Below are 55,798 nucleotides of genomic sequence, written 5' to 3'. Positions count from 1 at the left end.
CGCTGCAGCGGGTGCTGGCCGATTACCGCTTCGATATTCCCTATGCCCACCAGCTGCGCTGTGCGGCGGCGATTGCCGTACGTCTGCAGGACGATCTCGCGCATTGGGGCGACACGCCGGTGCGCAGCATCGAGCTGCTGGATACCGTGTTCTACCGCGAGCGCCGTGCTTATCTGGTCGGCCGGGTGTTCGGCGAGCATCGCTTCTCGCCGTGCGTGATCGCGCTGGTCAATGACGAGCGTGGCCTGCGTGCCGATGCGGTACTGACCCGGCGCCGCGATGTCGCCCACCTGTTCGGCGTTTCGCGCAGCTATTTCCAAGCCGATCTGGCCACGGTGGGTGATGCCGTGGTGTTCCTGCGCAGCCTGCTGCCGGGCAAGCCGATCGACGAGATCTACACCGTGCTGGGGCGGGCCAAGCAGGGCAAGACCGAGCGCTACCGAACCTTCTTCCGCCACTTCAACGAGCATCCGCAGGAACGGCTGGTGCATGCCGAAGGCACGCCGGGCATGGTCATGGCGGTATTCACTCTGCCCAGCTACCCGCTGGTGTTCAAGCTGATCCGTGACCGTTTCTCCTGGCCCAAGGCGATGTCGCGGCAGCAGGTGGAAGAAAAGTATGCGCTGGTGTTCAACCTGGATCGTGTCGGCCGCCTGCTTGATGCGCAGCCGTATCGCCACCTGCGGTTCCCACGTGACCGCTTCGCTCCGGCATTGCTGGAGGAACTGCTGCAACAGTGCGCGCAGAGCGTGCGACTGGATGGCGACGAGGTCGAGATCAACCTGTGCTACGTGCAGCGCCGCTTCCGCCCGTTGAATCTCTACCTGCGCGAGCAGGGCGGGGACGCGGTGCGCGCGGCGGTGCTCGACTACGCGCAGGCAATCACCGACATGGCGCGCAACAACATCTTCCCCGGCGACATGCTGCCGAAGAACTTCGGCGTCTCGCGGCATGGCCGTGCGGTGTTCTACGACTACGACGAGCTCTGCCTGGTCAGTGACTGCGTGTTCCGTGCCTGGCCGCAGCCGTGTACGCCGGAGGAGGCCATGGCCGACGAGCCCTGGTTCCATGTGGGGCCGCGCGATGTGTTTCCCGAGCGTTTCGGCCCGTTCATGGGCCTGCCGGGCGGAGAGCTGGCAGCGGTGCGCGAGCACTACCGGCACCTGTTCGACCCGGGCTGGTGGCAGGGCCTGCAGGAACGCTTCGCCCACGGTGACTATCCGGATACGCCGCCCTATGCGGGCGCACACCGGCTGGCGTGATTGCCATTGTCATTGCCAGCTGCAGCGCCGCCTGCGGTAGGCTTGGCACTCCAAGCACAAGGAGTGAGTGTAATGCGGTCTTCCCTTTTCCTGGCCCTGACGCTGGCCCTGGGCAGTGGTGTCGCCTGCATCGGCGTGGCCGACGCACAGACCGCGCGTGAAGTACGCAAGCAGCTCGAGGCCAGCATGACGCTCAGCGGCATCATCAATATCGGCCGCGAAGGCCAGGTGGAAGGCTTCCAGCTGGATCGCCGTGAGAAGGTTGCCGCCGACGTGGCGGCAATGGTTGACGGCACGGTCAAGGGCTGGCGCTTCGAGCCGGTGCTGGTCGATGGCAAGCCTGTGCTCGCGCGCACCGCTGTCCGCTTGCGCCTGTTGGCCGAGACCCTGACCGGCAATACCATGCAGATCCGGGTGGTCGATGCCAACTTCGGCAGCATCGACAATGAACAGACGCGGCCCAGCGACGACGTAAGTGCGGCGAAAATGCGCCCGCCGGCGTACCCGGAACGGGCGGCTTCAATCCGTGGCCAGGGCGACGTGATACTGCTGGTCAAGGTGGGACGCGATGGCAAGGTCGCCGATGTGATCGCCGAACAGACCAACCTGGCGGTGGTCGCTCCCGAGCGCACCATGCAGATGCTGCGCGATGTGCTGGCAAAGTCCAGCGTGGCGACGGCCCGGGGCTGGACATTCAATCCGCCGACCACCGGTGAGTACAGGGATCGTGAGTTCTGGACCGTGCGGGTGCCGGTCCGCTATGCCTTCGACCGGAAGGAAGAGCGGTATGGCCGATGGTCGGCCTACATTCCGGGGCCGCGCCAACAGGCGCCATGGAAGACAGGCGAAGACGAGAAGGCGTCCGGTACCGATCTACTGCCCGAAGGTGGCGTCTACATGGTCGGCCGCAACGACGGCCCGCGGCTGCTGACGCCGCTGGGGTGAGGGCGCGTGGAGGCGGTGCCGGACGTATCCGGTGCCGCCTCAGTCCGCGTACGGGTACACCACCACCCGGTTGCGGCCCTGTTCCTTGGCCAGGTACAGCGCCTTGTCGGCCAGCCGCAGCGCCTGCTCGGCGTCGACATGGAAGCTCGGGAAATGCGCCACGCCCAGCGACACGGTGATGGTGCCGACCGGCTCGAACGGATGATCGGCAATATGCTGGCGCAGGCGCTCGCCGGCCTGCCGCGCCGATTCGGTGCCGATGCCCGGCAGCAACAGCAGGAACTCTTCGCCACCGGCGCGGCAGAGGATGTCGCTGTCGCGCGAGTAGCGGCGCATCTGGTCGGCGATGTGGACGATGGCGGCGTCGCCGACGTCATGGCCGTGGCTGTCGTTGATCGATTTGAAACGATCGATGTCCAGCGCCAGGATCGCGAACGGGATGCGCTGCACCTGCAGCGCATCCAGCGCCTGCTGGAGGCCGCGGCGGTTGAGCAGGCCGGTCAGTGGATCGGTGCGGCTGGCGCGGTTGAGCGTGCCGATCCGGTCCTGCAGCGCGTTGAAGCTGTGCAGTACCGCCTGCTTGAGCTGGGCGACCTCGAAATACCAGGCACGAATGCCGCTGACGTGGTTGATCGCATTGCCGGTGTCCTCACCGCCCTGCACGTTGCGCGCCAACTGCCATAGCGGCAGCGAGATGCGGCGCGCAAACCACCAGGTGATCAGCAGCGACAGCAGGCCCAGCGGGATCGCGTTCCAGATCACTGCGGTCATCAACCGCGACAGCGGCTGCAGGGTGGATTCGGTCGGGCGCTGGGCGATGATGCCCCAGCCGGTGGCCGGCACCGGTGCATAGCCGGCCAGCATCGACACCCCGCGGTTGTTGCGCACCTGCTGTGCACCGCGTTCGCCGCGAATCACCGCCTTCACCGCCGGGTTGCCGACCACATAGTCACCCACCCGCTTGCCATCGGCGTGGTACAGCAGGCGGCCGTGGCGGTCGACCACGTACAGGTAGGAACCGTCGCGGTAGTAGTGCTTGCCCAGCAGCGTATGCAGCGCGCTGCGCTGGCGCAGGTACAGGGTGCCACTGACATAACCGCGATAGTGGCCCTGGCGGTCGAAGATCGGGTGCGACAGCGAGACCAGCAGCTTGCCGGTGGCCGACTGGTACGGGTCGCTGATCATCGGCTGGCGCGCCGCCAATGCGGCGTTGTTGCCGACGCTGTGCAGGATTTCACCCTGCAGCTGCAGGGTCTGTGGAGAGGTGGCGATCACCAGGCCGTCGGCATCCACCACCAGCGATGAGTTGAAGCTGTTGGTCTGCAGCTGCAGGCGGCTGGCTTCGTCCTGCGCCTGTACCCGATCGAGGTCGCTCTGGCCGAGCCGGGTGGCGGCGTAGGCCAGCTCCTGCTGTGCGGCCAGCAGGAAGTTCTGGGTGGTCTCGGCCAGCTTGGTGGCATAGACACGGTTCGCTTCCAGGGTGTTGCCGACCAGCTGGTCGCGCTGCACCCGGTAGCTGGCCAGCAGGGTGTTGGCCAAGGCAATGATGGCACTGAGCAGGGCCAGGGCAAGGATCAGCTTGCCCAGGTTGAGGCGGGGCGAAATCAGGCGCATGCGGGGCAAACGGAGGCGGAGGGCGCTCAGCGCGGGCAGGTGCCGGCGGAGGCGGGGCTGCATTATCGCCACAAACGGGGCCGCCGCGGGTGAAGTGCGCGCCCCGCGCAGGGCTCACCGTTGCAGGCGTTGGCGCAGGATGTTCCTGATCTGCCCGGCACGCTCTTCGCTCAGTGGCGCAAGTACGCCGCGTGCCTGCGTAGGGATATGTGCGCTGGTCGACATATTGGCGTCGAACACATAGTGATCGAACATCACACGCCACTGCGCGCGCTGCGCTTCGGGCAGATCGCGCAACGCCAGGATCGCCAGCATCAGTGCGTTCATTGGTGAGTCCATCCATGACGGCACCGGGCGCCACCAGCTGTTGATCAGCACGTTGAAGGCATCCAGCCCTTCCATGTGGTGCCACCAGAGTGAAGGAATGAAGACGGCGTCGCCTGGCTCCAGTTCCGCCACCTGCGCCTGTGCCTGGCCGAAGCGTGGGAAGCGCTCGAAATCCGGTGCGTGGAAGTCAACCAGGCTGATGGCCTGGCCTGCCGGGGTGAGATCCAGAGGGCCGATGTAGAGATTGCGCACCTGGTCGGGAGCGAACAGGGTGACCCGGCGACGTCCTGCGGCCACGCAGGCCAGGTTGTCCGGCACATCCTGGTGGGCGGCGATGCGCGAGCGGTTGCCTATCCAGATGCTGGTCAGCGGGTCAGCCACGCCCAGCTGCAGCGGATTGGCCTCGGCCAGGCCAGGCAGGAAGCTGTCCAGGGTGGTCGATGCCACGTAGATCGACGGTGGAGACGGTTCGTGGGCGTACCTCAGCAGCGTGGCCAGCACCACTTTCAGCGGCACCTGCTCGCGGCGGAAGTTGAAGCCGCTCATGTCCTCGTTGTAGAACAGCCGCCCACCCGCTCCCGGCGCGGCCGTGGTGGCGGTCACCGGCATCTGCCCGTGATCGAACAGGGCAAGGTGGGCCACCGCCTCGGCGGCGGACCGGCGCGCGGCGGCCACCAGTGGCCAGTGTGCCACCAGCCCACGGATCACCTTGGGTGTGGTCCAGGTGGGCAGCTGCTCGTGCAGCTGCGCCGGGCCCAGGTCATGCACTTCATCGATGGGGCGGGGTTGGGCCAGCATGCGCGCAAATCCGGAGCGGTGTGTAGAGCCGAGCGTACGCTCGGCTCCGTCGGGATGCACGGCCCCGTCCCGGCCCGGCAGGGCCGAGCCGGCGCTCGGCTCCACGGCCCTGCAACAGGTCAGAACTTGTAGCGCACGCCGAACATGTAGCGTGGGCCGGTCTGGGTGGCGTAGCGCAGCATGTTGGTATGGCGCGAGTACGTGCGCATGGTCTCGTCGGTGAGGTTGATCGCCTCCAGGCTCAGTGTCAGCTGGTCACTTACCGCGTAGCTGATGTTCAGATCGAGCTGGCCATAGGCGGCAGTGTAGTTGGGATTGGGCCCCTGGCCGCCGATGCCGTTGAGGAACTTGTCGCGCCAGTTGTATGCCGCGCGGATCTGCCAGGCATTCTTGTCATAGAAGGCGACAACGTTGGCCGAGTCGCTCAGGCCGATCATCGGGTACTGGTCACCCAGGCTCAGGTTGTTGAAGGTCAGCCCCGACTTCACCTTGGTGTAGTTGGCCGCTACGCCGAAACCGGACTGGCCGAACAGGTGCTGTACCGCCACTTCCCAGCCATCGAGATGGTCCGAGTGCTGGTTGGCGGGCACGGTGACGTCGAAGCCGGCGATCGGATCTCCCGGCAGGCCGGTGATGGTGCCGGTCTTCTGACCCGCCGAATTGGTGCCGGTGTAGGTCACGCCGGGATCGCCGGCATGGTTGGTGAAGATATAGTCGCGGATGCAGGGCATGTCGGTGGTGCCGCAGCCGGAGGCCAGTGCCTCGTTCCAGTACGCACCGCCCACCGGGGTGTGCAGCGTCCCGGTGTTCTCGCGCACGATCGTGTCGCTGATGAAGTTCTTGATGTTCTTGCGGAAGAATCCAACCGAGGCATAGCTGGCCTCGCCGTAGTACCACTCCAGCGACAGGTCGAAGTTGTCCGAGATCAGCGGTTCCAGGCCCGGGTTGCCACGACTGGCGGTACCGCCCTGGGTGCGCACGATGTCGGCCAGCGACTGGCCGCTCTGGATCTGGGTCCAGCTGGGACGGCCCAGCGTGCGGCTGTAGCTGCCGCGCAGTGCCAGCGATTCGCTGAGGTCCAGCTTCAGGTCGACGTTGGGCAACACGTAGTCGTACTTGCCACGGCCACCGATGAAGCTGCTGTCGGCCGCATAGACGATGTTCAGCTCGTTGGCCGAGCCCCAGCTGATACCGGTGGGCACGCGAACCATCGCGTTCGATTCCACTTCGGTGCGCTCATAGCGCACGCCGGCGGCTACGTGCAGCGGCATCGACCAGTCAAAGCTGGTGCGGTACTGCAGGTAGGCACTGCGGGTCTTCTCGGTGGTGCGGATGTCCTCTGAATACTCGCTGGGCGCGTAGTAGCAACTGGGGCATGCCGGATCGGATGCGGTGCCGACCTGCGCGGCGCGATCGATCAAGCGGTCGAAGTCGAAGACCAGGAACTGGCCGGTCAGGCGCGGATCGCTGTGGCCGGAGAATGCCTTGAAGTACTTGGCCATGTTGTCCGCATACCAGATGTCATCGGCGTAGTCGGACGGCGTTCCCAGGCCACCCCAGGTATTGCGCTGCATGATCGCCGAGGCCGAGCGGTTCTCCACCTGGGCGTGGCCGATGCCGAAGTCCAGGGCCGAATAGTCTGCGAAGCGGAAGGTGCCGCGGCCCTGGTACTGCTGCACCTTGGACTTGTTGTAGCTGTTCTGGAATACCGACCCGGTCACCAGCGCATCGGATGCCTGCACGCCACCGGGCGGCAGGGCGATGTTGATGATCGGCAGGTCGCCGCTGTAGTCGACCGTGGTCTTGCCGCGCACGAAGGCCGCCACGCCCAGCACGCCGGCAGAACCATACGGGCTGTCCGGCTTCGATTCGGCGGTGGAGTTGTGTGCATCGAACGACAGGTCCAGCGCATCGTTCACTTCCCAGTCCACGTTGAAGCCCAGCGAATGCATGCCGGTCTTGGTGGCCAGCTTGGCGCCACCCATCGACACATCGGAGTTGGTCATGTCCTCGCTGTAGATGATCGGCGCGGCCACCGGGCCGCTGGTCCAGGTACTGTCGCCGGGGCCGTAGTTGAACCATACCGACAGTTCGCTACGCTGCTGCTGCACCTTGTTCTCGACATAGGTGTAGTCCAGCGTGGTCGTCACATTGTCGGCCGGCTTCCACTGGAACGTAGCCTGCGCGTTGGTGCGCTGGCGCTGCACGCCATTGACGTTGTAGGCGGTGTTCTGCGGGCGTGCGTACACATCGTCCGGCCCGGGCCGGTTGGTGATGCGATCGGCGTAGCCCCGGCCAGGCTGCGGCAGCGCACGCCAGTCCGTGGTGTTGTTGCCGTACAGGGTCGCCCAGCCCTCGGCCACCGTGGCCTGGTTGAAGCCCGAATCGCGCTCCTGATGGCTGGCACTGAGGGTCACGCCGAAGCGGTCATCGGCGTAGCGCTGGCTGAAGATGCCCGACAGCTCGCCGGTGATGTTCGAGCCCTGCAGCGTGCGCGGCAGGTTGTCGTTGGATGAATCATTGACCGCCTTCAGGCCCAGGCTGATCACCGGCTCCGATTCCAGCGGGCGCATCGTCTTGATATTGATGGTGGCGCCGATGCCGCCAGCCGGATTGTCGGCGCGGCTGGTCTTGTACACCTCAACGGCCGAAACCGATTCGGATGCGAGGTTGGCGAAGTCGAACGAGCGCGAGCCGTTGAGGCCGCCACCGCCGTTGCCAAGGTTGGATGCAGGCATCTGTCGGCCATTCAACAACACCAGGTTGTAGTCCGGGCCGATGCCGCGCACGGTCACCTTGGAGCCTTCGCCGCTGGAGGTGCGGTCGATCGACACGCCACTGATGCGCTGCAGCGACTCGGCCAGGTTGGTGTCCGGGAACTTGCCGATGTCCTCGGCGACGATGCCATCGACCACGCCCTGGCTGTCGCGCTTGAGGTTCATCGACGACTGCAGGCTGCCGCGGATACCGGTGACCTGCACGGTATCGAGCGTGGCTGGGTCGGCAGGGGCGGTGGCGGGCGCGTCCTGTGCCCAGGCCGGAGCGGCCAGTGCTGCAAGCAGCGCGGAAGTGAGCATCGTCTTGCGAGGTACTGCCGTGTACGTCTTCATGGAAGCTCCCTCCCCAGGGAATTCGGTTGTGTCGGTGCGGCGCTGTCGTGATCGCGGTTACTGCACGTGGCCGGATTGGAGCGACGGTTGACAGCGTTGTCAACAAACTGCCATCAAGTGCGCCTGACCAGCGGTCGTGCCGGCCGTGATGTAACCGTTGCCATGGGCCCGCTCGCACCGATGAATTGCCTTAAAGGAAGGCATCTGCAGCGGTTTTCAAGGTATGACAGCGCTGCCAATCCGATTGCGGAAAAGCGTTGTGCGGTGCAGAACGAAACTGCGCGGATGGCGGTGCGGAACCTTGCCAGGACGGGGTGCAGCGAGCTGACAGCGCTGGACAACCCGGAGCGGCGTCGCATGTCGCACATGACCGATGGATGGCTTTAATCACTGACCGGGAGGACAGGCTTTGGACACAGCAACGACCGTCAGCGGACAGCACATGCAGGGCAATACCCGCGCGCTGGCTGTGGTGACCGCGATCTTCTTCATGTGGGGCTTCCTCACCTGCCTCAACGACATCCTCATTCCGCACCTGAAGGCCGCCTTCGCACTGACCTGGGTGCAGGCGATGCTGATCCAGTTCACCTTCTTTGGCGCGTATTTCCTGATGTCACTGCCGGCCGGCCGGCTGGTGGCGGCGGTCGGCTACAAGCGCGGCATCGTCGCCGGCCTCGCGATCGCCTGCGTGGGTGCGCTGATGTTCTGGCCGGCGGCGGCCGCACACGTGTACAGCCTGTTCCTGGCGGCGCTGTTCGTGCTGGCCACCGGCATCACCGTGCTCCAGGTGGCCGCCAATCCATACGTTGCGCTGCTCGGTGACGAGCGCACCAGCTCCAGCCGGTTGACCCTGGCGCAGGCGATGAACGCGCTGGGCACGACGCTGGCGCCACTGTTCGGCGGCCTGCTGATCCTCTCGGCGCAGCCACGCAGCGAGGATGAGCTGGCCCTGCTGCCGCAGGCCGAAGCACTGGCCTATCGTGCGGCCGAAGCACAGTCGGTGCAGCTGCCGTACTTCGGCCTGGCGGTGGCGCTGTTCCTGCTGGCTGCGGCGATCTGGATGTTCCGTCTGCCCACCATTGCGGGCGTGGAGGGGCGCATCAGCGGCGAAGGCCGCGTGTGGGATGTGCTGCGCCATCGCCACGTGCGCCTGGGGGTGCTGGCCATCTTCTGTTACGTCGGTGCCGAGGTATCCGTCGGCAGCGTGCTTGTTAACTTCCTGTCCTCGCCGGGCATCGGCCAGGGCCTGTCCGAACAGGAGGCCACCGGCTATGTCTCGCTGTATTGGGGCGGTGCGCTGGCCGGCCGCCTGGTGGGTGCCGCACTACTGGCACGCTTGGACGCACGCCAGTTGCTTGGCCTGTTCGCACTGATGGTGATGGTCTTGCTGGGCATCACGGTCACCGCCAGTGGCGGTGTGGCCAAGTGGGCCGTGGTCAGCATCGGTCTGTTCAACTCCATCATGTTCCCGACCATTTTCGCCCTGGCCATCGCGCGCCTCGGCGCACTCACAGGAAAGGCCTCCAGCTTGCTGGTGATGGCCATCGTTGGTGGCGCGGTCATTCCGCTGGCGATGGGCTGGCTGGCCGATAGCTACGGCCTGCAGGTGTCTTTCCTGCTGCCGATGCTGTGCTACGTCTACATCGCCTTCTATGCATGGAACGGCTCACGGCTACCGGCGCCGTGAGCCACGTGTTGCCGTTGTCAGCGCCGGCGTGGCGCGGCAGTCGATTCGCGATCCAGCACCGCATGTTCAACCGTGATCATGCGACCAGCGGCCTCGGCACGGATGTGCTCGATCAACTGCTCGGTTGCCAGCCGGCCCATGTAAGCGGTCGGCTGGCGCACCGTGGTCAGCGCCGGGTAGATGTGCCCGGCGATCGGCGTATCGTCGAAGCCGCACACCGACAGATCGCGTGGTACGCGCAGTCCACGCTCGCCAGCCACGCGGTACACCGCCGCGGCCATGTCATCGTTGGCCGCGAAGATCGCCGTTGGCGGGTCGACCAGGTCAAGCAGGGTATTGGCGGCGTCCACGCCCGATTCGAACGAAAACTGGCCTTTGACCACCAGCTCCGGGTCGTAAGCGATGCCGGCCTCGCGCAGCGCCTGGCGGTAGCCGGCGTGGCGCCACTGGCAGGCCCCATGTGCGCGTGGGCCCTTGATGTGGCCGATGCGCCGATGGCCCTGCGCGACCAGGTGGCCAATCAGTTCGATCACCGCTGTGGTCTCATCCATGCGTACGCCGATGCGGCCTTCCGGGTGGCGCGGCGCGATGCAGGCGAAGGGAATTTCATGCTCCTCCAGATAGGACAGCACCACCTCGTCATCGGTCAGCGGCGGGATCAGCACGACGCCGTCGGGGCGCGAATTCTCGAACAGCGCGGCCAGGTCGGGCAGGGTGCGGCGGCCGGTGCCGACCGGGCCCAGGATCAGGTTGTAGTGCTGCGCATGGCAGGCTTCCAGCATGCCGCTCTGGATTTCCATCAGGTAGTTGCGCGAGGGATTGTTGTAGACCAGCGCCAGCGCATACGAGCGCTGGCCGGCCAGGCTGCGTGCCGACGGGTTGGGCTTGTAGCCCAGCCGTGCCACGGCCGACAGCACCCGTTCGCGGGTCTGCTCGCGCACGTTCGGCTCGTGGTTGAGCACGCGGGACACGGTCTTGATCGAAACCCCGGCAACGGCGGCGACATCCTCGATTCGACTGCGCATGGTGCGATGGATCCTCCTGGAAGGCGGCGGGCACGCGGCGATGGTAGAGCGTGGTGGCCCGGTCGGTGTTGCCGAAGCAGGCGGATGTTGCCACGACAGGAGGTGCGCTGGCACGTCCCGATTCCTTGTCGCGATGCAACACACGGGCACCACTGTAGCGCGCTTGTGATGTGCCGGGGCCCGTGGTTGAGGGGCGGCCACCACAGCGCGCACGAGCAACGATTGACAGTACGGGAGCGGGCTTATATGACAGCGCTGTCAGGAACGGCACTCAGGTGCCCGCGCTGTCGTGCTGCTGCAGCCCCGCACGCCAGGAACTTCATCCACGGAGGTAGAACCCAGTGAATCGCCCCACCCAGACCCTTCTTGCCAGCTGCCTGCTGGCGGCCCTTGCCGCGCCCGCCGGTGCCGCACCGGCCAGCGGCGAACGCCTGCAGGACTGGCCGCACGTGCAGAGCGCGATCACCGCCGACGCGGACATCGAAAGCCGCGTGCAGAAGATCCTTTCGCAGATGACGCTGGCGCAGAAGATCGGGCAGATGACCCAGGCGGAAATCAAGACGATCACGCCCGAGCAGGTGCGCCGCTACTACATCGGTTCGGTGCTCAACGGCGGCGGCTCCTGGCCGGGCATGGACAAGCACGCCAGCGCGCAGGACTGGCTGAAACTGGCTGATGCGTACCACGCCGCCTCGCTGTCAACAGACGCGAAGACGCCGGTGCCGGTCATCTGGGGCACGGACGCAGTGCACGGCCACAACAACGTGCTGGGCGCGACCCTGTTCCCGCACAACATCGGCCTGGGCGCGGCCGGTGATCCGGAACTGATCGAGCGCATCGGTGAGGCGACGGCGCGTTCGGTGCGCGCCACCGGCATCGGCTGGGTGTTCGCGCCCACCCTGGCCGTGGCCCACGACCCGCGCTGGGGGCGCACCTACGAAAGCTATTCGTCCGATCCGGCGGTGATCCGCAGCTTCGCCCATGCCTACGTCAAGGGCGCGCAGGGTCGCTTCCACGACGACGGCAACGTGATCACCACCGCCAAGCACTACCTGGGCGACGGCGCCACCGACAACGGTCGCGACCAGGGCGAGGCGTTGGTCGACAAGGCGACGATGATCAACGTGCATGCACAGGGGTATTACGGCGCGCTGGCCGAAGGCGCGCAGACAGTGATGGCGTCCTTCAACAGCTGGAACGACCGCGCCGCCGGTATCGACTACGGCAAGATGCACGGCAGCAAGGCACTGCTGACCGATGCACTGAAGGACAGGATGGGCTTCGACGGCTTCGTTGTCTCCGACTGGAACGGCATCGCCCAGGTGCCCGGCTGCCGCAACGACAGCTGCGCGCAGGCCATCAACGCCGGCATCGACATGGTGATGGTGCCCGACGACTGGAAGGCGTTCATCGACAACACCATCGCGCAGGTCAAGAGCGGCGAGATCCCGGTGGCACGCATCGACGATGCAGTCACCCGCATTCTGCGGGTGAAGCTGCGCGCCGGGCTGTTCGAGCGCAAGCCGTCCGACAGCCGCTATGCCGGTGATGCCAGCGCAGTGCAGCACCGCGACCTGGCGCGCCGCGCGGTGCGCGAATCGCTGGTGCTGCTGAAGAACGAAGGCAAGCTGCTGCCGTTGCGCCGCGATGCGCGCGTGCTGGTGGTCGGCAAGGGCGCCGACAGCATCGGTGACCAGTCCGGTGGCTGGTCGCTGACCTGGCAGGGCACCGGGAACAACAACGCCGATTTCCCCAATGCCGATTCGGTGCTCGGTGCGCTGCGCGCGGAACTGGGCGCAGACAAGGTCAGCTTCAGCGTCGACGGCCAAGGCGTCGATCCGAAGGCCTTCGATGTGGTGCTGGCGGTGATCGGTGAGACGCCGTATGCGGAAACCAACGGTGACATCCTCGCCTCGGACACCGTGAGCCACAGCCGCGCCTACCCGCAGGATCTGGCCGCGCTGAAGGCCGCGGCGGCGACTGGCAAGCCGGTGGTGACGGTCTACATGTCCGGTCGGCCGATGTACACCAACGACCTGCTCAACCTGTCCAGCGCCTTCGTTGCGGCCTGGCTGCCGGGCACCGAAGGCAAGGGCGTCACCGATGTACTGGTGGCGGGCAAGGGCGGAACGCCCGCGCATGACTTCCGCGGTCGCCTCAGCTTCCCGTGGCCGAGCGTGCCTTGCCCGGCGCCGATCGACCAGCCCGATGCGAAGAAGCCGCCGTTGTTCCCGCTGGGCTATGGCCTGAGCTACGCCAGGAGCGGCAAGGTTGCTACGCTGGGCGAGTCCAATCCGGACAGCTGCGGTGAAGTGACCCTGCTGCCCATCTTCAACCGCGCCGACACCCCGCCGTTCGCTCTGCACGTGGCCGCGGCCGGTGCCACCCAGCCGCTGGGCAACGATCTGAATTCCACGCTGCGCTGGCCGACCGCCACGCCGGTGGTGCAGGTGCGCACCGTGCAGGTGAACACCCAGCAGGACGCCAGGGAAGTGACGTGGCTGGCCCCGGCGCAGCTGATCGCGCGCAGTACCTCACGCCGCAACCTGGGCGCGCTTGCGCGCAGCAATGGCGCACTGCAGTTCGACGTGCAGCTGGTGAAGCGCCCGGCATCGCCGGTGAAGGTGACCATGCAATGTGGCACCGGCTGCGAAGGGGGAGTGGACATCGCCCCGCTGCTGGGCAAACTTTCGCCCGGGCAGAAGCAGACGGTGACCGTGCCGCTGGCGTGTTTTGCAAAGCAGGGTGTGGATCTGGGCGCGGTCGAAGCACCGTTCGTGGTGAGCGCGGACACGCCGTTCGCCGCGGCGTTCACCCAGGTCAAGCTGACCGCCAACACGGCCAATTCGGAGGGCGCGGTGGCCTGCCCGTGATCTGGATGGATGCGCCGGGCCATGCCCGGCGTGTCTGTGACCGCGCGCGGTGATGCATTCCGCCGGGCATGGCCCGGCGCTACCGGTAGATCCACGCCACGCGTGGATGGGCCGTCCCGAAAACAAAAAAAGCCCCGCAGTGCGGGGCTTTTCTCTTACCGCTTCATCGAACCGAAGAACTCGTCGTTGGACTTGGTGTTCTTCATCTTGTCGAGCAGGAATTCCATCGCGGCCATTTCATCCATCGGATGCAGCAGCTTGCGCAGGATCCAGATCTTCTGCAGCAGTTCCGGCTCGATCAGCAGGTCTTCGCGGCGGGTGCCGGAACGATTGATGTCGATGGCCGGGAACACGCGCTTTTCAGCGATGCGGCGGCTCAGGTGCACTTCGCTGTTGCCGGTGCCCTTGAACTCTTCGTAGATCACCTCGTCCATCTTCGAGCCGGTGTCGACCAGCGCGGTGGCGATGATGGTCAGGCTGCCGCCTTCTTCCACGTTGCGCGCGGCACCGAAGAAACGCTTCGGGCGGTGCAGGGCGTTGGCATCGACACCACCGGTCAGCACCTTGCCCGAGCTCGGCACCACGTTGTTGTAGGCGCGGGCCAGGCGGGTAATCGAGTCCAGCAGGATCACCACGTCCTTCTTGTGCTCGACCAGGCGCTTGGCACGCTCGATGACCATTTCGGCCACCTGCACGTGGCGCGCGGCCGGTTCGTCGAAGGTCGAGCTGATGACCTCGCCGCGCACGGTGCGCTGCATTTCGGTCACTTCTTCCGGGCGCTCGTCGATCAGCAGCACGATCAGGTGCACGTCAGGATGGTTGGTGGTGATGGCCGTGGCCACCTGCTGCATCATCATCGTCTTGCCGGCCTTCGGCTGGGAAACGATGAGCGAGCGCTGGCCCTTGCCCTGCGGCGCCATCAGGTCGAGGATGCGGCCGGTGATGTCTTCCGACGAACCGTTGCCACGCTCCAGGGTGAAGCGGCGGCGCGGGAACAGCGCGGTCAGGTTCTCGAACAGCACCTTGTTCTTCGATGCTTCCAGCGGCTCACCGTTGATGGTGTCCACGATCGACAGCGCGAAGTAGCGCTCGCCGTCCTTGGGGAAGCGGATGCGGCCGGACAGGTGGTCGCCGGTGCGCAGGTTGAAGCGACGGATCTGGCTGGGCGAGATGTAGGTGTCGTCCGGGCCGGCCAGGTAGCTGGCTTCGGCCGCGCGCAGGAAGCCGAAGCCGTCCGGCAGGATTTCCAGCACGCCGTCGGCGGCAACGCCGTCACCATGGCGGGTCAGCACCTTCAGCAGGGCGAAGATCACGTCCTGCTTGCGCGCGCGCGCCACGCCTTCGGAGATCTGCAGCTGCTCGGCGATCTCCAGCAGCTTCTGTGCCGGCATGCGCTTGAGGTCGCTCAGCGAGTAGACCGGGAAACCTTCCGGCACGCTGGCATGCGGACGCGGCACGAAGGGCTGCTGCTCGCCGTTGTCGTTGGGCATGCCGTCATCGCGGAAGCGACCACCGCCACCGCCGCCGTTGCGATCACGATCGCGGCGGTTGCGGAAACGGTCGCGGCGATTGCCCTGGCCCTGACCCTGCTGGTTCTGGTTGTACGGGTTCTGGTTCTGGCCACCACCCTGGTGGTTCTGCTGCCGCGGCTGGCCGGATTCGCGGCCCTCACCACTGTCACCGCCGCCACTGCTGGCAGGCGCCTCGGCGGCGGGCGCGCTCGGCGCGGGAGGCGCTGCAGCCGGTGCCGGCGCTTCGGGCGCGGCTGCCAGCGGCAGGGTGGGCTGCGCCGGGGCGGCGCTGGTTTCGGCGGCGGCCGGAGTGGCAGCCTTGGCTACGCGGGGCTTGCGCACGCGCTTTTCGGCGGGCGCTTCGGCGCTGCCGGTTTCGGGAGTGTTATCGGACAAGAGCGTTATTCCTCGCTTGAAGGTGCGAGCGCCCGGCTGGGGCGGCGAACGTTGGGAATGGGTCTGGAAGAAACTGCGTCCAGAGGGTGCGGCACGCGAACGCGGCCGGATATGCCGACACTATCATCGGCCCGCGGCGCCGTGCAAGGGTCACCGGGAACTGCATTCATGCTGGCGCGGTATGCGCCCACCGGCAGCCGCGGGTGGCGGCCGCCGGTGTTGTCACGCAGGATCAGGCCAGAGCCTTGTCCAGCAGGCCGGCCAGCTGGGCCTTGCCCACCGCGCCGATCTGCTCGCCGACCTTCTCGCCGTCCTTGAATACGACCAGGTACGGAATCGAGCGCACGTGGTACTTGGCGGCCAGCGCACGGTTGTGGTCGACGTTGACCTTGGCGATCTTGGCGCGGCCCTGGTAGGCGTCGGCCAGTTCGTCCAGCGCCGGGGCGATCATCTTGCACGGGCCACACCACTCGGCCCAGAAATCGACCAGCACCGGCTCCTTGGAATTCAGCACTGCGCTATCAAAGTCGGCGTCGCCGACATGTACAACCTTGTCGCTCATCTTGGTTTCTCGTCTTGGATTGCACCCGGCGATGCCGGAGGTGGGTGAACTGGGCCATGCCCGGTGGCGCGACCCTCGTCGTTGCCTCGCGGCGCACTGCCGCGGTGCGTTCGGCGGGATGCCTGGACGCTCACGGCCGGCAGTGTACCCCTATCGCAGGGCAGGGACAGGCGCCGGCTGGAACCCAGCGTATCGTGATCGCTTCGATGCCTGATATGTGTCGGATTTCACTGTCCTCCTGTACATGGGGTTGGCAGCGGGCGACACCAGCGCCTCCGGCACGGCTGTTCAAGTCCGGTGTTGCTGGGTGAAGGGTCAGCGTCTCCCTGTGTGGTGAGACGCGTCATTCCGGTTTGTCGGCCCGAGTGCGTTAAACTGGAACATTGAGCGGCGCGCGGACCCGGTGGTCCCGGCCCGCCGACCCGCCGCAGGGGCCGCAGTTTGCGACGGTGCCCCCAGACGATGCAGTGCCGCCCGCCCGCTGGCCGGTGGCCATACCAAGACGGACTCATGAGCGACAAACCGCTGACCGATTTGACCTTTTCCTCCTTCGAGCTGCATCCGGCCCTGCAGGCTGGCCTTGAAGGAGCCGGATTCACCCGCTGCACCCCGATCCAGGCGCTGACCCTGCCGGTCGCGCTGCCCGGTGGTGATGTTGCCGGCCAGGCCCAGACCGGCACCGGCAAGACGCTGGCATTCCTGGTCGCTGTCGTGAACCGCCTGTTGACCCGTCCGGCCCTGGCCGATCGCAAGCCGGAAGACCCGCGCGCGCTGATCCTTGCGCCGACTCGTGAACTGGCCATCCAGATCCACAAGGACGCGGTGAAGTTCGGTTCCGACCTGGGCCTGCGCTTCGCGCTGGTCTACGGCGGCGTCGACTACGACAAGCAACGCGAGCTGCTGCAGCAGGGCGTGGACGTGATCATCGCCACCCCGGGTCGCCTGATCGACTACGTCAAGCAGCACAAGGTGGTTTCGCTGCACGCCTGCGAGATCTGCGTGCTGGACGAAGCCGATCGCATGTTCGATCTCGGCTTCATCAAGGACATCCGCTTCCTGCTGCGCCGCATGCCTGAGCGCACCACCCGGCAGACCCTGTTGTTCAGCGCCACCCTCAGCCACCGCGTGCTGGAGCTGGCCTATGAGCACATGAACGAGCCGCAGAAGCTGGTGGTCGAGGCCGAGACCATCACCGCCGCCCGCGTGCGCCAGCGCATCTACTTCCCGGCCGACGACGAGAAGATCCCGCTGCTGCTGGGCCTGCTGTCGCGCAGCGAAGGCGCCCGCACCATGGTCTTCGTCAACACCAAGGTGTTCGTCGAGCGCGTGGCCCGTTCGCTGGAAAAGGCCGGCTACCGTGTCGGCGTGCTGTCCGGTGATGTGCCGCAGAAGAAGCGCGAGAGCCTGCTCAACCGCTTCCAGAAGGGCCAGCTGGAAATCCTGGTGGCCACCGACGTGGCTGCGCGCGGCCTGCACATCGACGGCATCAAGTATGTCTACAACTACGACCTGCCGTTCGATGCCGAAGACTACGTGCACCGCATCGGTCGTACCGCGCGCCTGGGTGAAGAAGGCGATGCGATCAGCTTCGCCTGCGAGCGCTACGCGATGGGCCTGCCGGACATCGAGGCCTATATCGAGCAGAAGATTCCGTCCGAGCCGGTCACCAAGGAACTGCTGACGCCGCTGCCGCGCCCGGAACGCCCGGCCCCGGCGGCAGGCGAGGAAGGCGATGACAACGAAAGCGTCGGCCAGATCTTCCGCGAAGCGCGCGAAGCCCGCGCCGCCGAGGAAGAGCGTCGGGGCGGTGGCCGTAGTGGCGGCCGTTCAGGCAGTGGCGGTGGCCGCGGTGGTCGTGACGGCGAGCGCAGCGGCGAACGTCGCCCGCGTGGCCCGCGCAAGCCGCGCGTGGAAGGCGAGCAGGCTGCCGCCACCCCGGTTGCTGGCGCCGAGGCTGCCGTGACCCAGGCCCCGCGTCCGCCGCGCCCGCCGCGTGCCGAAGGTGCACCGGACGTGGCAGTGGATGGCGAGCACAAGCCGCGCAAGCGCCGTCGTCGTCGCCACGGCCGTCCGGTCGAAGGCGCCGAAGGCGTGCAGGCCACGGCCGGCAATGGCGCCAGCCCGGTCACCCCGGTGCAGGTGGTGGCCAAGCCGGTGCGCACCGCCGCCGATACCGGTGATTCGTTCCTGACCCGCATCGGCCGCAAGATCCGCCGGATGCTGTCGGGCAGCTGATCGGCGCCGCCGATCAGCGGGTAGCGCCCGACCGTTGGTCGGACGACCTTGAAGGGTGTGCCGACCAACGGTCGGCACCCACCGAGCCGAGCATTGGCTCGGCTCTACAGCCTTGATGCCGCAGGTAGCGCCGGGCCATGCCCGGCGAGCGCAGCGGCAGATCGAAAAATCCGCCGGGCATGGCCCGGCGCTACCGATCCGCGGCGCCGCTCCTGCATAATCGGGGTATGAGTGTCCTGCGCTTCGACAATGTCAGCAAACAGTACGCCGGTGGCCACGAGGCGCTGACCGATGTCAGCTTCGAGGTCGCGCCGGGCGAGATGCTGTTCGTCACCGGCCATTCCGGTGCGGGCAAGAGCACCCTGCTCAAGTTGATCCACCTGGACGAGCGGCCCAGCCGCGGCGCGGTGGTGTTCGACGAGCGCAACCTGCTGAAGGTGCGCGGCGGCGATGTACCCCGCCACCGTCGCGCGGTCGGTGCGGTCTACCAGGACCACCGTTTGCTGATGGACCGCTCGATTGCCGAGAACGTGGCACTGCCGCTGATCCTGCGCGGTACCCGCCGTGGCGACATCAACAAGCGGGTGCGCTCGGTGCTGGAGCGGATGGGCCTGGGCCATCGCGAGAAGGCGCTGCCCTCGCAGTTGTCCGCCGGTGAGCAGCAGCGCGTCGGCATCGCCCGCGCCATCGTCGGCGAACCCAAGCTGCTGGTGGCCGACGAGCCGACGGGCAACCTCGACCCGACCCTGGCGGCGGAGATCATGGCGTTGTTCGCCGAGCTGCCTTCGCGCGGCACCAGCGTGCTGGTGGTCAGCCACGACCTGCCGCTGCTGCGCCGCATGCGCAAGCGCGTGCTGATCCTCGATCACGGCCGGCTGGTGGATGACATCTCGCCGCAGGACCTGGCGGAGTAACCATGGCGAAGAACGAAAACAGCGAAGCCGCCGCCCCGTCGCGCGTGGGTGTCTGGTTCCAGCACCACGTACACAGCGTGGTGTTCAGCCTGGGCCGCGCCTGCCGCAAGCCGTGGGCGACCCTGCTGACGGTGATGGTGATGGCGCTGGCGCTGGCCCTGCCGCTGGGCCTGTCGATCGCGCTGGACAACCTCAAGCAGTTCGCCGGCAGCGTGCAGCAGTCGCGCGACATCAACGTGTTCCTGAAGGGCAATGTCGATGGCCCCGGCGCGCTGCGCCTGGCCGGGCAGCTGCGCGACCGCGACGACGTTGCCGAAGTGAACGTGCGTACGCCCGAGCAGGGCCTGCAGGAACTGCGCGATGCCGGCCTCGGCGAGGCGATCGACGCGCTCGACGACAATCCGCTGCCCTCGCTGCTGGTGATCACTCCCGGCCAGGGCAAGGACGATGCGCGCCTGGCGCGCGCGCTGGAAAGCCTGCCCGAGGCCGACCTGGTGCAACACGATGCGCTGTGGCGCCAGCGCCTCGATGCCTGGCTCGCCTTTGGCGCGCGGCTGGTGCAGGTGCTGTCGGTGCTGCTTGGTGTCGGTGCCGCATTGGTGGTCGGCAACACCGTGCGCCTGGACATCCAGGCCCGCCGTGAAGAGATCGGCGTGCTGCAGCTGCTGGGCGCCAGCGATGGCTTCATCCGACGTCCGTTCCTGTACCTGGGCGCCTGGTATGGCCTGGGCGCTGGCGCAGTGGCGCTGGCCCTGATCGCTGCCGCCGGTGCCGCGCTGCGCATGCCGCTGGCCGAACTTTCGCGCAGCTACGGCAGCCCGTTCGTGCTGCACGGCCTGGACCTGCTGCATGGCGGCCTGGTGCTGCTCGGCACGCTGCTGCTGGGCTGGCTGGGGGCGTGGCTGGTGACCGGCCATTTCCTGCGCCAGACCCGACCGACCGACACCTGAGACCGGCATGCAACCGCAAGCGTTGAAGCACCTTGAGGGGCCCGCGACGCGGGTGATGGTGGTCGATGGCTCGAAGCTGGTACGCAAGCTGATCGCCGACGTGCTGAGGCGTGACCTGCCGGGCGTGGAGGTGATCGGCTGCGACAGCATCGAGGAAGCGCAGCAGGCGCTGGCACAGGGTCCGGTGGACCTGGTGACCACCTCGCTGACCCTGCGTGATGGCGACGGCCTGGCATTGGCGCGGATGATCCGCGAAGCCGCTGGCCAGGCCTATGTGCCGGTGATCGTGGTCTCCGGCGATGCCCAGCAGCATCTGGAGCAGCGCCGCTTCACCGAGTACGTCACCGATTATTTCGACAAGGCGCTGGGCCATGAGGCACTGGCGACCTTCATCCGCGGCTATGTGCAGCCGCAGACCATTCCCGGCGCCACCATCCTCTATATCGAGGACAGCCGCGTGGTGGCCGAGGCCACCAAGCGCATGCTCGAACGCCAGCAGCTGAACGTGCTGCACGTGGTCAGCGCCGAAGAGGCGTTCACCCTGCTCACCGCCGAGTCGCTGGGCCGCAGCCGCCACCGCATCGACCTGGTGCTGACCGACGTCACCCTGAAGGGTGAACTGAGCGGCCGCGACGTGGTGCAGCGCGTGCGCGTGGACTTCGGCTACGGCAAGCGCCGCCTGCCGGTGCTGGTGATGACCGGCGATGGCAATCCGCACAACCAGACCGGGCTGCTGCAGTCCGGCGCCAACGACCTGGTGCTGAAGCCGATCGAAGAACGGCTGCTGGTCACCAAGGTGCTGTTCCAGCTGCGGCTGGCCCGATTGAATGATGGACCCCTGATTCGATGATGGATGAAGTAGCCGACACCCCGACGATCCAACTGGAACCGAGCTGGAAGCAGCATGTCGGCGATTACCTGCTGCAGCCGCAGATGCGCGAGCTGTCCAGCTTCCTGCGCCAGCGCAAGGCCAGTGGCGCGGCGGTGTTCCCGCCCGGCCCGCAGATCTTCGCCGCGTTCGATGCCACGCCGTTCGAGCAGGTGAAGGTGGTCATCCTCGGCCAGGACCCGTACCACGGCCGTGGTCAGGCCCATGGGCTGAGCTTCTCGGTGCCGCCGGGCGTGCCGGTGCCGCCGTCGCTGCTGAACATCTACAAAGAGATCGAGAGCGATCTCGGTATCCCGCGCCCGGACCATGGCTGCCTGATTCCGTGGGCCCAGCGTGGCGTACTGCTGCTCAATGCCGTACTGACGGTGGAAGAGGGCAAGGCCGGCGCCCATCAGGGGCGCGGCTGGGAAGGCTTCACCGACCACGTGGTGGACGTGCTCAACCGCGAGCGCGAAGGGCTGGTGTTCATGCTGTGGGGCGCCTACGCGCAGCAGAAGGGCAAGGTCATCGACACCCGTCGCCATCGCGTGCTGAAGTCGCCGCATCCGTCGCCGCTGTCGGCCCATCGCGGCTTCCTCGGCTGCCGCCATTTCTCGATGGCCAACGAGTACCTGCAGCGTCGCGGGCAGGCCCCGATCGACTGGTCGCTGCCGCCGCGTTCTGCGCTCTGAGCGGGCCGGGCAGTGGCCCGGCGCCGCCAGCGATGGATCAGTGGCCCGCTGCTGGCGCGATATCCGCGCGCCGATAGTAGGCGCGCGCGCCTTCGGCGATCACGCTCAATGCCTGCACGGTGCCATCGCCGCCGCGATGGAACAGCAGTTCCGCGCCCGCACTGCCTGCCAGGAAGCGGACGGGCGTCAGCGCCTGCAGTGCGACTGGTGCATCACGCCCGGGCAAGCGCAACTGCAGTCCAGCATCGACCGCCTGCACGTCCAGGGTGGCGGCGTCGAACCAATCGGCCAGGCCACTGCGCAGATCCATGGGCAGGGCGTCATCGAGTACGAAGCGGCCGCTGAAGCGCGCATAGCCATCCACCAGCAATGCGGGATCCAGCGTGCGGATGACCGGCTTGGCGTTGTGGCCGAGTGCATCGGACAGGGCATTGCGGATCTCCCCACGCAATGCAGGGCCGTTGTCCCCATTGGTCAGGATGACGAATCCATCGCCGCTCTCGGGGTAGCCTTCGATGCCTGCGTGATAGCTGTCGTTGCTGCCGTTGTGGAAGAAGCGGCGACTGGCGCCAGCGCCGGCCAGCTCCGGGCCCAGGCCACGGCCGGCCGGTGCCACTTCGCTGACCATCTGCAGGGCCAACGACTGCGGCAGCCATCCATCCGTGGTGCGGATGCTGCGCAGCAAGGCCGCGACGAACAGGCCCATGTCATTGGCGCTGGTCCACAGCCCCGACGCCGCCTGTTCTGGAAAGCTCTGCCAGCCGCGTGGCAGGGCCTCTGGCTGGCCCTTGTTGTCGTGCGCATGGGCAACGTTGCCGTAGCCGGCAGGCAAGGGATTCTGATACGTGCTGCGCGACATGCCCAGTGGCGAGAACACCTCGCGTTGCGCGACCTCAGCGAATGCTCTGCCGGTCAGATCTTCGATCGCCAGCTGCACCACCGTGTAGCCGCCACCGGAATAGTCGACCTGCTGGCCGGGTGCGTGGATCAGGCGTACCGGTTCATTCTTTGCAGGCGCCATTCCATCCAGTGTCTGCAGCAAGGTCGGAAGGCGTTCGGCGGGCTGGTAGTCCTGGAAGCCATGCACGTTGAAGCCGGCAGTGTGCGAGAGCAGCATGCGCAGGTTGATCGGCGGGTGCTGTCCCTGCGAATCGGCAGGCAGGTGCCAGCGGCGCAGGCGATGGTCGATGTTCTCCTCCAGCGAGACCTTGCCGGCAGCAACCAGCCTCAGGGTGGTTGCCGCAGTGCCCATTTTGCTGACCGAGCCGACCGAGAACACGGTATCGGCATCCACCGCGTCGCGCGTGCCGGCCTGGCGCAGGCCGTATCCGGCGGCGTAGACCACCTTCCCATCGCGGATCACCGCAACGGCGGCACCCGGTACCTTGTAGTGGGCGAGGCGTTCTTCGATCGACCACTGCGGCAGCGCGGCGCCCAGCTGCGCGGTGCTGGGGCGCAGGCCATGGGCTATAGCCTGCGCAAAGCGCGCAGCGTCTTCAGCGCTGGCGTCAGTGGCCATCACGTGGAACGGGGCCAGGGAGACCAGCAGCGAACACAGCAACAGGCGGTTCATCATCGACATCCTTGCAGGAGTGGAAGAGGGGCGGGATCGGCGCACGCGTTGCCACGCACGCCTGTCGCGTCCGGTCGTTGCGGGTGGAACGGGTTACCGCCGCAGCGCAGGAGGCGATGCGGCGGAGGCGTCAGCGTCGTTCGCGGCGGGCGCCCTGCGCCAGCAGGTAATCGCGCACGGCCGCGTTGCCAGCCTGGTTCAGCGGTGTCCGCCAGCGCCCCAGCCAGCCGTCGGCTTCCACGCCCAGGTTGATGTCGGCGCCGTGAGCAAGCAGGTACTGCACGGTGACCAGGTGCCCTTCGCGCGAGGCATTTATCAGCGGTGTCTCGTCATAGGTCACGACCCGGTTGACGTCGGCACCAGCCTGCACAAGCTGCTCGACGATGGGTTGCAGGCCCAACGCGGAGGCGACGATCAACGGATTGCCTTCGCCCAGCGCGGCACGATCGGGGTCGGCGCCCAGTTGCAGCAGCGTGTCGACCATCGCCGGATCGCGTGCACGGATGGCCTGGATCAGCGCCGTGCCATCACCGAGCACGCGCGCATCAAGATCGACGCCGGCCGCCGCCAACAGACGGACCTGCGCGACGTCATGCGTGCTGGCGGCTTGGAACAGCTTGATGACGCGCGTATCGGAGGCGCTGGCAGCCGGTGATGGGGCGAGCCGTGGTGAGATGGCCACGGCGGTGCCGGTGCAGGCCAGCAGAAGCAGCAGGCCCAGCCCCAACAGGCTGCGGTGCCGGGGTGTGGGTGACCCGGCGTCCACCAGCTGATCAATGCGCTGCGCCAGCTGGCTGCGCGCACTGAACATACCCAGTGCAAGCGTCGGCGCCTCCTCGCGCAGGGCCTGCAGCTGTTCGACGCTGGCCAGCAGCGAACCTGCATAGTCCAGCGGTTCGCGTGCCTGCATCGCAGCGCGTGCATCACAGGCCATCTCGCGCAGTACCGCCAGGCGTGCCTGGGCAAGGTGCAGGAGCGGATTCCACCAGAACAGTGCTGTTCCCGCCCGCAGCAGCGTGCTTGTCCACAGGTCGCGCCGTTGCAGGTGTGCAACCTCGTGGCGGACGATGTCGCGCAGCACATTGTTGTCCAGGCGTGCCAGCAAGGGGCGGGGCAGGAGGATCTGCGGGTGCCACAGGCCGACGACCATCGGCCCGTCGACGGCGCAGGTGGCGATCGTCACGTGGGCGGGCACGATGTCGGCCAGGACCGCGCGCAGTCCGGCGGTCGCCGGTTGCGCCAGCCGCCGCAGCCGGCGTGCGTGCAGCGTCGCGTCCAGCAGGCGCATGCCCAGCCACAGGGTGCCCAGCAGCCACAGCAGTGCAAGCAGTGTCGGCAGGGTCTTCGGCAGTTCGACGTAGTAGATGTCGGGCTGTCGTCCGGCTTCGAAGATGGCTTCTTCCGCCGTTGCCCCCTCGCCGGGCATGGGGTGGAACGCGGCCGCGGGCGGTGCCGGTGCGGGCAGGGTGGTCGACCAGCCCGGCAGGAAGGCGCTGAGTGGCAGCAGCAGGGCCGCTGCCATCGCTGCGGTCAGCAGCCAGGAACGTTGTTCGGCACTGAGGGCCCGCCGCCGTGCCAGCCACAGCGCGGGCAGCAGCACGATTGCGGACAACAGCAACTGTCGTACGCCCAATGCCATCGCCAGGTCGATGAGGTTCATTCCTTCCTCCCGGCCCTGGCATCGCTGACGCGCTGCTGCAGTGCCTGCAGTTCGTTGCGGTCGATTTCGCGTTCGTCCACCAGGTGCTGTGCCAACACGTTCGGTGAGCCGTCGAAGAACTGATGCAGAAGATGGTCAAGCGCTTGCCGGCGGGCCTGCTCGCGGCTGAGCGTGGCGTGATAGATGTAGGCGCGACCTTCCTGGCGATGACTGACAAAGCCTTTCTTCGCCAGCACGTTGAACATGGTCAGCACCGTGGTGTACGCGACCGGCTTGTGTTGGCCGAGCACATCCGCCACATCGCGCACGGACGCTTCGCCCTTGTCCCAGAGGATGTCCAGGATGGCCTGCTCGGCGGGAGTGGGATTCTGCGAGACAGGGCGGGCCATGCGCTTCTACGTATGAATTAGTTGATGCATCGGAGCATGTCGCCGGGTGGCTGTCAACGGGTTTCTTAGTAGTAAAGGGACAACCCTCAGCCCTCGGGCCTGAACACCGGGCAACGTCTCCTGGCCTGAATGGACCTCCAGGACGGCCCGTTCAGCTCCGCTTGACCGGAAATCGCCGGTTTCCGGTGGGTAATTGATTGAATTCCAAGGGATTGTGAATCCCGAAAAGCGTGCTCGCCACTGTCATCAAATCGCGCTACGGTAGGGCTCTGTTTGGGACCAGTGTTGCATCAATAGGATGCTGGAACTTTTTCCTCCTTTAGCAGTCCAAATCTCGGACTGCTAAGATGGGTGCCTATGAGCCAGAACACCTCTACTGCCCTTGTGGCAAACAATCTCCCGATTCCCAGTGCGCTCGGTTCGCTGGACGCCTACATCGGTGCCGTGCACCAGATCCCGGTGCTGTCGGTCGATGACGAACAGGACCTGGCCCGTCGCTTCCGCGACGGCAACGATCTGGACGCCGCCCGCGAGCTGGTGCATTCGCACCTGCGCTTCGTGGTGCACGTGGCCCGTGGTTACAACGGCTACGGCCTTGCGCTGGGCGACCTGATCCAGGAAGGCAACATCGGCCTGATGAAGGCGGTCAAGCGCTTCGACCCGGAGATGGGCGTGCGCCTGGTCTCCTTCGCGGTGCACTGGATCCGTGCCGAGATGCACGAGTTCATCCTGAAGAACTGGCGCATCGTCAAGGTCGCCACGACCAAGGCGCAGCGCAAGCTGTTCTTCAACCTGCGCAAGTCGAAGACCCGCCTGGGCTGGATGAACGCGGCCGAAGTCAGCGCCGTCGCCAAGGACCTGAACGTGTCCGAGCGCGAGGTCATGGAAATGGAATCGCGCCTGTCCGGTCGCGATATCGGTTTCGATGCGCCGACCGATGAAGACAACGACCACGCGCCGCCGTCGCCGGCTGCGTATCTGGTGGCCAATGACGAAGATCCGTCGATGGCCTACGAGCGCGAGGACAGCGAAGACAACCAGATGCAGCTGCTGCGCGAAGGCCTGGCGGAACTGGATGCGCGTTCGCGCGACATCATCCGCCGCCGTTGGCTGGATGCGGACAGCAAGGTGACGCTGCAGGAACTGGCGGACGAGTACGGCGTGTCGGCCGAGCGTATCCGCCAGGTCGAAGCGAACGCGCTGAAGAAGATGAAGGCGTTGTTCACCGCGTAAGCGGGAGGGCGTTGGAACGAAGAAAGGCCCGGCATCGCCGGGCCTTTCTCGTTTGTGGGGCTCATCCACGCATGGCGTGGATCTACCCCGGCGGTGTGGCGCCCGTACGGCCACGCCATGCGTGGCAGCGGCGCCGGCCTCACCCCTCGCGTGCGATCGCGCGCCAACCAATGTCGTTGCGGTGGAACTCGTTGGCCCACGTCACCTTGGCCACGCCCGCATAGGCGTTCGTCTGTGCATTGCGCACGCTGTCGCCCAGTGCGGCCACGCACAGCACGCGGCCACCCGCACTGACGACCTGGCCCTGTGCATCCAATGCGGTACCGGCATGGAACACCTTGGCACTGGCCGGCACTTCGTCCAGGCCGGAAATCACGTCACCGGTGATCGGTGCTTCCGGGTAGGGCTTCGCGGCCAGCACCACGCCCAGCGACGGGCGCGCATCCCAGTGTGCTTCCACCTGGTCCAGCCGGCCATCGATGGCGGCTTCCACCAGTTCCACCAGATCCGACTGCAGGCGCAGCATCACCGGCTGGGTTTCCGGGTCGCCGAAGCGCACGTTGAATTCGATCACCTTCGGCGCACCGCTGGCATCGATCATCAGGCCGGCGTAGAGGAAACCGGTGAACGGGATGCCGTCGGCGATCATGCCCTGCACGGTGGGGTTCACCACCTCGCGCATCACCCGTGCATGCACCTCCGGGGTCACCACCGGGGCCGGCGAATAGGCGCCCATGCCGCCGGTGTTCGGGCCGGTGTCGCCGTCGCCGACGCGCTTGTGGTCCTGCGAGGTGGCCATCGGCAGCGCATGCACGCCGTCCACCATCGAAATGAAGCTGGCTTCCTCGCCGTCGAGGAATTCCTCGATGACCACGCGTGCGCCGGCATCGCCGAACGCGTTGCCGGAGAGCATGTCACGCACCGCGTCTTCGGCTTCGGTCAACGTCATTGCGACGATCACGCCCTTGCCGGCGGCCAGGCCATCGGCCTTGACCACGATCGGTGCGCCCTTCTCGCGGATGTAGGCCAGCGCGGCGTCCACCTCGGTGTGCACGGCGTAGAACGCGGTCGGAATGTTGTGGCGGGCCAGGAAGTCCTTGGCGTAGGCCTTGCTGCCTTCCAGCTGCGCGGCAGCGGCGGTCGGCCCGAAGATGCGCAGGCCGGCGGCGCGGAAGCGGTCGACCACGCCGGCCACCAGCGGCACTTCCGGGCCGACCACGGTCAGCGCCACGCCTTCGGCCTGCGCCAGGGCGAGCAGGCCATCGATGTCGGTGACCTTCACCGCGACGTTGCGGCACTTGTCTTCGTTGGCGGTGCCGGCATTGCCGGGCGCCACGAGCACTTCAGTGACACGGGAGGACTGGGCCAGCTTCCATGCCAGGGCGTGTTCGCGGCCGCCAGAGCCGATGACAAGTACGTTCATCACGAGATTCCAGATTGCGTGGGAAGGGAAGGTCGATAGCCCCGGCGGCGCGCGTGGTTCACTCGCAGCCTTCGCGTCGCAGCGATTCGGGGAAGGAGTAGGCCCAGGTCTTCGGGTCCAGGGTGAAGCGGTGCTCCTGACGCACCCGCTTGCCGCCGCAGGTGTTGCCGGATTCCTCGATCAGCAGTGGCCAGATGCGCGCACTGCGGTCGCTGTCGTCGAAACGCAGGGCGAAGTCGATGCTGAAGCGGCGGGTGCGGCAGTCAGTGGCCGTATCGGGGTCGGTGTTGGCGTCGACCGTGTCGCACTCGTACTGGGCGTCGTTGTCGATGTGGCTGCGCACGTTGCCGGTGCTGGTCAGGCCTTTCGGGCCCGGCAGCACCAGGGTTTGCGAGAGCAGCGAGAAGCCCTGGCCGAACCAGCCATCCTCGACGCGGAAGCCATAGAAATCGCTGCCGGCGCGGATGATGCTGGCGGTGCCGGGCTGGCCACCACTGCCGAAGCGCTCGCCGGTCAGCTCGCTGGTCACCCCGAAGCCATCGCCCTTGGGCTGCAGCACGAAGAACTCGATGGTTCCCGGGTCGATATGCGCGCCATCAACCAGCGCACCGCATACCGCCAGCAGCTGCTGCCAGCTGTCACCGGTCACCACCGGTTGCTCGGCGCAGACCTGCCAGTCGATCGCGCGCGTTTCATCGTCCTGGGTCCAGCTGCCGCGCCATTGGCCGGAAAGCTTGGCGTCCTTGCCGTAACGCCCGGTCAGGAACGCCTGCAGACGCGCGGTGCGACTGACATGCGCCGCCGGTTCGCTGGCGGCGGGCTTTGCCGCATCTGCCTGGGGGGCAGATGCGGGTTCGGCAGCCGGCTTGCAGCCGGCCAGCAGGGCGGTGCCAGCGAAGGCGAGCACGGCAAGCGGTTTCAAAGAGACTGCAGACATCCGTGTCGCTCCAGCAATCAGTGGCGGAAGTGGCGGACGCCGGTGAACACCATGGCCAGGCCATGTTCGTCGGCGGCGGCGATCACTTCGGCATCGCGCATCGAACCGCCCGGCTGGATCACTGCCTTGATGCCGGCGGCAGCCGCGGCATCGATGCCATCGCGGAACGGGAAGAACGCATCGGAGGCCATCACCGAACCCTCGACCACCAGGTTCGCATCGGCGGCCTTGATGCCGGCGATGCGTGCCGAGTACACGCGGCTCATCTGGCCGGCGCCGACACCGATGGTGCGGTTGTCCTTGGCATAGACGATCGCGTTGGACTTCACGAACTTGGCCACCTTCCAGGCAAACAGCAGGTCGGTGAACTGCTTGTCGGTCGGCGCCAGCTTGCTCACCACCTTCAGCTCGTCGCGGGTCATGCCGCGGTTGTCGGAGGACTGCAGTAGCAGGCCTGAGCCGACGCGCTTGTTGTCGAAATTGTTCAGGCCGTCGCCGTGCGGGATGCGCAGCACGCGCACATTGGCCTTCTTCTGCGCGTATTCCAGCGCGGCCGGCTCGTAGTCCGGAGCGATCAGCACTTCCACGAACTGGCGGTCCAGGATCACCTTGGCGGTGGCCGCGTCCAGCGGCTTGTTGAAGGCGATGATGCCGCCGAAGGCACTGGTGGGGTCGGTGGCGTAGGCCAACTCGTAGGCATCGCCGTTGCCGGCACCGACCGCCACGCCGCACGGGTTGGCATGCTTGACGATGACGCAGGCCGGCGCGTCGAACTGGCGCACGCATTCCCACGCCGCATCGGCATCGGCCAGGTTGTTGTAGCTCAGCTCCTTGCCCTGCAGCTGCTGGAACGTGGCCAGCGTGCCCGGCACCGGGTACAGGTCGCGGTAGAACGCGCCGCTCTGGTGCGGGTTTTCGCCGTAGCGCAGGTCCATCACTTTCACGAAGGTGGAATTCATCTGCACCGGGTACTCGGCACGCACCGGCACCGCCGTGTCAGTAGCGGTGACCGCCGACAGGTAGTTGCTGATCGCGGCGTCGTACTGGGCGACGCGGTTGAACGCGGCCACCGAGAACGCGAAGCGGGTGGTGGCCGACAGCTGGCCGTCGTTGGCCTCCAGCGAGGCCAGCAGTTCGGCGTACTGCGACGGATCGGTGGCCACCGCCACGCGGGCGAAGTTCTTGGCCGCCGAACGCAGCATCGCCGGGCCGCCGATGTCGATGTTCTCGACCGCGTCGGCCAGGGTGCAGTCGGCCTTGGCGGTGACCGATTCGAACGGGTACAGGTTCAGTACCAGCAGGTCGATGGCACCGATGCCGTGTTCGGCCATCACTGCATCATCCAGGCCCGAACGGCCCAGCAGGCCGCCGTGCACCATCGGGTGCAGGGTCTTGACCCGGCCGTCCATCATTTCCGGGAAGCCGGTGACGTCGGCCACGTCCTTCACGGCCAGGCCCGCATCGCGGATCGCCTTGGCGGTGCCGCCGGTGGACAGCAGCTCCACGCCGCGTGCGGCCAGCGCAGTGGCCAGCTCGGCCAGGCCGGTCTTGTCGGAAACGGAGAGGAGGGCCCGACGGACGGGCAACAGATCAGCAGTCATGGGGACAGGGCAATCGGCAGCGGAGCGGGGCCGATATTGTAGTTCTTGGGGCCCGGTGGCGGGTGCTGCCGGGGCAGATTCGCTGCGTCCAAAGCCGGTTTGACCGTAATGGGCACGGCCCGCGGGCTTGTCAGCCACCGCTGGGCACGGCACGGTGCCGCCTGTTCCCCGTGTGCAGGATGCCGTCCCGTGACCGTTGCCAACCGCCTGCAGGCCACCCTCGATGCCGAAGGGGCGCTGCTGTTCCTGGCCCGTTATGTGCGCCATGCGCGTTGTGGCCAAGGCGCGGCCTGGTGCGCCCAGGCCGATGTGCCGACGCTGCAGGCCGAAGCCGCAGAGCGCTGGGGCGAGCAGGCCGAGATCCTGTCCTGGGACGTGCAGCGCCGCGAACGCCGGCGCTGGCGGCGGCTGGAGTTCAAGGTCTACCTGGATGACGACAAGCGCTGGTATGGCGATGCCATCGCGCTGCATCGGCGCGCGCCTGGGTTGGCCGAGCTGCTGTGGGTGATGCAAGCACAGCACTGGCTGGAGCCTTTCGAGCTGTATCTGTACGCCGATGGGCTGGATGAGGGGGCGATCGTGCTGCCTGCCGGCGGCATCATCCACTTCCAGCGCTCGCGCGGGGGCGTCTACCGGCTGCTGTCGCTGCAGGCGGGGTTCGCGGATGCAGGAGCACGCGAGCGGGCCGTGCAGGCGGTGCGCAATGCCCTGCAGCGCAGCCATGACGTGGTCTGGCTGTGCCGGCATATCGATCCTGGGCTGCCATGGCATGACTGGCTGGGCCAGCCCGAACTTGCCGGTAACCGCATTTGATGGGGTAGGCTGTGCCCGCACTGCCAAGGATCAGCAGGTACGGATCATGTCGATCTATGCATTGAAAGGACGTTTCCAGGACCTGTTGCGTCCGGCCGTACGCGGTCTGTACCGCATGGGGATCACCGCCAATACGGTGACCGTGGCCGCTGCCGTGGTCTCGCTGCTGGTGGCTGCCGCCGTGTGGTGCTGTGCGCCGGCCCAGCCCCTGCTGTACCTGCTGCTGCCACTGTGGATGCTGCTGCGCATGGCGCTCAACGCCGTGGACGGCATGCTGGCCCGCGAGTTCGGCCAGCAGTCGCGGCTGGGCGCCTACCTGAACGAGCTGTGCGATGTGATCGCCGACGCGGCGCTGTACCTGAGCCTGCTCAGTGTGCCGGGCGTGCGCCCGGAAGCGCTGTGGCTGCTGGCCTGGACCGCGGCCCTGAGCGAGTACGCCGGGGTGCTGGGGCTGATGGTCGGTGCCAGCCGTCGCTATGACGGTCCGATGGGCAAGAGCGACCGCGCCTTCGTCATCGGTGCGCTGGGCCTGCTGCTGGCGCTCGGCTGGGGCGGTGCAATGACGGTCACTGGCGTGGCCGCCGCGATGGCGGTGCTGTGCGCGGTGACGATGATCAACCGCGTGCGGCGCGGACTGCAGGAAGCGGCGGTTTCGCCGAACTAATCAAGCAGATACAAAAAGACAATCAGGAGATTGCATGCGTCAGGCGCAGGAACGGGAATTCCACAGCTTCGACCAGGTACCGCTGTTCTACAGGTACTGGCCGGGCGCCACGACAACCACGCCAGCGAAGGCCATCGTGCTGCTGCATCGCGGCCATGAGCATTCCGGCCGCGTGACCCATCTGGTTGACGAACTCGACCTGCCCGACACCGCCTTCTTCGCCTGGGATGCACGTGGCAACGGCCGTTCGCCGGGCGCACGCGGCGATGCGCCGGGCTTCCCGGCGCTGGTGCGCGACCTCGACAGCTTCATCGCCCACATCGGCGCCGAGCATGGCATCGCGGTGGAGGACATCGTGGTGATCGCGCAGAGCGTGGGCGCCGTGGTCGCCGCGACCTGGGTGCACGACTACGCACCACGCCTGCGCGCGCTGGTGATGGCTTCGCCGGCGTTCAAGGTGAAGCTGTACGTGCCATTCGCACGTGCGGGCCTGGCCCTGATGCAGAAGCTGCGCGGCAACTTCTTCGTCAACAGCTACGTCAAGCCGCAGTGGCTGACGCATGACCCGGCACGGGTGGAAAATTATCGCACCGACCCGCTGATCACCCGGCCGATTTCGGTGCGCGTGCTGTTGGGCCTGTACGAGGCCGCCGACCGTGTCGTGGCCGATGCGCAGGCGATCAGTGTGCCGGTGCAGTTGCTGGTGTCCGGTTCGGACTTCGTTGTGCACCGCGCGCCGCAGGACCGCTTCTACGAGCGCCTGTCCAGCCCGATCAAGGAGCGCGTGCATCTGCCGGGCTTCTTCCACGACACGCTGGGCGAGCGCGATCGTGCACCGGCACTGGTGCGTATCCGCAGCTTCATCCAGGCGCGTTTCGCCGAACCGCTGCGCGAGCTGTCACGGCGTGATGCGCACCGCCACGGGCCAACCTTCGAGGAATCGGAAATCCTGGCCTGGCCACCGGAGCGCAACAGCTTGGCCGACCTGCGCTGGCGCGTGGTACGCGGTGGCCTGCGCTTCGGCGGCACGCTGTCCGAAGGCATCGCGCTGGGCCTGCAGACCGGTTTCGATTCGGGCAGTACGCTCGACTACATCTATCGCGACGAAGCACGAGGCAAAGGTCCATTGGGGCGGATGGTTGACCGCAACTATCTGGACGCGATCGGCTGGCGTGGCATCCGCGTGCGCGGCCAGCACCTGCAGGAACTGCTGCGCGATGCTGCCCAGCGCCTCCGTGGGCAGGGCACGCCGGTGCGCGTGATGGACGTGGCCGCCGGCCACGGCCGCTACGTGCTGGAAGCGCTGGGAACGGGCGAACAGCGCGCCGAGCGCATCGTGCTGCGTGATTTCAGCGATCTGAACGTGACCCAGGGTCAGGCTTTGATCGAGCGCCTTGGTGCGGCCGACATCGCCCGCTTCGAGCAAGGCGATGCGTTCGATCCCGCGCAGCTGGCAGCGGTGGACCCTGCACCGACGCTGGCGGTGGTGTCGGGCCTGTACGAACTGTTCCCCGACAACGACGCCGTGCTGCGCTCGCTGCGGGGCATTGCCGCGACGGTGCCGGCGGGCGGCTATCTGGCCTACACCGGCCAGCCGTGGCACCCGCAGCTGGAGTTCATCGCGCGTGCGCTGACCAGCCACCGCGGTGGCGCAGCGTGGGTGATGCGCCGCCGGACCCAGCACGAGATGGATGAACTGGTGCGCCTGGCTGGATTCGAAAAGGTGGCGCAGCGCATCGACGACTTCGGCATCTTCACGGTGTCGCTGGCGCGCCGGACCGCGTGATGGCGACGCTCGCTGCAACCCCGCTGGCCGCGGAAGGGCGCCCCTGGCGGCGCGCCCTGTTGTGGCTGGCGCTGCTGGGTCCGTTCTTCTTCGCCAGCTATGGCTTTGCCAACTGGATGGCCGGCCGCCATGCCGAACTGCCGGTGATGGCGTTCGGTTGGGAAACGCAGATTCCGTTCGTGCCGTGGACAATCGTGCCGTACTGGTCGATCGACCTGTTCTATGCGATCTCGTTCTTCCTGTGCAGGCGCCGGCTGGAACTGGACCGGCATGCACTGCGCCTGCTCAGCGCGCAGGTGATCGCAGTGGCGTGCTTCCTGCTGTGGCCGCTGCGCTTCAGCTTCGAGCGGCCGGAGATCGGCGGCGTGTTTGGTTGGCTGTTCGATGTGCTGCTGGGCTTCGACAAGCCGTTCAACCAGGCGCCGTCGCTGCACATCGTGCTGCTCATCGTGCTGTGGGTGAAGTTCGCACAGTATCTGCACGGGGTGTGGCGTTGGGTACTGCATCTGTGGGCGCTATTGATCGGCGTCTCGGTGCTGACCACGTTCCAGCATCATTTCATCGATATCCCGACCGGCCTGCTGGCCGGCTGGCTGTGCGTCTGGCTGTGGCCGGAGCAGGGCGCGCCACCGTTGCGTGCCTGGCGCACCGCGCGTGACGCCAATCGTTGGCGCCTGGCAGCGCTGTACCTGCTGGGGGCCGCTGTATTGCTGATGCCGGTGGTGCTTCTGCGTGGCGCGGCGTTGTGGCTGCTGTGGCCGGTGGTATCGCTGCTGCTGGTGGCGTTGGCGTATGCGGGGCTCGGTATGGCGGTGTTCCAGAAGCGCGCCGACGGTCGCCTGACGATGGCGGCGCGCTGGCTGCTGGCGCCCTACCTGGGTGCGGCCTGGATCAATTCGCGGCTGTGGACGCGCCGTGCGCCGCAGCCGGTGCCGGTGATGGATGGTGTGTGGCTGGGGCGTATTCCCTGCGCTGCATTGCCGGCACCCTTGGTCGGCGTGGTCGATGCCTGTGCCGAACTGTCCTGCCGCGCGCCGGGCGCCGCGTATGCCAGCGTGCCGGTGCTGGATCTGGTGGTTCCTGCACCGGAGCAGCTGCGCGAGGCGGCCGAGGCCATCGAGCGGCTGCGTGCGCACGGACCGTTGCTGGTGTGCTGCGCACTGGGCTATTCGCGCAGCGCCGCCAGCGTCGCGACCTGGCTGCTGCGCAGTGGCCGTGCGGGCGATGCCGAAGCAGCGGTGGCGATCGTGCGCGCTGCACGCCCCGGCATCGTGCTGGGCACGGCGCATCTGTATGCCATCGCTGCTGCAGCGGGAGTGCGCGCATGAGTACGGTTCCCGATCTGGCGACCATGCAGTTGCTGCTGAGGCAGGGGCGTTGGCCGGCGCTGCTGTCGCTGGGCCTGTTGCTGGTGGCGTTGCTGCTGCTCGGTATCGAGCCGGGGCTGGCGATGATCGCTGCCGGCCTGTTGCTGCTCAGTGTCGTTGTCGGGCTTGCACAGGCGTACCACGCATGGCGGGTTGGGTTGGACGCGAGCCTGCTGAAGCTGCTGCGTAATGAAGGGCTGGAAGGCGAAGCCGCCGCGCGCCGTATCGATCAGGTGCTGCATGACAACGGCTTGCGCCGCGTATCGTCCGACGCACCGCTGCGCGGCTGGGACCTGCGCTGGGCAGGCATGCGTCGCCTGTTGCTGCGGCAGTACCTGCTGACAGGCGTGCAGGGTGTGCTGCTGGTGCTGGCCGTGTTGTGGCCGCAGACGTGAACGGGAGGACCCGATGTTCGCCGAACTGATTGCCCGCGCCTGCAGTGGTGCGATTCATGTGGTGACCGGTGCGCGTGCGCTGTGGATCGGCTGTGCACCGTCCAGCGAGCGCCGCGTGTACTACGGCAACCATGCCAGCCATGGTGACTTCGTGCTGATCTGGTCGTCGATGCCGCCGGCGTTGCGGCGCCAGGTGCGACCGGTGGCCGCGGCCGAATACTGGCAGCGCGATGGCCTGCGACGCTACCTGATCGATGCGGTGTTCAACGGTGTGCTGGTCGAGCGCGAGGCCGGTCATCGCCAGCAGGATCCGCTGCAGGTGCTGCGTGATGCGGTGGACGAGGGGTGTTCGTTGATCCTGTTTCCAGAAGGTACGCGCAACGTGGGCGAAGAGCCGTTGCTGCCGTTCAAGAGCGGCATCTTTCACCTGGCACGGCAACGGCCGGAGCTGGAGTTCGTACCGGTGTGGATCGACAACCTGAAGCGGGTGATGCCCAAGGGTCGTTTCCTGCCGCTGCCATTGCTGTGTACGGCCACCTTCGGTACACCGCTACGGCTGCAGGCCGATGAGGACAAGGCCGCCTTCCTGGCACGCAGCAGGCAGGCGCTGCTGGACCTGGCGCCGAATGGAGGTCGTGCATGAGTTTCGTGTTGGATGTCTCTGGCGATCTGGCAACGCAGAGTGTCGGCCAGCAGACCGGCCTGCTGTTCGCGGGCGTGGGCGCGGTGCTGGTGCTGGCCACGCTGGTGGCCGAAACGCTGCGCTGGCGCCGGCGTGGGCAGCCGAGCGCAGTGATCGCCAACCTGGTCTCGCGCATCCGCGCCTGGTGGGTGATGGCGATCGTGGTCGGGTTGGCGCTGTTCTTCGGCCGTGCCGGGGTGATCGTGCTGTTCGCGATCATCTCGCTGTTCGCGCTGCGCGAGTTCATTACCCTGGCGCCGACACGCTCAGGCGACTACTACGCGCTGCTGGCCGCGTTCTACATCGTGCTGCCGTGGCAGTACTACCTGGTGTGGATCGACTGGTACGGCATGTACACACTGCTGATCCCGGTCTATGCGTTCCTGTTCCTGCCGATCCTGTCGACCATCGGCGGCGACACCACCCACTACCTGGAGCGCACGGCGAAGGTGCAGTGGGGGCTGATGATCTGCGTGTTCTGCATCTCGCATGTGCCGCTGCTGCTGAACCTGCACGTGCCCGGCCATGACCCCTCGCGCAACGTGTTGCTGTTCGCCTTCCTGGTGATCGTGGTGCAGTCCTCGGACGTGCTGCAGTACATCTGGGGCAAGCTGCTGGGCAGGCGCCTGATCGCACCGAAGCTGTCGCCGTCGAAGACGGTGGAGGGCTTCGTGGGTGGTGTGCTCAGTGCCAGCGCGCTGGGGGCGGCGCTATGGTGGATCACCCCGTTCACGCCGCTGCAGGCCTTCGGCCTGTCGCTGTTGATCAACCTGATGGGGTTCTGGGGTGGTCTGGTGATGTCGGCAATCAAGCGCGACCGTGGCATCAAGGACTGGGGCCACATGATCGAGGGCCATGGCGGCATGCTCGACCGGCTGGATTCGGTGTGTTTCGCCGCGCCGGTGTTCTTCCACGTGGTGCGGTACTACTGGAAGGCAGGCGGCGGCGGTTGATGCCGCTGGGCCGTCATCCACGCATGGCGTGGATCTACCGGTAGTGCCGGCCGCTGGCCGGCAACTGCAACATCCTGCCATCGTTCATGGGGTTGCCGGCCAGGGGCCGGCACTACCCTCGTGCGCGCTTACGCGCTGATGCCGTATTCCTTCAGCTTCTTGCGCAGGGTGGCGCGGTGGATGCCCAGCATCGCTGCAGCCCGGCTCTGGTTGCCTTCGCAGTGGTTGAGCACTTCCACGAACAACGGGATCTCCATCTCGCGCAGCACGATCTCGTAGACATCGTCCGCGTCGCAGCCATCAAGGTCACGCAGGTAACGGCGCACGGACTGGGCGACATGTTCACGCAGCGGTGGCCGGGCAGCGCCACGACTGTTGTCAGGACGAGAAAGGACAGCGTTCAAGGGGGTTCCCGATTCGGTTGCCCGTGCGCGCGGAGCGCGCGGCCGGACGAGGTGGTGGCGGCCAGTCTAGCGCGAGCGTGCCCGGCCTGCCACGGCCAGTCGTGTCCATCCTGGTCACAGGAAGTCGAAGGTGAATGCGACGGTGGACGCAGCCGGCTCCTGTACACGGAAGGCAATACGCGCGCTCTGTCCCGGCTCCAGCAGGGCCGCACCGGGGTCTTCACCCAGATACTGCGCCGGCGTGAACACTGCGCTGCCGATCACCCGGCCATCCGCATCGGACAGCGACAGGCGCAGCGCCGGCCAGGCCTGCGCCCAGCGTGCATCGTTGCGGATGCTGGCCTGTACCTGCAGAACGCCTGCCTGGTTGGGCAGCGGCCGGATCTCGCGGCTGGTCATGGTGAATGCGGTTGGTTCATGCCAGGCGGGCAGGGTGCAGCGCAGGACGCCACACAGCGCCCCGAGCCACGCACGATTGCCGGCGTCGGCGGCCAGTCGCGCACGATCGGCAAGCACGCTTTGCAGAACCAGCAGCAGGGCCAGTCCGGCGACCAGCAGCCAGTGCCAGCGCGGCGTCGGCAGCCTGCGCGCGCGCGCGGCACCGAGGAAGCTGGGCGCGTCGCTGGCAACGGCGGTTGCCTGTATCGCGGCCGATACGGGCTCGATGCGCACCGCTTCATCGGCAATGACAGTGTCATCGTGGTGGTGCTTCATCGCTTCCTGTTGCGATACAGGGTCGATAGGTTCAGCCGGTGCTGCAGCAATGGGCACCGGCGCGGCTGCGTCCGGCGTGTGCGTTTCGGTCGCAGGCGCGGCATCACCTTCCGACGTGGGACGCAGGAAAGTGGCCAGTGGACGGCGCGGTGGGTTCGGCTCGGACATGCTCAGGGCGCGGGCTCGGATCCAGCGGTCATTCAACCACGATCAGGCGCGGCGCACGCCGGTGATGCGCATCCAGTCGCCGTCCTGGGTGGCCTGCAGGTCGTCGAACCACGGCGCATAGCGCTGCAGCAGTTCGCCTTCCTGGCCGTGCAGGATGCCCGACAGGGCGATGCGACCGCCGGCAGCGACGCGCGCGGCCAGCAGTTCGGCCAGCGCATCCAGCGCCGAGGCAAGAATGTTGGCGACCACGACCGGATAGGTCGCGACGGGTTCGTCCTGCGGCAGGTACACGTGCATGCGTGCCTGTTCGCCGTTGCGCTCGGCGTTGTCGGCGGTGGCCACCAGTGCCTGCGGATCGTTGTCGACGCCGATTGCCTCAGCCGCGCCCAGCTTCAGTGCGGCCAGCGCGAGGATGCCCGAGCCACAACCGAAGTCGAGCACGCGCTGGCCCTGCAGCAGGCCATCCACGGCCAACTGGTCCAGCCAGCGCAGGCACAGCGCGGTGGTCGGGTGGGTGCCCGAACCGAACGCCAGGCCCGGATCCAGTCGCACCACGGCGGCATCGGCGGACTGCGCGGCCTCTGGCAGTTCATGGTTCCACGGCACGATCCAGGTCCGGCTGCCGAAATCCATCGGCTGGAACTGGTCCAGCCAGGCGCGTTCCCAGTCCTCGTCCTCGACCGCGCGGAAGCTGCCGCCGCTCCAGTCCAGTTCCGGATCGAATGCTTCCAGTGCGGCCAGCAGCAACAGCGCATTGCTGTCGGCGGGGAACAACGCGCTCAGCACCAGGGTGTCCCACAGCGGCGTTTCGCCCACACCCGGCTCGAGGATGGCCTGTTCGTTGCTGGTATCGGCCTCGGCATCAAGCAGGGTCACGGCCAGTGCGCCGACGTCCTCCAGCGCGTTTTCATAGCGGGGCTGGGTCGCTTCGGTGCAGCGCAGGGTCAGTTCCAGGAACGGCATGGCAGTGGGGGCAATCGCGGGAAAGGGGGCCATGCTAGACCATCGGGGCGTCTCCGTATTGCCTGAGATGCCGCTCTGGGATGAACGACGCCGATTCAGACAGGCCTGCCGGGCCTTGCTAAACTCCGTGCTTTCCTGTGCGCCCTGATGCTCCACCGCCGCCAATGGCCTTTGCTCCGACCCTGAAAACCTGGTTGCTCGTGCTGCCGGCGGTGGCCGTGCTGGGCGTGGCCGGCTATCGGGCCAGCGGCCACGTGGCGCCGTCCACGGTGCAGGCAGACCTGCCGGGCGTCGCGGTCGCCGATGACAGCGCAGCAGCATTGCAGGTAATGCCGGAAGCACTGGCGCGCCGGCTGGCGGCCTTCGAGCGCGGCAACGCCCTGCCTTCAGGCCTGCCACTGGATCTCCGTGCCGATATCGAAGATGCCACCGATCTGTATGCCTACGCGCAGCGCCTGCGCGTGCAGGCCGATGAGGGCAACCACGAGGCGCGCTGGATGCTCAGCCGTGTCTATGACTACTGCGCACAGTATGCGGTCGACCCGGGCGGCTACCGCCTGGACAACAACGTGCTGGCCGGATCGGGGCTGACCGCCGCGCCGGCGATGGTGCAGGCACGCGAACGTGTCGCGCAGCGCTGCGGTGGCTTTGTGCCTGGCGACAAGCTGGGGCCGCCGCTGGTGCTTGCCGAACGGCGCAAGGCGGCGGAGCAGGGCAACCTGGCAGCCGAGGCAGCGTTGTTCGCCGAAGGCGAGCCGCTGCAGGACAGCCCCGAGTACCGCCGCGACCTGGTCGAGCGGGTGCGCACGTCGCGCGATCCGGAGGCATTCATGGCCATCGCGCCGGGCATGGGGGTGCGCGCCTCGGGCGATCGTGCGCTGAACGGCCTGGTGGCCGGCGAACAGCTCAGTGAACTGGCATGGCGGCTTGCGGCCTGCGAACTCGGTCTACCGTGTGGAGCAGACAGCGTGCTGGTCAACAGTTTTTGTGCGAACGGAGGGATCTGTTCGCAGGATGGAACGCAGGATTTCCGGGATTTCGTGTATGACGCTGCGGTTTCGCGGCAAGGTGCGGGGAAGATGAGGCAATGGATCAAGCGATTGGTTGGAAAGAGGGACGGGCAATGAATTACCGTCGATTCCTGCATGGGGCCAAATTCTGGTTCTGGGTGGCGCTGTTCGTGGCCTATTCGGCCGGTGCGGTTGGCCTGTTGATGATCGACACCTATGAAGATCGCTACCGGCATCTGTCGAAGGTGGAGCTGACCACGGTGAAGGCGCAGGAAGACGTGCGCCGCGCGGGCGCCAGCCAGGTCGCAGCGGTGTATCGCGCGCAGAGCGGCATGCCGTTCGCCTCGCTGCCGGCCGGCAGCACCTTCCAGGTGGTGTGGCCCGACGGCTCGACCGAGACCATGGTGATCGTCGACCCGACTTCGCCCAATGGCGTCCGCCCGTTGGCAAAGTCGCAGATTCCGGCGACGGCGGCCGACGCGCGCTGAAGGTAGCGCCGGGCCATGCCCGGCGGCCTCGCGCTTCGTTGCCATTTCGCCGGGCATGGTCCGGCGGTAGCGGAAGAGAAACAGAAAAGGGCGGGGATATCCCCGCCCTTTTCATGTCCAGCACCTGGCGCCGATCAGGTCAGCGCGATCGGCTTGTTCTTGCGTTCGGCAAGGCGCTTTTCCAGGTAGTGGATGTTCTGGCCACCGGCCTGGAAGCCCTTGTCGCGCATGATCCGCTGCTGCAGCGCGATGTTGGTCTTGATGCCGTCCACCACCATTTCGCTCAGTGCCACCCGCATGCGGGCGATGGCGGTCTCGCGGTCCGGACCGTGCACGATCAGCTTGCCGATCATCGAGTCGTAGTTCGACGGCACGCGGTAGCCACTGTAGATGTGGGTGTCCACGCGCACGCCGGGTCCGCCCGGCGGATGGAAGCCGGTGATGGTGCCCGGGCTCGGCACGAAGGTTTCAGCATCTTCGGCGTTGATGCGGCACTCGATCGCATGGCCGGTCAGTACCACGTCGCTCTGCTTGATCGACAGCTTCTGGCCGGCGGCGATCTTCAGCTGCTCGGCCACCAGGTCGATGCCGGTGACCATTTCGGTGACCGGATGCTCCACCTGGATGCGGGTGTTCATTTCGATGAAGTAGAAGCGGCCATCTTCGTACAGGAACTCGAACGTGCCGGCACCGCGGTAGCCGATGCGCACGCAGGCTTCGGTGCACACCTTGCCGATCTGCTCGCGCTGCTCGGCGCTGATGCCCGGTGCCGGTGCTTCTTCCACCACCTTCTGGTGGCGGCGCTGCATCGAGCAGTCGCGCTCACCCAGGTGGATGGCGTTGCCCTGGCCGTCGGCAAGCACCTGGATCTCCACGTGGCGCGGATTTTCCAGGAACTTCTCCATGTAGACCTCACCATTGCCGAACGCGGCCTTGGCCTCGCTCTTGGTGGTTTCGATGGAGGTCTTCAGCGAGGCTTCGGCGTGCACCACGCGCATGCCGCGGCCACCACCACCACCGGCCGCCTTGATGATGACCGGGTAGCCGATCTCACGGGCGATCTTGGTGTTGGCGACGATGTCATCGCCCAATGGGCCGCCCGAGCCGGGCACGCACGGCACGCCGGCGGACTTCATCGCGCGGATGGCTTCGACCTTGTCGCCCATCATGCGGATGGTGTCCGCCTTGGGGCCGATGAAGATGAAGCCGGACTCCTCCACGCGCTCGGCGAAGTCGGCGTTCTCCGACAGGAAGCCGTAGCCCGGGTGGATGGCCTGGGCGTCGGTGACTTCGGCCGCAGCGATCAGCGCCGGGATGTTGAGGTAGCTCTGCGGCGACGGTGCCGGGCCGATGCAGACCGACTCGTCGGCCATGGCCACGTGCTTGAGGTTGCGGTCGACCGTGGAGTGCACGGCCACCGTGCGGATGCCCAGGGTGTGGCACGCGCGCAGGATGCGCAGCGCGATCTCCCCTCGGTTGGCAATGACGACTTTGTCGAGCATGGCGTGCCCCTCAGCCGATCACGAACAGCGGCTGGTCGAACTCCACCGGCTGGCCGTTCTCGCCGAGGATGGCGACGATGGTGCCGGACTTGTCGGCCTCGATCGGGTTGAACATCTTCATCGCTTCGATGATGGCCAGGGTTTCGCCTTCCTTGACCTGCTGGCCAACGCTGACGAAGGCCGGCTTGTCCGGGGCGGCCGAGGCATAGAAGGTGCCGACCATCGGCGAGCGCAGCACGTGGCCTTCCGGCAGCGCCGGGCCCGGCTTGGCGGTGCCGCCGGTGGAGGCTTCGGTCGGCGACTGCATCGGCATCGCCTGCGGTGCGGGGGCGGCCGGGGCGGCATACACCGGTGCCGGCATAGGTGCGGCATAGCCGGCCACCGGGGCACGCGACAGGCGCACCGACTCTTCGCCTTCCTTGATTTCGATTTCGGCCAGGTTCGACTCTTCCAGCAGGTCGATCAGCTTCTTGATTTTGCGGAGATCCATGGTGGCCTCTTTGCTCTTGATGTCAGTGTGGTGGGAAGCGCGTCGCGCTCGGGTCAAAGCAGTTCGTAGAACTCGCGCAGCTGCCGCGTACGGTCGCGCGCGAGGGTGGTCAGGCAGCGCATCTGTGCGCCGTTGCGCGCCGTGCCATCGGAATTGAGGGCATAGACGGCGTTGCAGTCGTGGTCGCGCAGCTGCATCCAGGCACGCTGGGCCAGCACCAGCTGCTGTTCGGCCTCGCCGCAGTAGCTGCAGCTGCCACCGTGGTCCGGCGTGCGCAGCTGCTGGCGCGCCTGGGCGTACACGGTATTGAGTTCAGCGTCTGCAGCCGCCGCTACGTCCGAGGCGCACAGGTCGCTCTCCATCGTGGTGGTCGGGTGCGCACAGTCGATGCCTTCGTCCTTGCGGTCGAACGCCGTGGCCGCGCCGCAGATGCCGGCCCACAGCACGACGCTGGCAAGCACGCGCGGCAGCATCATCACGCGCCGGCCACCCGCACGCGTGCCAGCGCTGCATCCATCGCATAGCGATAGCTGTCGGCACCGAAGCCACAGACCACGCCCACGGCCTTGTCACTGAAGTAGCTGTGCTGGCGGAACGGTTCGCGGGTATGCGGGTTGGACAGGTGGATCTCGATGAACGGCACCGCCACCGCTGCCAGCGCATCGCGCAGGGCCACCGAGGTGTGGGTGAAGGCGGCCGGATTGATCAGGATGAAAGCGGTTCCGTCATTGCGCGCGGCCTGCACGCGGTCCACCAGGACGTGCTCGGCGTTGGACTGCAGGCTCTCCACGGCGTGCCCGGCAGCGGACGCCTGGGCTGCCAGGGCCTGGTCGATGTCGGCCAGCGTGGTGTGGCCGTAGACCTCCGGCTCGCGGGTGCCGAGCAGGTTGAGGTTGGGGCCGTGCAGGACCAGCAGCTTCGCCATGGGATCCGGAAGACGGGAAAGGGCGGCAGTCTGGCGGAACCGGTGGATGCTGTCCAGTTCGGCGAAGTTTGCAGCGTTTCAATTGATCGTTTGAAATCTGCCGGAGCGCTTGTGGCCGTATGGCGGGCGCTGGATCAAGGCGCGCTGAACGCCTTGCAGGCCGGGGATGCATGCACGTAGGCCGACGATGGCGGCAGGCCGGGCGATGGCTGCTGCCGCAATGGGCCGTGATGCCGTAGATCCACGCCATGCGTGGATGGCGGAGTTCGGTGCGCAGCAAGCGACGCACCCACCACTGAGCCATCTGGCCCCCCTCACGTCTCCAACGGCACCGTTGGCACCACATTCGGAAACACTTCTTCCAGCGGCTCCTGCTCGCCCGGCTTCGGCGCCGGCCAGTTGTAGGCGTTCACCGGCTGCGCGCGGTTCACCCACAACGCGTAATACAGATGGTCGGCGCGGCCATCACCGGTATTGGGATGGATCAGGATGGTCAGGCCCAGGCTGTTGAGCTGCAGCCACGGCACCAGGACCGGCAGCAGGTCGTTGGTGAAGCCGAAGTAGAACGAGGGCGTGACGTGCGGGCCGCGCGGCTCCAGGTTCCAGTTGCCCAGCTCCACCGGGAAGCGCTCGGCCGCCCAGCGCCGCAACAGGGCCGCCTTCTCGAAGCTGTCCTCGTCGAAGTAGATATGCGCGTGATAGCTCCTGATATCGGTGTAGGCACGCGGGGTGGCCGGCAGGGTGGCCTCGCCGGGGCGCACACTGGTTGGACGCGGAGTCGACTCGCTGACCGTGGCCTCGCCCCAAGGGCTGCGACCTTGGGGCGCGGGCGGAACAATGGCTCGGAAACCGGGGCGGCCCGGCTCGGTGGTGTTCGCCGCCGCTTCGGCGCGCGCGGCTGCCGGGGCGGCCGCCGCGCTGGCACTGGCCAGGCCACCGGCGGCCAGCCCGGCCGAGGCGATCAGCCGGCGGCGCGTGGGCGAGAGCAGGTCGGCCCACTGGGCATCGTCGTCGGCAGCAAACAGGGCGTTGGTGGCGGAGGTCTGTGGGTCCGGGTGCATGAAGGGCTCCATGGCAGCGTGCAGCGGGGGCAGGCAAGCACGCTCAGGCACCTGCCTCGGCAGCGTCCAATAAGCAGGCGGTATCACCTCATGCCCGTTCACCCCTTGTCATTGAGCGCGGCCGATCGACGGGCTAGGGTGCAGGTCTGCCGCCCTGGAGCCCGCCATGACCTCGCCCGATGCCGACACCCGGCGCAAGCGCGCGACCTTCCGCCAACTGCACGCACAGGGTTGTTTCGTGCTGCCCAATCCGTGGGATGTGGGCAGCGCCCGCTACCTGCAGCGGCAGGGCTTCCAGGCGCTGGCCACGACCAGCGCCGGGTGCGCTTGGAGCGAGGGGCGGCCAGACGGCGCGGTTTCGCTGCAGGCCACGCTGGAACATCTGCGGCTGATGGTGGCGGCGACGCCATTGCCGTTGAACGCCGATTTCGGTGATGGCTTTGGCGCCACACCGCGCGCGGTGGAGGAGGCCGTGGCGGCGGCAATCGATACCGGCGTAGCCGCGTTGTCGATCGAGGACGCCAGTGGCGTGGCCGATGCGCCGTTGAGGCCGATCGACGAGGCGGTCCAGCGCCTGCGTGCAGCGCGCTCGGCCATCGACCGTGCCGGCGGCGAGGTGCTGCTGGTCGGCCGGGCGGAGAACTTCTTCGTCGGAGTGCCCGATCTGCAGGACGCACTGCAGCGGCTGCGCGCCTATGCCGAAGCGGGTGCCGATGTGCTGTATGCACCGGGCATCAGTACACGCGAACAGATCAGTGCGGTAGTCGCCGCTGCGGGCTCGAAGCCGGTGAACCTGCTGGTCGGTGGGCCGACGCCGCTGAGCCTGCAGGACATCGCCGCACTCGGCGTGCGCCGGGTCAGTCTCGGCGGTGCGCTGGCGCGTGCGGCCTGGGGTGGCTTGATGCAGGCCACCCAGCCTATCGTGCAGGGCGGCCGCTTCGATGGCCTGCAGCAGGCGGCCCCGGGCGCGGCGTTGAATACGCTGTTCCGCTGACGGAAACCTGGGTGCCGGCCCAGGTGAGCAGATTGGCAGCAGGTCCACGCGATGCGTGGACGGATGAGCCCGCGACTACAGCGCCTCGATCCCGCCCTTGGGCATGGACACTTCCGGCTCCAGCGCCGGCAGCAGTTGCCGCAGCAGCCCGGGGTTGTCCAGCAGCGCAGTGCCATCGAGATAACGCCAGTCCGCAGTTCCCACGCGGCGTACAGCGACCATGAACGAGGTGCTGCGTATCGGCGATTCGCGCACGCGCAACAGTGACTGGCGTGGCACGAAGCTGACCTCTTCGCCGCCAGCGGCGTAGGTGCGGCCGGGCATGCCGGCTTCGTCGCTGATGACGGTGACCGACTTGCGCAGTTCCTTCACGGTATCGCGGGTCATCCGTGCATAGGCATCATCGCCTCCGGCCAGCTGCTTCAGGCTGGGGTGGGTGCGCGCGATGATCATCTCCGCATCGCCGCGACCGAACGCATCCAGCATCGCCTGCACGTCCTGACGCAATGCCTTTGAATCGCTGGGGCTGAGTTCGCCTGCGAAGGCCGATGGCAGCACTACCGACAGCAGCAGGGCCAGCAATGGGAGAAGCGGGCGTCGATCCATTCTCGGCTATCTCTGGGGGGAACCGCCGCACTATACGGCGGATGCGGAAACAGCGTCCCACGCATGGCGCTGGTATCCCGACAATCACTACTTACTATTGGTAGTTAGTGAATTCCGGACATCCCCCATGCACAGCCTCATCGTTACCGCCCATCCTGAATCCGGCTCGTTGACCCATGCCATCGCCAAGCGCATCGGCGAAGCCATCACCGCGGCGGATGCCGCCAACACCGTGACCCACGCCGACCTGATGGCCGAAGGTTTCGATCCACGCTTCAACCCACAGGACCAGGCCCTGTTCCGTGGCACCGGCGCAGTTCCGGCCGACGTCGCCGCCGAGCAGGCGCGGCTGGACGCCACCGACACACTGGTACTGGTCTACCCGCTGTACTGGTGGTCATTCCCCGCGCTGCTGAAGGGATGGATCGATCGTGTATTCGCCCAAGGCTGGGCCTACCAGGACGGTGCCGATGGCAAGGTGCAGAAGAAGCTGCGACGGTTGCGCGTGCACTTGGTCGGGATCGGCGGCGCGGGCGCGGACATGATCGAACGACGCGGCTACGGCGCGGCGATGAAGACCCAGATCGACATGGGCATCTTCGACTATTGCGGCGCGCGCGTGCTGTCGTCTGACCTGTTGCTGGACGCTGATTCCGGTGCGGCCGAAGCGCATCTGCAGTCGGCAGGGGAGATCGGCCGTAAAATCGGAACTCCAATGCACTGATCGCCGTGTCCCGCCGATGCCTGCCAACGCCGCTCCCACGCGCCGCCGATTGACCCGCGAGCAACGCGCCCGCCAGTTGCTGGATGTGGCCTGGGCGCTGGTTGGCGACGAAGGTACCGACGCGCTGACGTTGGGGCGGCTGGCCGAGGCCGCGGGCGTGACCAAGCCGGTGGCCTACGATCACTTCGTAACCCGCAACGGATTGCTGGCCGCGCTCTACGATGACTACGACGGCCGGCAGACGGTGGTGTTCCACGAGCGCATCGGCCGCGCCCGGGCGCAGCTGGCCGACCGCGCGGCAGCCATCGCCTCCGGCTACATCGATTGCATCCTCAGCCAGGGCAGTGAAGTGCAGGGCATCCTCGCAGCGCTGGTGGGCGCGCCGGAACTGCACGAGGTGCGGCGGCGTTACCAGCAGGACTTCATCAACAACTGCGACGCCTGGCTGGGCCCGTTCGCCGCCGATGGCACAGTGCCCTTGGCGGGACGCTGGGCGATTCTCGGTGCTGCCGAAACCCTGTCAGAAGGGGTAGCCGCCGGTGCCCTGGACAAGATGGAGGCCGAACATGAGTTGCAACGCCTGATCGTGGCCACCGTCAAACGGCGCTGAGCCGCTCAGGCGTCGGCGCTGCTGCCGGCCAGCGCAGCGAATCCGGCGGCCAGCCGTTCGCGTACCAGAGCATCGCGTGCGTCGCGGCTGTCCGAGCCAAGCACCACTGTGATCAGCCGTACCGGATGCGCGCGCCGTGGCACAGGTTGGCAGGCGGTGGCGGCCAGGCAGAAGCCCGCGGCCTGGGTGTAGCCGGTCTTCAAGCCATCCACGCCGTCATCGCCAAGCAGGGCATTCTGGTTGTTGCGGCTGAAGCTGCCGTGCGCGAACGCGCGCTGTGCGGTGACGGCCAGAATCTGCGGATGATCGTTCAGCAGGCAGGCCGCCAGCACTGCCATGTCGCGGGCGCTGGACGCATGGTGTGGCGTGGTGATGCCGGAGACGCTGGCGAACCAGGTGCTGCGCAGGCCGAGCTGGCGTGCGTGCCGGTTCATGCGGTCCAGGAATGCAGACTGTGATCCGTCCAGATGACGCGCGATGGCCAGCGCCGCATCATTGCCGGAGACGATCATCAACCCTTCCAGCAAGCGTGCCAGGCTGACCCTTTCGCCGGGCACCAGGCCCATCCGCGTTTCATCATCGGCCACCGCGTGCACGTCTTCGGCGGCAATGGTGACCGCCTCGTCCCATGTGCGACCCCCTTCTTCGATGCACGCATACGCTGCGTAGGCGGTCATCAGTTTGGTCAGCGACGCCGGCTGCCGCGCGACCCCGGCGTTGTCCTGATGGATCACCTCGAAGGTGGCGGCATCGAGGGTGATGAAGGAGAGAGGCGCGCGTGCAGGGGAAGAAGACGGCATGGATGCTGCGGTGGCGAGGGAAGCTCGCAGGATAGTGCGCATCGGCTGCATGAAGCTGCAATATTGAAATGATATAACGTTCGAAATAATGGGCCGCCACTGGCCTGACGGGACCTCCGATGACTGCACACATGCCACGCCGTTGGCTCCCTTCCTCTCTGCTGCTCGCGCTGCTCGCGCTCGGTGGCTGTCAGCCGAACCTGCGCGCCGATACCGCTGCGGCCAGCACCACGCGCCCGCACAACGTGATCGTGATGATCAACGACGGTGCCGGTTGGGGCACCTGGGACGCGGCTGCCTACTGGCAGTACGGCAGCCGCGAAGGCGCCCCCTATGCGGACTTCCCGCAGCGCCTCGCCGTGACCACCTATCCGTTGAACGCCAGCAGCCAGCCGACCCGCGACAACGCGCAGACCCTCGGCTACGACGCGGCCAAAGCATGGGATGACTCACCGGTTCCCGCGCAGGACCTGCCGTTCGCCGGCTACCAGTACCTGGCCGCGGTCGCCACCGACAGTGCAGCGGCGGGCACGGCGTTGTCCTCGGGCATCAAGACCTACAACAACGCCATCAACTACAGCAACGATGGCAACGCGGTGGAATTCAATACGCTGCATGCCAAGCGCCTGGGCATGGCCACCGGCGTGGTCACCTCGGTGCCGTTCGCACATGCCACGCCGGCCGCGTTCGCTGCGCAGAACGAATCGCGCAACAACTATCACGCCATTGCGCACCAGATGCTGGCGCAGGGCCACATGGACCTGGTGATGGGTACTGGTGGTCCCGGCTACAGCGTTGATGGCCATGCCTGTGACGAAGGCGCGGGCGCGGGCGCGGTGAAGGCCGAGGGCTGTGCGAACCCGTGGGAGTGGGTGTCGCAGCAGGATTGGCAGCAGCTGGAAGCGGGCAGCACCATCGCCGGTAATCCGTCCGGGCCGTGGCGCCTGATCCGCAGCAAGGAGGCGTTCGCTGCGCTGGCGCAGGGACGGCTGCCGACCGACCGGCCGCTGATCGGCGTGCCGCGCGTGGCCAACACGCTGCAGCAGGCGCGCCAGCTGCAGGTGCTGGGCAAGGATGCGGCCACGCCTTCTGGTGTGAGGAAGATCGACAGCGTGCCGGATCTTGCAACCATGACCCGCGGTGCGCTGCAGTTCCTGCAGCAGCGTTCGGCCGAGGGCCTGTTCCTGATGGTGGAAGGTGGCGCTACCGACTGGGCCGCGCATACCAGCGCCTGCGGCACCGAATGGCACTACGGCCAGTGCGGCGACCAGCCGCAGTACGGCCGGCTGATCGAGGAAACCGTGGAGTTCAACGACGCGGTGACAGCAGTGATCGAGTGGATCGAACGCAACGGTGGCTGGGAACGCACCCTGCTGATCGTCACCACCGACCACGACAACAGCATGCCGATGGGCCCGGATGCACAGAGCGTGGCCTTCGAGCCGGTGCGCAACAACGGCCGTGGACGCATGCCGGGGATGAGCTTCCGTCCCACCGGCAACCATTCCAATGCACTGGTGCCGTTGTGGGCCAAGGGGGCAGGGTCGGAGCTGCTGGGCCAGCGCGTGCGGGGCGTCGACGAGGGCTACCGCCAGCATGTGCGCTGGAACGACGGCAGTTACATCGACAACACCGACGTGGCTGCGGCGGTGCAGGAAGCACTGCAGCGCTAGGGTAGTGCCTGCCGCTGGCCGGCAACCTCGGTGACCGGGCATCTTGCCGCTGCCGGCCAGCGGCCGGCACTACCGGGAGTGCTGCTGGGCGGCGGGGACGGCGACGGGGAAGGGCTGGCCAGTTGCCGCGCCAGCTCGGCGTTGGTCACATGGCCATGCAGGAACAACAGGCCGCTGAAGATGTTCATGTGCGTACCTCCACTTGAGTGGATTGCACGATACGGGCAGCATGGAAGGCGAAAAAGCGACATTTCCGCAAGCTTGCCTTGAGAGGAATTCAAGCCTGATGTCCCGCCCACCCCTCCATGCCCTGCAGGGTTTCGTGGCTGCCGCCCGGCTCGGCAACCTGTCGCGCGCGGCGGCGTCGATGAACCTGACCGTCAGTGCACTCAGCCATCAGATGCGCCAGCTGGAAGAGCGGCTCGGGCAGCCGCTGCTGGTCCGCCAGCCACGTGGTGTCACCCTCACCCTTGAGGGGCAGCGCCTGCTCGACCAGGTGGGTCCGCACCTGGATGCGATCAACGAAGCCTTCCAGCCCTATGCCGCGCGTGCCGAGCACGTGCTGACGATCAGCGCGGTGCCATCGATGGCGTCGGCCTGGCTGGTGCCGCGCCTGGGCCACTTCGTGGCTGAGCACCCACAGATCGAGATCAACTTGCAGTCGAGTGAGCGCCTGGTGGATTTCGAGCGTCAGCGGCAGTTCGACGCGGCGCTGCGGCTGGGCAGAGGGCACTGGCCCGGGCTGGTGGTGGAGCCATTGTTTGACGAGTGGCTGCTGCCGATGGCCAGCCCGGCGCTGATTGAACGCATGGGCGGTATCGACCGCGTACCGCTGACCCAGTGGCCACTGCTGGGTGATCCTGACGGCGCGTGGGGCGCGTGGTTCGCCTTGAGCGGGCAGAGCCCGCCGCCGCGCTTCGTGGCGGTGCTGGATGATTCGGAAGCGCACCATCGCGCGGCGCTGGATGGCGTGGGCGTGGCGCTCGGACGGGTGACCCGGGCACGCCTGCTGCTGGAATCCGGCCAGCTGGTTGCGCTGTCCAGCCAGCGCCTGAAGACGGCGTGGCCGCATTGGCTGGTGTACCCGCAGCGCTCGGCCAGCCATCGTGGCTTCCTTGCTTTCCGCGACTGGCTGCATGCGCAGGCCGCCGAGCACGTGCGGCACATGGCAGGGCAAGGGCCGCACGGCTAGACAGGTGCACCGGCCTGTCCGGCCGCTGTCATCAGGGCGTGGCCGGCCGCGGCGAAGCTGGGCACCTCCACCCAACACCGCCTGCCGCCATGCGCTACCGCCTCGCCGTTCTTGATATCGCCGGAACCACCGTTGCCGACCCGGGACTGGTCGCCCGCGCCTTCGTTGAAGCGATGGCCGCCGCCGGCCACGCCATCGACGTAGAGCACGTGCGCCCGTTGATGGGCTACCCCAAGCCGCAGGCGATCGCCCGCCTGTTGGGGACTGCGGTGGACGACCCGCACGTGGCGCCGATCCATGCCGACTTCGTGGCGCGCATGCTCGAGTGCTACCGCCATGCACCGGGCATCGCGCCGCTGCCGGGTGCCGAGGTACTGTTCGAAACGCTGCGCGCGCACGGCATCCGCATCGGCCTGGATACCGGCTTCTCGCGTGACATTGCCGAGGTGATCATCGAGCGGCTCGGTTGGCAGGATCGCATCGATGCGTTGGTGGCCAGCGATGAGGTCCCGATGGGTCGCCCCGCGCCGTACATGATCCATGCGCTGATGCAGCGCACCGGTGTGGATGACGCCGCCGCTGTAGTGAAGGTGGGCGACACCGAGGTCGACATCAACGAAGGCCGCAATGCCGGCGTCGGCCTGAACATCGCGGTCACAACCGGTGCGTTCACCCGTTCCGAACTGCTGCCGCATGGTCCGGACCACATCATCGACCACCTCGACCGCCTGCCGGCGCTGCTCGGCCTGGCACGTTCCGGCACGGTCGCCGCTGCATGAGCCGGCCCTCGCTGCGGGCTCGGCTGCAGGGGCATCGGTTGGCGCTGACGGTGTTCGCCGGCAGTGCCGCGCTGTCCACCTATGCGTGCATGTATGCCTTTCGCAAGCCATTCGCCGCCGCATCGTTCGATGACCAGCATCTGTTCGGCGCCGACTACAAGGTGTGGCTGGTGGTGGCGCAGGTGCTGGGCTACATGTGCAGCAAGTTCATCGGCGTGCGGGTGATCGGCGAACTGCGCGCCGAGCGCCGCGCCAGCCTGCTGCTGGGCCTGATCGGCATTTCCTGGTTGGCACTGCTCGGCTTCGCGCTGGTGCCGGCGCCGTGGAACATCCCGTTCCTGTTCCTCAACGGCCTGCCGCTGGGCATGGTGTGGGGCCTGGTGTTCAGCTACCTGGAAGGGCGACGGACCACCGAAGCGATGGGCGCGATCCTTGCCTCCAGTTTCATCATGGCCTCCGGCGTGGTGAAGTCGGTCGGAAAATGGCTGCTGCTGCAGGGCGTTAGCGAGTTCTGGATGCCGTTCCTGTGCGGCCTGCTGTTCCTGCCGCTGCTGCTGGTGTCGGTACGCATGCTGGAACGCATTCCCGCCCCGGATGCCGCCGACCTGCGCGAGCGCTCGCCGCGGCTACCGATGGACCGCGCGCAGCGTCGCGCCTTCGTGCGCCGCTTCCTGCCGGGGCTGGCGCTGATGATCCTGTGCTACGTGTGCCTGACCGTGGTCCGCGATTTCCGCGACAGCTTTGAAGCCGAGCTGTTCCGCGAGCTGGGCTACGGTGGCAGCGCCGGCGTGTTCGCCGCCATCGAAACGCCGGTGGCGTTCGCGGTGCTGGCACTGACCGCCGGCCTGACCTGGTTCCGCAACAACCTCAACGGCCTGATGGCGTTGCACGCGCTGATGTTCATCGGCCTGGCCACTGCAGGACTGAGCACGCTGGCGTTCCGCGAAGGCATGCTGCATCCGCTGGCGTGGCTGGGCCTGGTGGGCTTCGGCCTGTACCTGGCCTACGTGCCCTTCAACTGCGTGTTCTTCGAACGCCTGATCGCCACCTTCAAGGTCGCTGGCAACGTCGGCTTCGTGATGTACCTGGCCGATGCGTTCGGCTACCTGGGCAGTGTGCTGGTCCTGCTTGGCCACGAATTCTCTGGCCTGCAGCTGTCGTGGGTGCGCTTTTTCTCCAGTGCGGTCATCCATCTGTCGTTGCTGGGCGGTGCCTGCCTGCTGCTGTCCCTGCTGTACTTCCACCACAAGGCGCTGCGCCTGGCCCGCATGCCAGCACTCGCCTCCGTCTGAGTCCATCCCCCATGAAGAACACAACCGCCCTCGTGGTCGGTGCCGGCATCGTCGGCCTGGCCGTGGCCCGCGCGCTGGCCGTGCGTGGCTGCAAGGTCACCGTGCTGGAGCGCCATGAACGCGCTGTCGGCGCCTCCATCCGCAACTTCGGCATGGTCTGGCCGATCGGCGTGCCCAATGGACCGCTGTATGAGCGCGCGCTGCGCTCGCGGCAGATCTGGCAGGAGCTGATCGACGTGGCCGGCCTCTGGCACGATCCCAGTGGCTCGTTGCATGTGGCCCATGCCGAAGACGAATGGGCCGTGCTGCAGCAGTATGCGACGGCCAATGCGCAACTGCGCCCATGCCGCCTGCTGGATCGGGATGCGGCGCTGGCGAAGTCGCCGGCATTGGTGGCGCGCGAGCTGCGCGGCGCGCTGTTCAATGCCGATGAGCTGGTGGTCGATCCGCGCCAGGCGATCCGCGCGCTGCCGGACATGCTGCATGAACAGCACGGTGTGCAGTTCCATTGGCGCACGCCGGTAACGGCGGTGGAGAGCGGTCGGGTGTGGTCCGGCAGCCGCCTGTTCGAGGCGGATCAGGTGTTCGTCTGCAGCGGTCCGGAGTTCGAGCAGTTGTATCCGGAGCGGTACGCGGCAGCACCATTGACCCGCTGCAAGCTGCAGATGCTGCGGTTGGCCGCACAGCCGTCCGGGTTCCGCCTGGGTGCGGCCCTCTGTGGCGGCCTGTCGCTGGTGCACTACGCCGGATTCCGCGAGGCCGCCGATGTCGCGCCGTTGCAGGCGCGTTACCAGGCCGAGCATGCCGACCTGATCGAGCTCGGCATCCACGTGATGGCCGCGCAGAACGGCCAGGGTGAAATCACCATTGGTGATTCGCATGCCTACGCACATACGCACGATCCGTTCGATGAGCACGCCATCAACCAGAAGGTGCTCGATTACCTGTCCCGTTTCATGCAGGTACCCGACGCGCGCATTGCGCAGACCTGGCACGGCATCTATCCCAAGCTGCTGGATGGCAGCAGCGAATTCGTCGCCGAGCCGGCACCGGGCGTGACCATCGTCAACGCCATCGGTGGCGGTGGCCTGGGCATGACGCTCAGCTTCGGTCTGGCCGAAGAGCTGGTGGACGGCCGCTACACGGCGCTGCGGCGCGCAGCCTGAGGCGCTGCACGCGGCGGGTGCAATGCCCGCCGCGCTTTCGCTAGAGATCGCTGCTGACCATCAGCTGCACCCAGTCACCGGCGAAGCAGGTGATGCCGAACTGCACCGCTTGCCCCTGTGGATCGACATTCAGCGAATGCACGCACAGCACCGGCCGTCGCGTCGATTGCCCGAGCACGCGCGCGACCTCGGCATCGGGCAGGCGCGCCATCACCGTGGTGTGCCGGCGCAGGTAGTCGGTCACCCCGAATGCGGCCAGCGTGCGGGTCACCGACGGCGTGCGTGCGAACACCTCGCCCAGCCCCGGGAAGCGGGTGGCCGGGAAATAGGCTTCGCTGTGGTCCACAGTACGGTCTTCCACCTGGCTGGAGTACACCACCCGATGCACGCGCTCGCCAGCGATCAGGCCGAGCGCGCGCGCTACCTGGCGGCTGGGCACCTGCACCCGGGTGTCGATCAGGGTGTAGTGGCTTTCTACGTTCAGGTCATGCATGGCCCGGCCGAAACGCGTGCGTCGGCTGATCGGGTAGTGGTACGGATGCTCCTGCACGAAGCTGCCGCGGCCGGTTTCGGTGCGAATGTAGCCGCGCTCCTCCAACGCCTCGATCGCGCGCCGCACGGTATGGCGGTTGACTGCGAAGCGCGTGGCCAGGTCCTGCGCCGAGGGCAGCTGGTCGCCTTCCACCAGCTGGCGTTCGCGGATCTGCCGCAGCAGCGCCTGTTCGATCTGCTGCCACAGCGGCAGCGCCGAATCGCGCGGCGTCAAGGCCGGGTCGGTCATGGTCATCAAACCTCCATCTGCGGCTGCTGGACTAGACAGGTGCACTGCACGTGCGGGCATATCAACGCGTTGCGGTTGCAACGGCATGACACAGACGGCGAAATCCATGGGCGAGCGCATTCTCGACAACCTGAAGCTGGTGCTGGCCGACGAGGTCGTGCACGGCCACGTGGTGCTGGACGGGCCGTGTATCCGCGCGGTGGGGCAGGGG

Annotated in this window: 51 protein-coding genes (1 of these 51 cut by a window edge); 27 read left to right on the top strand and 24 right to left on the bottom strand. The window is 67.0% G+C overall.

The window, feature by feature from the left end:
* A protein-coding gene (aceK, locus tag DI041_RS16525; RefSeq protein ID WP_136639419.1) for a bifunctional isocitrate dehydrogenase kinase/phosphatase crosses the window boundary here: on the top strand, positions 1 to 1,262 show its 3' portion. 469 nt of this gene lie to the left of the window's left edge; only the last 1,262 of its 1,731 coding nucleotides appear in the window; its start codon lies off the left edge, out of view; the stop codon is at positions 1,260 to 1,262.
* Positions 1,263 to 1,334: 72 nt separating this feature from the next.
* Positions 1,335 to 2,207 carry an energy transducer TonB gene (locus DI041_RS16520; protein ID WP_046986064.1) on the top strand — a complete coding sequence of 291 codons (873 nt, stop codon included), beginning with the start codon at positions 1,335 to 1,337 and terminating at the stop codon, positions 2,205 to 2,207.
* Between the two features lie 39 nt (positions 2,208 to 2,246).
* On the opposite strand, the gene DI041_RS16515 is transcribed toward DI041_RS16520, so the two are convergent.
* The 3 genes from DI041_RS16515 to DI041_RS16505 all read right to left on the bottom strand — a co-directional run bounded on the left by DI041_RS16515 (position 2,247) and on the right by DI041_RS16505 (position 8,056).
* The gene (locus DI041_RS16515) at positions 2,247 to 3,821 is read right to left on the bottom strand and encodes a sensor domain-containing diguanylate cyclase (protein WP_046986063.1); all 1,575 of its coding nucleotides are present in this window, start codon (positions 3,819 to 3,821) and stop codon (positions 2,247 to 2,249) included.
* Between the two features lie 114 nt (positions 3,822 to 3,935).
* Positions 3,936 to 4,946, bottom strand: coding sequence for a cupin-like domain-containing protein (locus DI041_RS16510; protein ID WP_136639418.1), 1,011 nt, complete (start codon positions 4,944 to 4,946; stop codon positions 3,936 to 3,938).
* Positions 4,947 to 5,065: 119 nt separating this feature from the next.
* Positions 5,066 to 8,056: a TonB-dependent receptor gene (locus DI041_RS16505; RefSeq protein ID WP_136639417.1), complete on the bottom strand. Its 2,991-nt coding sequence runs from the start codon at positions 8,054 to 8,056 to the stop codon at positions 5,066 to 5,068.
* Between the two features lie 442 nt (positions 8,057 to 8,498).
* Between DI041_RS16505 and DI041_RS16500 the strand changes: the two genes are divergently transcribed.
* On the top strand, positions 8,499 to 9,743 hold the full coding sequence (locus tag DI041_RS16500; RefSeq protein ID WP_136639416.1) for a sugar MFS transporter: 1,245 nt from the start codon (positions 8,499 to 8,501) through the stop codon (positions 9,741 to 9,743).
* A 17-nt stretch (positions 9,744 to 9,760) separates the two neighbouring features.
* On the opposite strand, the gene DI041_RS16495 is transcribed toward DI041_RS16500, so the two are convergent.
* The gene (locus DI041_RS16495; protein WP_046986059.1) at positions 9,761 to 10,768 is read right to left on the bottom strand and encodes a LacI family DNA-binding transcriptional regulator; all 1,008 of its coding nucleotides are present in this window, start codon (positions 10,766 to 10,768) and stop codon (positions 9,761 to 9,763) included.
* Between the two features lie 341 nt (positions 10,769 to 11,109).
* On the opposite strand from DI041_RS16495, the gene DI041_RS16490 reads away from it, so the two are divergent.
* Complete coding sequence (locus tag DI041_RS16490) at positions 11,110 to 13,641, top strand: glycoside hydrolase family 3 protein (RefSeq protein ID WP_136639415.1); 2,532 nt, start codon at positions 11,110 to 11,112, stop codon at positions 13,639 to 13,641.
* Between the two features lie 155 nt (positions 13,642 to 13,796).
* On the opposite strand, the gene rho is transcribed toward DI041_RS16490, so the two are convergent.
* Positions 13,797 to 15,548, bottom strand: coding sequence for a transcription termination factor Rho (gene rho / locus DI041_RS16485; RefSeq protein ID WP_136639414.1), 1,752 nt, complete (start codon positions 15,546 to 15,548; stop codon positions 13,797 to 13,799).
* Between the two features lie 232 nt (positions 15,549 to 15,780).
* Positions 15,781 to 16,110: a thioredoxin gene (gene trxA / locus DI041_RS16480; protein WP_005411275.1), complete on the bottom strand. Its 330-nt coding sequence runs from the start codon at positions 16,108 to 16,110 to the stop codon at positions 15,781 to 15,783.
* Positions 16,111 to 16,620: 510 nt separating this feature from the next.
* Between trxA and rhlB the strand changes: the two genes are divergently transcribed.
* The 5 genes from rhlB (at position 16,621) to ung (ending at position 21,769) form a co-directional block, all read left to right on the top strand.
* Positions 16,621 to 18,345, top strand: a complete 1,725-nt coding sequence (rhlB, locus tag DI041_RS16470) for an ATP-dependent RNA helicase RhlB (RefSeq protein WP_046986056.1) — start codon at positions 16,621 to 16,623, stop codon at positions 18,343 to 18,345.
* 227 nt (positions 18,346 to 18,572) lie between these two features.
* Positions 18,573 to 19,259, top strand: coding sequence for a cell division ATP-binding protein FtsE (gene ftsE / locus DI041_RS16465; RefSeq protein ID WP_005419728.1), 687 nt, complete (start codon positions 18,573 to 18,575; stop codon positions 19,257 to 19,259).
* A gap of 2 nt (positions 19,260 to 19,261) precedes the next feature.
* The gene (gene ftsX / locus DI041_RS16460) at positions 19,262 to 20,209 is read left to right on the top strand and encodes a permease-like cell division protein FtsX (RefSeq protein ID WP_136639413.1); all 948 of its coding nucleotides are present in this window, start codon (positions 19,262 to 19,264) and stop codon (positions 20,207 to 20,209) included.
* 7 nt (positions 20,210 to 20,216) lie between these two features.
* Positions 20,217 to 21,059, top strand: a complete 843-nt coding sequence (locus DI041_RS16455; protein WP_012512286.1) for a response regulator — start codon at positions 20,217 to 20,219, stop codon at positions 21,057 to 21,059.
* Positions 21,056 to 21,769: a uracil-DNA glycosylase gene (ung, locus tag DI041_RS16450; RefSeq protein WP_005419723.1), complete on the top strand. Its 714-nt coding sequence runs from the start codon at positions 21,056 to 21,058 to the stop codon at positions 21,767 to 21,769. Before DI041_RS16455 ends, ung begins: the two co-directional genes overlap by 4 nt.
* 37 nt (positions 21,770 to 21,806) lie before the next feature.
* Here the strand turns inward: ung and DI041_RS16445 are convergent, their stop codons facing one another.
* The 3 genes from DI041_RS16445 to DI041_RS16435 form a co-directional block, all read right to left on the bottom strand.
* Positions 21,807 to 23,342, bottom strand: coding sequence for a serine hydrolase domain-containing protein (locus DI041_RS16445; RefSeq protein ID WP_248298494.1), 1,536 nt, complete (start codon positions 23,340 to 23,342; stop codon positions 21,807 to 21,809).
* A gap of 130 nt (positions 23,343 to 23,472) precedes the next feature.
* Positions 23,473 to 25,002 (bottom strand): M56 family metallopeptidase, encoded by a 1,530-nt coding sequence (locus DI041_RS16440; RefSeq protein WP_136639411.1) that lies wholly within the window; start codon positions 25,000 to 25,002, stop codon positions 23,473 to 23,475.
* Entirely contained in the window at positions 24,999 to 25,391 is a 393-nt protein-coding gene (locus DI041_RS16435) for a BlaI/MecI/CopY family transcriptional regulator (RefSeq protein ID WP_006397459.1), read from the bottom strand. The genes DI041_RS16440 and DI041_RS16435 overlap by 4 nt, the downstream gene beginning before the upstream one ends.
* 357 nt (positions 25,392 to 25,748) lie before the next feature.
* Here DI041_RS16435 and rpoH point away from each other — a divergent pair, with 357 nt between their 5' ends.
* Positions 25,749 to 26,624 (top strand): RNA polymerase sigma factor RpoH, encoded by an 876-nt coding sequence (rpoH, locus tag DI041_RS16430; RefSeq protein WP_136639410.1) that lies wholly within the window; start codon positions 25,749 to 25,751, stop codon positions 26,622 to 26,624.
* Between the two features lie 139 nt (positions 26,625 to 26,763).
* Here the strand turns inward: rpoH and purD are convergent, their stop codons facing one another.
* Genes purD through purH form a run of 3 tightly spaced genes read right to left on the bottom strand, consistent with a single transcriptional unit; the run spans position 26,764 to position 30,585 of the window.
* Entirely contained in the window at positions 26,764 to 28,047 is a 1,284-nt protein-coding gene (gene purD / locus DI041_RS16425; RefSeq protein WP_136639409.1) for a phosphoribosylamine--glycine ligase, read from the bottom strand.
* 58 nt (positions 28,048 to 28,105) lie between these two features.
* Entirely contained in the window at positions 28,106 to 28,984 is an 879-nt protein-coding gene (locus DI041_RS16420) for a hypothetical protein (RefSeq protein ID WP_136639408.1), read from the bottom strand.
* A gap of 17 nt (positions 28,985 to 29,001) precedes the next feature.
* Complete coding sequence (gene purH / locus DI041_RS16415; protein WP_136639407.1) at positions 29,002 to 30,585, bottom strand: bifunctional phosphoribosylaminoimidazolecarboxamide formyltransferase/IMP cyclohydrolase; 1,584 nt, start codon at positions 30,583 to 30,585, stop codon at positions 29,002 to 29,004.
* A gap of 189 nt (positions 30,586 to 30,774) precedes the next feature.
* On the opposite strand from purH, the gene DI041_RS16410 reads away from it, so the two are divergent.
* Genes DI041_RS16410 through DI041_RS16380 form a run of 7 tightly spaced genes read left to right on the top strand, consistent with a single transcriptional unit; the run spans position 30,775 to position 37,245 of the window.
* Positions 30,775 to 31,398: a hypothetical protein gene (locus DI041_RS16410; protein ID WP_046986051.1), complete on the top strand. Its 624-nt coding sequence runs from the start codon at positions 30,775 to 30,777 to the stop codon at positions 31,396 to 31,398.
* 46 nt (positions 31,399 to 31,444) lie between these two features.
* The gene (locus tag DI041_RS16405) at positions 31,445 to 32,062 is read left to right on the top strand and encodes a CDP-alcohol phosphatidyltransferase family protein (RefSeq protein ID WP_046986050.1); all 618 of its coding nucleotides are present in this window, start codon (positions 31,445 to 31,447) and stop codon (positions 32,060 to 32,062) included.
* A 34-nt stretch (positions 32,063 to 32,096) separates the two neighbouring features.
* Positions 32,097 to 33,848, top strand: a complete 1,752-nt coding sequence (locus DI041_RS16400) for a bifunctional alpha/beta hydrolase/class I SAM-dependent methyltransferase (protein WP_136639406.1) — start codon at positions 32,097 to 32,099, stop codon at positions 33,846 to 33,848.
* A gap of 23 nt (positions 33,849 to 33,871) precedes the next feature.
* Positions 33,872 to 35,176, top strand: a complete 1,305-nt coding sequence (locus DI041_RS16395; RefSeq protein WP_211195213.1) for a phosphatase PAP2/dual specificity phosphatase family protein — start codon at positions 33,872 to 33,874, stop codon at positions 35,174 to 35,176.
* Positions 35,173 to 35,610 carry a hypothetical protein gene (locus DI041_RS16390; RefSeq protein WP_136639404.1) on the top strand — a complete coding sequence of 146 codons (438 nt, stop codon included), beginning with the start codon at positions 35,173 to 35,175 and terminating at the stop codon, positions 35,608 to 35,610. The genes DI041_RS16395 and DI041_RS16390 overlap by 4 nt, the downstream gene beginning before the upstream one ends.
* A gap of 13 nt (positions 35,611 to 35,623) precedes the next feature.
* Entirely contained in the window at positions 35,624 to 36,253 is a 630-nt protein-coding gene (locus DI041_RS16385) for a lysophospholipid acyltransferase family protein (protein WP_136639403.1), read from the top strand.
* On the top strand, positions 36,250 to 37,245 hold the full coding sequence (locus DI041_RS16380) for a phosphatidate cytidylyltransferase (RefSeq protein WP_136639402.1): 996 nt from the start codon (positions 36,250 to 36,252) through the stop codon (positions 37,243 to 37,245). The genes DI041_RS16385 and DI041_RS16380 overlap by 4 nt, the downstream gene beginning before the upstream one ends.
* A gap of 128 nt (positions 37,246 to 37,373) precedes the next feature.
* On the opposite strand, the gene fis is transcribed toward DI041_RS16380, so the two are convergent.
* From fis to prmA, 3 genes are all read right to left on the bottom strand, one after another.
* On the bottom strand, positions 37,374 to 37,649 hold the full coding sequence (gene fis / locus DI041_RS16375; RefSeq protein ID WP_006397198.1) for a DNA-binding transcriptional regulator Fis: 276 nt from the start codon (positions 37,647 to 37,649) through the stop codon (positions 37,374 to 37,376).
* 114 nt (positions 37,650 to 37,763) lie between these two features.
* Complete coding sequence (locus DI041_RS16370; RefSeq protein WP_136639401.1) at positions 37,764 to 38,531, bottom strand: DUF3426 domain-containing protein; 768 nt, start codon at positions 38,529 to 38,531, stop codon at positions 37,764 to 37,766.
* A gap of 42 nt (positions 38,532 to 38,573) precedes the next feature.
* Entirely contained in the window at positions 38,574 to 39,494 is a 921-nt protein-coding gene (prmA, locus tag DI041_RS16365) for a 50S ribosomal protein L11 methyltransferase (protein ID WP_046986074.1), read from the bottom strand.
* Positions 39,495 to 39,658: 164 nt separating this feature from the next.
* On the opposite strand from prmA, the gene DI041_RS16360 reads away from it, so the two are divergent.
* Both DI041_RS16360 and DI041_RS16355 read left to right on the top strand, forming a co-directional pair.
* Complete coding sequence (locus tag DI041_RS16360) at positions 39,659 to 40,621, top strand: hypothetical protein (protein ID WP_046986043.1); 963 nt, start codon at positions 39,659 to 39,661, stop codon at positions 40,619 to 40,621.
* A complete protein-coding gene (locus DI041_RS16355) occupies positions 40,618 to 40,992 on the top strand; it encodes a hypothetical protein (protein ID WP_065723554.1) in 375 nt (124 codons plus the stop codon). The genes DI041_RS16360 and DI041_RS16355 overlap by 4 nt, the downstream gene beginning before the upstream one ends.
* A 134-nt stretch (positions 40,993 to 41,126) precedes the next feature.
* Here the strand turns inward: DI041_RS16355 and accC are convergent, their stop codons facing one another.
* The 5 genes from accC to DI041_RS16330 form a co-directional block, all read right to left on the bottom strand.
* Positions 41,127 to 42,494, bottom strand: coding sequence for an acetyl-CoA carboxylase biotin carboxylase subunit (gene accC, locus DI041_RS16350; RefSeq protein WP_006397186.1), 1,368 nt, complete (start codon positions 42,492 to 42,494; stop codon positions 41,127 to 41,129).
* 10 nt (positions 42,495 to 42,504) lie between these two features.
* A complete protein-coding gene (gene accB, locus DI041_RS16345; RefSeq protein WP_006397184.1) occupies positions 42,505 to 42,984 on the bottom strand; it encodes an acetyl-CoA carboxylase biotin carboxyl carrier protein in 480 nt (159 codons plus the stop codon).
* A 53-nt stretch (positions 42,985 to 43,037) separates the two neighbouring features.
* Entirely contained in the window at positions 43,038 to 43,460 is a 423-nt protein-coding gene (locus DI041_RS16340; protein ID WP_012512269.1) for a lysozyme inhibitor LprI family protein, read from the bottom strand.
* Entirely contained in the window at positions 43,460 to 43,909 is a 450-nt protein-coding gene (gene aroQ / locus DI041_RS16335; RefSeq protein WP_136639400.1) for a type II 3-dehydroquinate dehydratase, read from the bottom strand. The genes DI041_RS16340 and aroQ overlap by 1 nt, the downstream gene beginning before the upstream one ends.
* A 314-nt stretch (positions 43,910 to 44,223) precedes the next feature.
* The gene (locus DI041_RS16330) at positions 44,224 to 44,970 is read right to left on the bottom strand and encodes a DOPA 4,5-dioxygenase family protein (protein WP_136639399.1); all 747 of its coding nucleotides are present in this window, start codon (positions 44,968 to 44,970) and stop codon (positions 44,224 to 44,226) included.
* A 166-nt stretch (positions 44,971 to 45,136) separates the two neighbouring features.
* Here DI041_RS16330 and DI041_RS16325 point away from each other — a divergent pair, with 166 nt between their 5' ends.
* The gene (locus tag DI041_RS16325) at positions 45,137 to 45,964 is read left to right on the top strand and encodes an isocitrate lyase/PEP mutase family protein (protein WP_136639398.1); all 828 of its coding nucleotides are present in this window, start codon (positions 45,137 to 45,139) and stop codon (positions 45,962 to 45,964) included.
* Between the two features lie 75 nt (positions 45,965 to 46,039).
* On the opposite strand, the gene DI041_RS16320 is transcribed toward DI041_RS16325, so the two are convergent.
* Positions 46,040 to 46,570, bottom strand: coding sequence for a hypothetical protein (locus tag DI041_RS16320; RefSeq protein ID WP_046986039.1), 531 nt, complete (start codon positions 46,568 to 46,570; stop codon positions 46,040 to 46,042).
* Between the two features lie 127 nt (positions 46,571 to 46,697).
* Here DI041_RS16320 and DI041_RS16315 point away from each other — a divergent pair, with 127 nt between their 5' ends.
* The gene (locus DI041_RS16315; RefSeq protein WP_046986038.1) at positions 46,698 to 47,294 is read left to right on the top strand and encodes an NAD(P)H-dependent oxidoreductase; all 597 of its coding nucleotides are present in this window, start codon (positions 46,698 to 46,700) and stop codon (positions 47,292 to 47,294) included.
* Between the two features lie 16 nt (positions 47,295 to 47,310).
* Entirely contained in the window at positions 47,311 to 47,904 is a 594-nt protein-coding gene (locus DI041_RS16310; RefSeq protein WP_046986037.1) for a TetR/AcrR family transcriptional regulator, read from the top strand.
* Between the two features lie 5 nt (positions 47,905 to 47,909).
* Here the strand turns inward: DI041_RS16310 and DI041_RS16305 are convergent, their stop codons facing one another.
* Entirely contained in the window at positions 47,910 to 48,704 is a 795-nt protein-coding gene (locus tag DI041_RS16305; RefSeq protein ID WP_136639397.1) for a D-alanyl-D-alanine carboxypeptidase family protein, read from the bottom strand.
* Positions 48,705 to 48,823: 119 nt separating this feature from the next.
* Between DI041_RS16305 and DI041_RS16300 the strand changes: the two genes are divergently transcribed.
* On the top strand, positions 48,824 to 50,377 hold the full coding sequence (locus DI041_RS16300) for an alkaline phosphatase (RefSeq protein WP_136639396.1): 1,554 nt from the start codon (positions 48,824 to 48,826) through the stop codon (positions 50,375 to 50,377).
* On the opposite strand, the gene DI041_RS16295 is transcribed toward DI041_RS16300, so the two are convergent.
* Complete coding sequence (locus DI041_RS16295; protein WP_046986035.1) at positions 50,374 to 50,565, bottom strand: hypothetical protein; 192 nt, start codon at positions 50,563 to 50,565, stop codon at positions 50,374 to 50,376. The two genes, DI041_RS16300 and DI041_RS16295, sit on opposite strands and share 4 nt — an antisense overlap.
* 98 nt (positions 50,566 to 50,663) lie before the next feature.
* Here DI041_RS16295 and DI041_RS16290 point away from each other — a divergent pair, with 98 nt between their 5' ends.
* The 4 genes from DI041_RS16290 to DI041_RS16275 all read left to right on the top strand — a co-directional run bounded on the left by DI041_RS16290 (position 50,664) and on the right by DI041_RS16275 (position 54,806).
* Positions 50,664 to 51,569, top strand: a complete 906-nt coding sequence (locus tag DI041_RS16290; RefSeq protein ID WP_136639395.1) for a LysR substrate-binding domain-containing protein — start codon at positions 50,664 to 50,666, stop codon at positions 51,567 to 51,569.
* A gap of 89 nt (positions 51,570 to 51,658) precedes the next feature.
* On the top strand, positions 51,659 to 52,348 hold the full coding sequence (locus DI041_RS16285) for an HAD family hydrolase (protein ID WP_136639394.1): 690 nt from the start codon (positions 51,659 to 51,661) through the stop codon (positions 52,346 to 52,348).
* Positions 52,345 to 53,640 carry a DUF5690 family protein gene (locus DI041_RS16280; protein WP_136639393.1) on the top strand — a complete coding sequence of 432 codons (1,296 nt, stop codon included), beginning with the start codon at positions 52,345 to 52,347 and terminating at the stop codon, positions 53,638 to 53,640. Before DI041_RS16285 ends, DI041_RS16280 begins: the two co-directional genes overlap by 4 nt.
* Before the next feature lie 11 nt (positions 53,641 to 53,651).
* Positions 53,652 to 54,806 carry a TIGR03364 family FAD-dependent oxidoreductase gene (locus DI041_RS16275; protein ID WP_248298493.1) on the top strand — a complete coding sequence of 385 codons (1,155 nt, stop codon included), beginning with the start codon at positions 53,652 to 53,654 and terminating at the stop codon, positions 54,804 to 54,806.
* A 40-nt stretch (positions 54,807 to 54,846) separates the two neighbouring features.
* Here the strand turns inward: DI041_RS16275 and phnF are convergent, their stop codons facing one another.
* Positions 54,847 to 55,593 carry a phosphonate metabolism transcriptional regulator PhnF gene (gene phnF / locus DI041_RS16270; RefSeq protein ID WP_169050354.1) on the bottom strand — a complete coding sequence of 249 codons (747 nt, stop codon included), beginning with the start codon at positions 55,591 to 55,593 and terminating at the stop codon, positions 54,847 to 54,849.
* Positions 55,594 to 55,798 lie beyond the last annotated feature (205 nt).

Origin of the sequence: Stenotrophomonas maltophilia, assembly GCF_004920835.1 — a bacterium.
Taxonomy (GTDB): domain Bacteria; phylum Pseudomonadota; class Gammaproteobacteria; order Xanthomonadales; family Xanthomonadaceae; genus Stenotrophomonas; species Stenotrophomonas maltophilia_AQ.
Note: the sequence above shows the minus strand (reverse complement) of the source record. Positions and strands in the feature narration are given on the sequence as shown.

What these genes read in the sequence shown, in the direction of transcription:
- DI041_RS16520 (WP_046986064.1), top strand. Translation starts at nt 1,335, where the DNA reads ATGCGGTCTTCCCTTTTCCTGGCCCTGACGCTGGCCCTGGGCAGTGGT.
- DI041_RS16515 (WP_046986063.1), bottom strand. Translation starts at nt 3,821, where the DNA reads ATGCGCCTGATTTCGCCCCGCCTCAACCTGGGCAAGCTGATCCTTGCC.
- DI041_RS16510 (WP_136639418.1), bottom strand. Translation starts at nt 4,946, where the DNA reads ATGCTGGCCCAACCCCGCCCCATCGATGAAGTGCATGACCTGGGCCCG.
- DI041_RS16505 (WP_136639417.1), bottom strand. Translation starts at nt 8,056, where the DNA reads ATGAAGACGTACACGGCAGTACCTCGCAAGACGATGCTCACTTCCGCG.
- DI041_RS16500 (WP_136639416.1), top strand. Translation starts at nt 8,499, where the DNA reads ATGCAGGGCAATACCCGCGCGCTGGCTGTGGTGACCGCGATCTTCTTC.
- DI041_RS16495 (WP_046986059.1), bottom strand. Translation starts at nt 10,768, where the DNA reads ATGCGCAGTCGAATCGAGGATGTCGCCGCCGTTGCCGGGGTTTCGATC.
- trxA (WP_005411275.1), bottom strand. Translation starts at nt 16,110, where the DNA reads ATGAGCGACAAGGTTGTACATGTCGGCGACGCCGACTTTGATAGCGCA.
- rhlB (WP_046986056.1), top strand. Translation starts at nt 16,621, where the DNA reads ATGAGCGACAAACCGCTGACCGATTTGACCTTTTCCTCCTTCGAGCTG.
- ftsE (WP_005419728.1), top strand. Translation starts at nt 18,573, where the DNA reads ATGAGTGTCCTGCGCTTCGACAATGTCAGCAAACAGTACGCCGGTGGC.
- ftsX (WP_136639413.1), top strand. Translation starts at nt 19,262, where the DNA reads ATGGCGAAGAACGAAAACAGCGAAGCCGCCGCCCCGTCGCGCGTGGGT.
- DI041_RS16455 (WP_012512286.1), top strand. Translation starts at nt 20,217, where the DNA reads ATGCAACCGCAAGCGTTGAAGCACCTTGAGGGGCCCGCGACGCGGGTG.
- ung (WP_005419723.1), top strand. Translation starts at nt 21,056, where the DNA reads ATGATGGATGAAGTAGCCGACACCCCGACGATCCAACTGGAACCGAGC.
- DI041_RS16445 (WP_248298494.1), bottom strand. Translation starts at nt 23,342, where the DNA reads ATGAACCGCCTGTTGCTGTGTTCGCTGCTGGTCTCCCTGGCCCCGTTC.
- DI041_RS16440 (WP_136639411.1), bottom strand. Translation starts at nt 25,002, where the DNA reads ATGAACCTCATCGACCTGGCGATGGCATTGGGCGTACGACAGTTGCTG.
- DI041_RS16435 (WP_006397459.1), bottom strand. Translation starts at nt 25,391, where the DNA reads ATGGCCCGCCCTGTCTCGCAGAATCCCACTCCCGCCGAGCAGGCCATC.
- rpoH (WP_136639410.1), top strand. Translation starts at nt 25,749, where the DNA reads ATGAGCCAGAACACCTCTACTGCCCTTGTGGCAAACAATCTCCCGATT.
- purD (WP_136639409.1), bottom strand. Translation starts at nt 28,047, where the DNA reads ATGAACGTACTTGTCATCGGCTCTGGCGGCCGCGAACACGCCCTGGCA.
- DI041_RS16420 (WP_136639408.1), bottom strand. Translation starts at nt 28,984, where the DNA reads ATGTCTGCAGTCTCTTTGAAACCGCTTGCCGTGCTCGCCTTCGCTGGC.
- purH (WP_136639407.1), bottom strand. Translation starts at nt 30,585, where the DNA reads ATGACTGCTGATCTGTTGCCCGTCCGTCGGGCCCTCCTCTCCGTTTCC.
- DI041_RS16405 (WP_046986050.1), top strand. Translation starts at nt 31,445, where the DNA reads ATGTCGATCTATGCATTGAAAGGACGTTTCCAGGACCTGTTGCGTCCG.
- DI041_RS16400 (WP_136639406.1), top strand. Translation starts at nt 32,097, where the DNA reads ATGCGTCAGGCGCAGGAACGGGAATTCCACAGCTTCGACCAGGTACCG.
- DI041_RS16390 (WP_136639404.1), top strand. Translation starts at nt 35,173, where the DNA reads ATGAGTACGGTTCCCGATCTGGCGACCATGCAGTTGCTGCTGAGGCAG.
- DI041_RS16385 (WP_136639403.1), top strand. Translation starts at nt 35,624, where the DNA reads ATGTTCGCCGAACTGATTGCCCGCGCCTGCAGTGGTGCGATTCATGTG.
- DI041_RS16380 (WP_136639402.1), top strand. Translation starts at nt 36,250, where the DNA reads ATGAGTTTCGTGTTGGATGTCTCTGGCGATCTGGCAACGCAGAGTGTC.
- DI041_RS16370 (WP_136639401.1), bottom strand. Translation starts at nt 38,531, where the DNA reads ATGTCCGAGCCGAACCCACCGCGCCGTCCACTGGCCACTTTCCTGCGT.
- prmA (WP_046986074.1), bottom strand. Translation starts at nt 39,494, where the DNA reads ATGCCGTTCCTGGAACTGACCCTGCGCTGCACCGAAGCGACCCAGCCC.
- DI041_RS16360 (WP_046986043.1), top strand. Translation starts at nt 39,659, where the DNA reads ATGGCCTTTGCTCCGACCCTGAAAACCTGGTTGCTCGTGCTGCCGGCG.
- DI041_RS16355 (WP_065723554.1), top strand. Translation starts at nt 40,618, where the DNA reads ATGAATTACCGTCGATTCCTGCATGGGGCCAAATTCTGGTTCTGGGTG.
- accC (WP_006397186.1), bottom strand. Translation starts at nt 42,494, where the DNA reads ATGCTCGACAAAGTCGTCATTGCCAACCGAGGGGAGATCGCGCTGCGC.
- accB (WP_006397184.1), bottom strand. Translation starts at nt 42,984, where the DNA reads ATGGATCTCCGCAAAATCAAGAAGCTGATCGACCTGCTGGAAGAGTCG.
- DI041_RS16340 (WP_012512269.1), bottom strand. Translation starts at nt 43,460, where the DNA reads ATGATGCTGCCGCGCGTGCTTGCCAGCGTCGTGCTGTGGGCCGGCATC.
- aroQ (WP_136639400.1), bottom strand. Translation starts at nt 43,909, where the DNA reads ATGGCGAAGCTGCTGGTCCTGCACGGCCCCAACCTCAACCTGCTCGGC.
- DI041_RS16330 (WP_136639399.1), bottom strand. Translation starts at nt 44,970, where the DNA reads ATGCACCCGGACCCACAGACCTCCGCCACCAACGCCCTGTTTGCTGCC.
- DI041_RS16325 (WP_136639398.1), top strand. Translation starts at nt 45,137, where the DNA reads ATGACCTCGCCCGATGCCGACACCCGGCGCAAGCGCGCGACCTTCCGC.
- DI041_RS16320 (WP_046986039.1), bottom strand. Translation starts at nt 46,570, where the DNA reads ATGGATCGACGCCCGCTTCTCCCATTGCTGGCCCTGCTGCTGTCGGTA.
- DI041_RS16315 (WP_046986038.1), top strand. Translation starts at nt 46,698, where the DNA reads ATGCACAGCCTCATCGTTACCGCCCATCCTGAATCCGGCTCGTTGACC.
- DI041_RS16310 (WP_046986037.1), top strand. Translation starts at nt 47,311, where the DNA reads ATGCCTGCCAACGCCGCTCCCACGCGCCGCCGATTGACCCGCGAGCAA.
- DI041_RS16305 (WP_136639397.1), bottom strand. Translation starts at nt 48,704, where the DNA reads ATGCCGTCTTCTTCCCCTGCACGCGCGCCTCTCTCCTTCATCACCCTC.
- DI041_RS16300 (WP_136639396.1), top strand. Translation starts at nt 48,824, where the DNA reads ATGACTGCACACATGCCACGCCGTTGGCTCCCTTCCTCTCTGCTGCTC.
- DI041_RS16295 (WP_046986035.1), bottom strand. Translation starts at nt 50,565, where the DNA reads ATGAACATCTTCAGCGGCCTGTTGTTCCTGCATGGCCATGTGACCAAC.
- DI041_RS16290 (WP_136639395.1), top strand. Translation starts at nt 50,664, where the DNA reads ATGTCCCGCCCACCCCTCCATGCCCTGCAGGGTTTCGTGGCTGCCGCC.
- DI041_RS16285 (WP_136639394.1), top strand. Translation starts at nt 51,659, where the DNA reads ATGCGCTACCGCCTCGCCGTTCTTGATATCGCCGGAACCACCGTTGCC.
- DI041_RS16280 (WP_136639393.1), top strand. Translation starts at nt 52,345, where the DNA reads ATGAGCCGGCCCTCGCTGCGGGCTCGGCTGCAGGGGCATCGGTTGGCG.
- DI041_RS16275 (WP_248298493.1), top strand. Translation starts at nt 53,652, where the DNA reads ATGAAGAACACAACCGCCCTCGTGGTCGGTGCCGGCATCGTCGGCCTG.
- phnF (WP_169050354.1), bottom strand. Translation starts at nt 55,593, where the DNA reads ATGACCATGACCGACCCGGCCTTGACGCCGCGCGATTCGGCGCTGCCG.